This window comes from Falsochrobactrum ovis, from assembly GCF_003259955.1.
Taxonomy (GTDB): domain Bacteria; phylum Pseudomonadota; class Alphaproteobacteria; order Rhizobiales; family Rhizobiaceae; genus Brucella; species Brucella ovis_A.
The window spans coordinates 57,672-115,342 of the sequence record NZ_QLMK01000003.1 but is presented as its reverse complement, the minus strand read 5'-3'; the positions used below and the strand labels follow the sequence as shown (position 1 = coordinate 115,342).

Here is a 57,671-nt window from a genome sequence, read left to right as displayed (position 1 = left end):
GACGCTAGCAGCCGTTAAATATGCCAAGGAACTCTATGACACCTTCATTCCAGGCACTGAAAGCTGGCTGGATATCAACAATAACCGCGCCTATCTGGCCGGACAGGTGTCAATGACAGCAAATGGCGTTTCTATTTTCTATGCAGCCGAAAACGATCCGGCTCTCAAGGAAATAGCGGAAGATACGCAAAGCACCAACTTCCCAATCGGGCCGGTGGACAAGAGTGTCGAACTACACCAGACCAGTTCACTACTGGTGTTTAATCACACCAAATATCCAGAAGCTGCAAAGGCTTACATCAAATTCATGATGGAAGCTGACCAGATGAATGCATGGCTTGAAGGTTCCAGCGCTTATTGCTGCCAGCCATTGCGTGCATTCGCGGATAATCCGGTCTGGAAACAGCGCCCCGTTCACGGACCTTATCAGCGTGCGTCGGAAACATTGCGACCTAATGGTTATGCAGGTCCGCTTGGCTATGCATCAGCAGCGGTAATGGCAGATTACGTGCTCGTGGATATGTTCGCGGCTGCGGTAACCGGTTCGATGTCGCCGGAAGACGCCATCGCAGCAGCAGAAAAGCGAGCTGAACGCTATTATCGCGTTTAACCGCTTCGGCTTTGGGGCGAGAGTTGATGCTTTCGCCCCAGCTTAAGCCATTTGCCTGGAGAAGCTATCCATGACAATGACAAGTTCTACCGGTGCGGGCGCGCCGCAGCGTTCTTTGTTCTCTCGGATGGGGAACAATCACAATATGCTGGGATTTTTCTTTATGCTGCCTGCGGCAGTATTCTTGCTCTGTTTTCTTACTTATCCGCTTGGGCTGGGCGTCTGGCTGGGCTTTACCGATACGACAATCGGACGGGACGGGATTTTCGTCGGCCTCGAAAATTATGAATTTCTTTGGGACGATAGCGTCTTCTGGTTATCTGTGTTCAACACGATCCTTTATACAAGCGTTGCATCAGTGTTGAAATTCGTGCTCGGTTTATGGCTTGCACTGCTTCTCAATGAGAATCTGCCGATCAAATCTTTTTTCCGAGCGATTATTCTTCTGCCTTGGGTTGTGCCCACTGTGCTATCGGCGCTTGCATTTTGGTGGATATTTGATTCCCAATTCTCGATTATTTCCTGGGCATTGATGGAAATGGGATTGATCAATAGTCCGATCAACTTCTTAGGCGATCCGACAAATGCGCGTGCGTCAGTTATCGCTGCGAACGTTTGGCGCGGTATCCCATTCGTTGCCATTTCCTTATTGGCAGGATTGCAGACTATTCCAGTTTCACTTCAGGAAGCGGCATCTCTGGACGGTGCGTCGAGCTGGCAGCGTTTCCGCTATGTGACTTTACCGATGCTCACCCCGATCATTGCCGTGGTGATGACGTTCTCCGTATTGTTCACCTTTACCGATTTCCAGCTTATTTACGTGTTGACAAAGGGCGGTCCGGTAAATGCGACCCACCTTATGGCGACTTTGTCGTTCCAACGCGCTATTCCCGGTGGTCAATTGGGCGAGGGGGCGGCGATTGCGGTTGCGATGATTCCCTTTCTCCTCGCCGCCATCATGTTCTCTTTCTTCGGCTTGCAGCGTCGTAAATGGCAGCAGGGCGGGGGCGATTGATCACGGAGATGAGCATGAATACCAAGTTACAAACTCACGACAGTGTCGCTACATCGCCGTTGACCGATGATACGCAGGGCATGTCATATCTCAATCGGCTTCCACGGCGAGTGGTAACTATTTATCTGCCACTGGCGGTCTTTATTTTCGTGTTGCTGTTTCCGTTTTATTGGATGACTGTCACCGCTATAAAGCCCAACCACCAGTTGACTGATTACAGCAATTACAGCCCATTTTTGGTGGTGGGCGCCACGCTCGAACACATCAAATATCTGTTATTCGAGACCTCATATCCGGGTTGGCTATGGAACACGATGTTGGTGGCAACCGCTTCAACGATCCTTTCGCTTATTGCATCGGTCGCTGGAGCATATGCTATTGAACGCATCCGATTCACCGGCGCACGGTCAGTGGGACTGCTGATCTTTTTGGCCTATTTGGTGCCGCCATCGATTCTCTTCATTCCATTGGCGTTTCTGGTTTTCAAAATCGGAATTTACGATACGCGGATGGCGTTGATTTTCACCTATCCGACTTTCCTTATCCCGTTTTGCACCTGGTTGCTGATGGGGTATTTCCGCTCAATTCCGTTCGAGCTTGAAGAAAGTGCGTTGGTTGATGGGGCAAGTCGCTGGCAAATTTTGACAAAAATCGTTCTGCCATTGGCAGTTCCAGGGCTGATCTCTGCCGGAATCTTCGCTTTTACCCTATCGTGGAATGAATTCATCTACGCACTGACCTTTATTCAATCGTCGGAGAATAAGACAGTGCCGGTCGGGGTGCTGACGGAGTTGGTGCGCGGGGATATTTTCGAATGGGGCGCTTTGATGGCCGGAGCGCTGTTTGGCTCGCTACCGGTGGTAATCCTTTATTCTTTCTTTGTGGATTACTACGTCTCGTCGATGACAGGCGCAGTGAAAGAATAGGTTAAAAAAGCCGACCCATGTGGGGTCGGCTTCCAATTTTTCGGCCAGATATTAAGCTTGAACAGGACTTGTTCGAGAAGTTGCCCACGATGTGCTTTATTCTGGGTTCTGTTGTTGCGATGATGTGATTCTCGTCAAGCGAGGTCATTGCAAGAAACAGATGAAGAGGAAGGCTTTCGGATGCCGAAAAGGGTTTCTGCTCTCGCACCATTTCAGAACAAGACATTCCGCGGATTATGGTTGGCGACACTTGTATCCAATCTGGGCGGACTGGTGCAAATGGTCGGCGCGGGATGGCTGATGGCAACCATCGCGCAATCCGATGATATGGTGGCGTTGGTTCAGGCATCGACCACGCTGCCAGTTATGATTTTCTCAGTGGCGGCGGGCGCTTTGGCAGATAGTTTTGACCGTCGCCGTATTATGCTCACAGCGCAAATTATGCTGCTTCTTGTCTCATTTGCTCTGGCGATCTCAACTTATATGGGCGCTTTATCGCCATGGATGTTGCTGGGCTTTACCTTCCTTATTGGTTGCGGCGGGGCTTTGCATAATCCTTCGTGGCAAGCATCAATGGGCGATATTGTTTCGCGTAATGATTTGCCATCGGCGGTCGCGCTCAATAGTATGAGTTTTAATCTGATGCGCAGCATTGGGCCGGCAATTGGCGGCTTGATCGTTGCCGCGGCTGGCGCAGCCTTTGCTTTTCTTTTCAACGCGTTAAGCTATTTTACGCTTATCATTGCGCTTTGGCGATGGAAGCCGGTTGTAGCCAAATCAAGTTTACCACGCGAGACTTTTGGCTCTGCGATGATGGCCGGATTGCGCTACGCCTCTATGTCGCCCAACCTTCTTAAGGTCATGTTCCGGGCCTTTCTTTTCGGCTTGGCTGGTGTGGTGGTTTTGGCGCTCTTACCCCTCGTTGCGCGTGATATGGTGCAAGGGACCGCACTGACCTATGGCATTATGCTGGGCTTCTTTGGGTTGGGAGCTATTGGTGGTGCGCTCTCGAGCACCCGATTACGTGAAATGGTCAGCAATGAATGGATCGTGCGCGGTGCTTTCGTTACATTCGGTATTAGCTGCGCTTTGCTGTCGGTAACGACCAATGTTTGGCTAGGCTGTCTCTTTTTGATGCCTGTCGGCGTTGCCTGGGTGCTTGCGCTTTCACTTTTTAATGTCACTGTGCAGCTTTCTACACCGCGATGGGTGGTGGGCCGAGCATTGGCTCTTTATCAAACGGCGACCTTCGGGGGCATGGCTGTTGGAAGTTGGCTATGGGGTGTAGTGGCCCATGATTTTTCGGTTCCTACCGCACTGATAGCTGCCGGTGCCGTGCTTTTATTTGGCGCGTTGATTGGCGTTTTTTTGCCGCAACCGGAATTCGAGTCGCTTAATCTGGACCCGCTTAATCATTTTAACGAGCCTACTTTGCGACTTGATTTGCGCTCCCGCAGTGGTCCGATCATGATTATGGTTGATTACAAAATCGCGCAGGAAGACGTTGCAGAATTTCTCGCAGTGATGACGCTGCGGCGACGTATTCGAATTCGCGATGGTGCTCGCCAATGGGCGTTATTACGTGATTTGGAAAATCCCGAAAGCTGGACAGAAAGCTACCATGTGCCGACTTGGGTCGAATATGTCCGGCATAATCAACGCCGGACCCAGGCAGATGCAGAGGTTTCTCAACGCTTATTTGCCTTGCATAAAGGTGATAAACCGCCTCAGATACACCGAATGATTGAGCGTCAGACAGTACCGATTCATGACGATATGCCGCTTAAACCGCATTTGGATGTTCATTAAAGCCATCAAGGCTTCGATTCAGAATAGCGAACCTTGATCTATTTTAGGCGAGCGCTGTTTTGATGGGGTTTTGGGTGCGGAAGTAGGCCGAGTTCGTCCTTCGTCGTGGCCCGCGATAGCGTCTATGACACCATCTTGGAAGCGGATTGAAAGCTTGTCGCCTTGAGAAATGCTGCCAGCCTGTTTAACGGGCTTGCCTTCCGCATCACGCACGATTGCAAAACCGCGCTCTAATACGCTTTCGTAAGACAGTGTTCGCATTAACCTTTCAAGCTCAAGGCTGCGTCGTTTACGATGATCTAGCAAACGGATGATCGCATGATCGCGGCGGCGATCCCGCTGTTCAATTTCCGTTTTAGCCATTTGCAGACGACGTAGCAGAGGCTCATATGCGAGGCGCTCGGCACGATGGGAGAGCGATGTACGACGTTCGCGCAAAAATGCTTCCAACCCGCGCGGCAAACGCTGTTCAAATAAATTGATGCTACGCTTGTGCTCTTCAATTCGTCGCTGAAGCAGTCGCGATGAAAGTTGACGGGCGTGGCCTTCAAAATGAACCCGTTTTTTCTGAGTATTGACAAAAAGCGCCCTTGTAAGTCGCGATGCCGCTTCGTCAAAGCGACGGCGAGGCAGGGCAAGCAATTGGTCAGTGGAAGGCAGAGCGCGCGCACAAGCCCGATGCGCTTGCCTTTTCATATCAAGAAAACGCGATATTGCAGCGGAATGTCGTGCTGATAGCGTTGCGACGGTTGCCAGCAAGTCTGATTTCACCGGGACTGCCAATTCTGCGGCGCCCGTCGGGGTAGGTGCGCGCACATCAGCAGCAAGGTCGATTAATGTCCAGTCAGTCTCATGACCCACGGCAGAGATGATCGGAATATGGGACGCGGCCACTGAACGCACAACGATTTCATCGTTAAAGCCCCATAAATCCTCTAGGCTGCCGCCACCGCGCGCAACAATTATGAGGTCAGGTTGCGGAATATGACCAGTTCGTTCAAGTGAATTGAAGCCGTCAATAGCAGCTGCGACCTCCGCCCCAGATGTTTCGCCTTGAACGCGCACGGGCCAGACAATCACATGGAGAGGGTAACGGTCAGATATCCGGTGGATGATATCGCGGATGACCGCGCCCGTCGGTGAAGTGACGACACCGATCACCTTGGGCATGAATGGAAGGAGCTGTTTTGCGGCTGGATCAAAGAGGCCTTCGGCTGCAAGTCGGCGTTTTCGTTCTTCCAGAAGGGCCATTAGTGCGCCCGCGCCTGCGGGCTCCAACTGCTCAATGACGATCTGATATTTGGAAGAACCCGGATAGGTCGTGAGCTTGCCGGTGGCGATTACTTCCATTCCCTCTTCAGGACGGAAGCGCAATCGGTTCATCGAACCGCGCCAGATTACGGCCTCCAAGCGGGCACGATCATCTTTGAGCGCGAAGTAAGCGTGCCCAGAAGAGTGCGGACCACGATAGCCAGAAATTTCGCCGCGCACGCGAATATGTGAAAACGCATTCTCAACCGTGCGTTTAAGCGCGCCAGAGATTTCGGAAACGCTAAATTCAGCTACGTTTGACGCAGCGACGGTCGGTGTCGAATCGGAACCCATGCTCATCCTGCTATTGGCCAGCCCCCGTAGCGGCTGATCAACTGCTCACAATGCCGCTGCCACATTATGCACATCACGGGATGGGCAGCAATTCATTGTTGCGAACGCGCCGCAGCCTTTGGGAAAGAAATGCATGACTAGACGCCCCGAGCAGGATGAAAAGAGAACTACGCCGTTTGAGGGAGCGCGTCCTGATTTTTTCCAGCGTCGATGGGTGGACCGGGCAATTGTTCATGGACGGAGATCCCATAACGCAACTGGTCGATTTTTGTTGAGGGCTTTAAAGGATGCCCAGAAATTTCATATCGTTGACATAAGATTTGAATTTCTTACGATTATTTTCTTAAAAGGGCTTGCCTTCATATCCTAGAATCGCTAGATGAAAGCCGCTCGCTGCGGAAAACATGGCCGCGATGCTGGATGACTGATTGAGCGTCATCTTTGCTGGGGAATAGTTTAATGGTAGAACGACGGACTCTGACTCCGTTAGTCTTGGTTCGAATCCAAGTTCCCCAGCCAATTGATTTCATTATATGACTTTTTTGCTGTGTCTTGCTCTCATTGACGAGTGGGTTCATGGCTATTAGTGAGCTGAGTCCTTCAAACTTTTTCAGATTTTGGTAGAGTTCAATCCTGGTAGGAGATGAATAATGAAGCGCTAACGGTCTTCAGAAGAACAAATAGTCAGAATGATTAAAGAGCAGGAAGCGGGAACGCCGGCTGCCCAAATATGACGCTAATATGGGATTAGCAGCGCCAGCCTTTACAGATACAAAGCCCAGTTTGGTAGGTAATTCGGTTGCTTCCGATGCGCGTAAACTGAAGGCATTGGAAGAAGAAAAAAATTCCAAATTGAAGAAGCTCCTTGCTGAGACGATGCTCGTCAATGCCATTTTGAAGGTTGCTGTAAAAAATGGTAACACCCGGGGCGAGACGAGATGCAGTTGCTCATCTCCGCCAAGTATATGCTGTAAGCCAGCGTCGGCGTATGCCGTTTTATGCATTGATCGATCAAGTGTGCGTTATCGTCGTAAGCGGCCTAATGATGCGCTTATTCGTAAAGTAATGAGACAAGTGGCTTCCGAACAACGGTGCTTCGGTTAGCGCATCGCTGCAGTTCTCAAACATTCGGGCAAGTTCGACAGATAGGCTTGGTATTGACGTTCCTGTTGATTAGTCATAATCGCTAAATTAGTGATGTTGAGGCGAAGTGATGTTGCAGCGGCATACTAACCGTGACAGCTTTTTTAGGAATTATGATCGCATTGACTAGGCCAAGAACGTCAATGGCTTGTGGGCGGGGAATGTAACAAGCGATCGCACCTTTGAGCCTTAAACTTCACCGGTTAGGTCTAGGGTAACTCTCCTACAGGTCGCTACTTTTTCAATCTGACCACGTGAAACTTTCGGCGCGTGTGATGAGGGCGCCTTTGGTGTTAACGTTATAGGTGCTTAATTTTGAAAAAACATTGGCGATGCTGACATTCAGATCACAAACAGAGGCAGCGGTGACCGTATGGCTTTACATAGGATAAAAGGTCGTACGTTTAACCGTATAAGTTCAACTGAATACACAACTGGTACGATACGCTTGTTCGAAAGGCGAGCAGTGGCTTTCAGAAGGTAATAGCATCTGAGAATTCCTTCCCTGATCTATCGCTTTGTGACTTTGAGGGCGAATGTGGGCAGTTGGACGGAACGTTAGCCCACGCACTGGAAAGAATCTTCGGCCTTTCCTGCATAAAAAGCGGGCTAACGCTCATCGAGGCTCCTTAACTATGTTTCACACGTTATTAAACTGACGACACAAGCCGTCCACTGGGGCGGCTTTTTGCTCAGTTGTCATTATGGAGGGTTAAAAACGGAGGACTTACCAAAGTGGTGCTCTTGGTCGTCCCTTCGAAAAACCTTCGGATGCCGAACAGATCGCCGAATTTACGCTTTCACAACTAATCCTTACGGCTAATATTTATCATAACGAACCCATCTTTTTTGATGCCAACAAGGTTACGATGGCGGCTCAACCGTTGTAGGCTATGCTTGTTCTACCGTTTCAGAGGCGGCAGGTTGCAAGCGTTGGAGGCCTGGTCGTCTACCAGCTGATATCTGGTGCAAAGCGGGAGAGTGCCAAAACGTTGATGTGTTCGCGTATTTAGCGTGCTTTAGCCCGCAGACTTATGCGACTAGTATGCCACACATGCCATATCAACTGTAATTGACATATTTTTGATACGAAAACGCCCTAATTGGCCTAAATCGAATAGTATAGCCGGACCCAAAAGTGTTTTATATATTGCCGGGTACCATATGCGTTTGCGAAATAAAGTAGGAAAAATTAAGGAATTATGGAAGAACAAGGAGGTTGGGCTCCACATTGATCGGGAGTTTTATAAACGGATTAACACAGATGTGTGCGAGGCCGGGGTCGATCCATTTGTGCACTATATATTGCATGGTTATGCCGAGGGGCGTGATCCTGCTCCGTGGTTCTCCACCAAAGGATACATTAAACAAAATCCAGACGTGGCTAATTCCAAGCTCAATCCATTTTACCATTATTTAAAGTATGGTAGGCGTGAAGGCAGGAGAGTGTTGCCATCAAATGCGTTAGCGTCATCTAATAAAAGTAAGTATCGTGATTTTTTTCCATCAGCTGTTACTGATCACGTCGGAGCACTCAAGCAATATTTACTTTCTCAGCATATGTCAGGACGGGCAGATGTTAATGAGAATATATTTAACACTCTCGATGACCTAGTGGCCAAAGGTATTGAGGTCCTGCCGATCGGCGATATATCGCTCGAATTGCACATGGCTGCCATTTATCCCTATTTTGATAAAGATTTTTATCTGCGACATAATCCAGACGTTGCTGCAGCCGGTATAAACCCTCTAGTGCATTATTGTAAGCATGGATGGAGTGAACTTCGGCGTCCTAATCCGGAGTTCGACTCTTGGTGGTATTGCCTACAATATTTGAACGTAAAAGCGGACACAATAGATCCGCTTTTGCATTATGTTTTGGTTGGGAAAAGTCGCGATTATAAAACTCGAAGACCCGATCCCATTCAACTCCGTAAAGCCTCAGTACGGTATCAAGCCGGTCAAAGAATCAAACGAGTTTGTCTTTTTGCTGCATATGACCAGCACGGAATTGTTGATGACTATGTTATTGAGTACCTAAAAGATCTGTCCCAGTATGCGGACATTTACTACCTCGCCGATTGCGATATGCAACCGGGAGAACTGAGCAAATTGGACGGCTTGGTCAAAGGTGCTTGGAGTATCAGGCACGGTGAATATGACTTTGGATCGTATTCCCGTTTGGCTCGTGAACTTGTCGGTTGGGAAGTTCTGGATCAATACGATGAACTAATACTCGCGAACGACAGTTGTTATTTGCTCCGGCCCCTCAAGAGTGTTTTCCAGAAAATGGACAGCATTGAGACCGATTGGTGGGGAATGCAGGCCACCAAAGGTCTGTCAATAACGCGTGCGGAAGATCAAAAGAGGTTTCCTAATCCAATTGCACTTGAAGAAATTAAGTCCAAACATCTGAATTCCTTTGAAAGTGATTACATATATAACTTTCATATAGGTTCGTACTTTGTTGTCTACCGTAAATCTGTAATACAAGATAAATTGTTTCGAGCGATGCTTAATTCTGTTGTTAAGCAAAAGAGTAAATCGCTTATAATAAGAAAGTATGAAAATGGTTTCACCCGCCAGCTGATCCACCAAGGATACCAATTCCACACATATATAGATGAACTCTATCCATTTCACCCGATCTACACGGAATCGATTTTTGAACTTTTAGGAAAGGGGTTCCCTTTTCTTAAAAGATATCTTCTCGCTGAAAACCATTATTTCGTTCCTGACCTGTCGGATTGGAAGGAGAGGATTCGTTCGATTGTTCCTGAGGTTAAACTCGATAAAATTGAATCAAATCTTTACCGGGTTTCGAATAGTGAAAAATTATATAGGAATTTCAGGGTAAAGCGATCGAGCGAATACACACCTATATATCCGCATATTCGTTCGAACTCTGAAATAGCTTCTCTTGATCAGAAAATACCCAAGTTCGATAATTGGTGGGCTTTTCCCGTGTGTGCGTACGACCATACCTTTGCAGGTAATGACAGGGCGGTTTTTGAGGAGGTAAAATCCAACACAAATATTAAAAAAGTCATATTGACAAGAAGTAAGCATATCAACGTAAGTGGAGAGAACGTTGAGATTTGGCCTCTCAAAAGTATAGAGGGGCAGGATTTGCTGCTCCGCTCGAAGATTGTTTTCATAAAGCATACACCCGAGGCCAATATCGGATACCCTCTTTCAGGTGATCATCATCATTTTATCAATTTATGGCACGGTATCCCTCTGAAAAGGATTGGTTATGCGTCATTAGATCAGGCTGACAACTTAGAAAGACTCGCGAAGGAGCATAGTCGATCCAAAGCCGTCATCAGTTCTTCTAAGGTGGACACTTTGGCAATGGCGTCCGGATTTTATCCGCTGAGTTATCACGACATATGGATGACCGGATTACCTCGCCATGATTTCATTGTACGAGAGTTTGATAGGCTGCCTCAGGATCTGCAGGCTGAAGAATTGAGGCTACGTAAATCGGTTGGCGGACGTCGGCTGATTCTGTTCTGCCCCACTTTTCGTAACGGTCAAAATGGCGCAGGTTATAAGTTTTCGGAAGCAGAGCTTTCGGCTCTTGCAGATTGGCTGCAACAGAATAATGCAGTTCTTGGAGTCCGGGAGCATATGGCAGATAGGCATCAGACATATAAAAATCAGCTTGTCGGGGAGAATATCTTAGACGTTTCTTCGTTAACTTATCCAAATATTGAGATTTTGTTTCGGGTCTCGGATGCGCTGATCACCGACTATTCTAGTTGTTTCGTAGATTATATCTTAACTGGGAAGCATCTTATAAGTTTTGCTTACGACTTAGATCGCTATCAGAGTTTAGAACGAGGTATGTTCTACGATCTGGACTTCTGCTTTCCAGGAGATATCTGCAAAGAATTCTCTGCTGTCATTGCTTCGCTTAATAATGCGTCTTCACGTAACTTTCAGAACACTGACCCCTCATTTAGGTGGAAGAAAAAACTCTTTTTTGACTATGAGGGTGACAGAAATGCGGCGCGTGTCGTCAGCCGGGTTAAGGCCCTGATTGGAGGTTACTAAGTGAAAAGAATCGTAACCTACGGAACGTTTGATATCTTACATACGGGGCATATCAATTTATTAAAGCGCGCACGTGCGCTGGGGGATGAGCTTTATGTTGGGCTGTCTAGCGACTCTTTTAATATGATTAAGAATAAGAAATCTGTTCTTGATTATAGCAATAGAAAAGTTGTTTTGGAATCCCTTAAGTACGTTGACTACGTTTTTCCTGAGGAAAATTGGGATCAAAAAAGTGTAGATGTAAGAAAATATAAAATAGATTCTTTTGTTATAGGCGAAGATTGGAGAGGAAAGTTCGATTTTCTGAAAGAATATTGTAACGTTATTTACCTTCCGCGAACGCCAAGTATCTCGACAACTATGCTTAAGAAAAAAATACTCCACGTTGCGGCTTAACTGACCTGTTGCAAGTCGTATTGAACAATTGTGACGAAGCGCTCATATTCCGCGCACAGTGGGATATGTGCGCCGTCTATCTGTTGAAAGTATATATCTAATCATAGATTAAAAGCATGCGGCTGCGATGAAAAGAAACTCGTTTTTCGTTAGAATTTAGATTAATCAAATGACTAATTTTCGCGTCCGAGGATAACGAAAATGATTCTACAAAATTGCTACGAAAATATTATTTAAGTAAGCACCTAACCTTTCTGTTGATTAACGAATCTCTAGCAATAGCTGACCCCCGTCTATAAAACACTGTAAGCTCCCCTGCGTGAGGATTGAGGCTGACACTTCTTTGCTTTCGCATGATTAAGCGCTTGATCATTCTCCCATAACATCAGGGAAATACCATCAACGTGTCGGCATGGGATGTGCAGCTAGCCCTGGGAAGTAAACTATGAGAAAGTTTTCCGCGAACTATGCGATAAGGCGTTGTCACTTGTCTGCGTGGATTTTGTAGCAAATCCCAAGCTTTTGTTAGAGCCTGAATATGCTGCGCCCATTCTGATCGTCGGCATGAAAGAAGGCTGGTTTACTAGCAAAAAGCTTTCCGACTATATCCCGCTACAAAAGTCTGACTTTAAGATGCCCGGCGGATTGTAACGGCATAGATAAGGCTGACGTGATCGCCGACTGTGCCAGACAATATGGCCGCTTATGCCGCCTTCACCTTGCCATGGGCTAAGGCGGAGCTTGGGCGAAACCGTCTCTTCGTCAGTGAATTTTAAATGTGCAAAACATTTGACGAAAACGCTCCGTCTGCTCCAATCAAGTCTCATTATCCTGCGAGGAATCTTTGCTGTAAAGCTCACGCACTTTTTGATTTTGCGTTGCCTGTTCCGTTCTGCTTAATCGACGCTGGTGGAGTTCTGCGATGACGATTACCGCAGCTAAAATTAAGACGCCGCCAGTCATAGTAAACAGCCACATACCATTTTCAAACATACAAGCCTCCCATCGTTGCGTGCGAAACGTTAAGGTTTTTTCAATCTTTTGACCGATCGGGATAGTGCTCCGAAGGGACTTTTTTAGTCTCACTTCCGGGCGAATTGGATTGCTCGTGGGTGGGTTTTTCCTGCTGATCCTTCGGGTCGCCGGGCGTGGGATCAATTGTGTGATGTTCCCGGTGATGTTTGTTTTTAAAACCGGGCGGTTGCTCTTTGCTCATGACTTTCTCCTAAAATTATATTTTATGTAAGTGTTGTAAAAAGAACGCTTGTCAGTCAAAAAAGCTCCAGAAAAACTTTCGGACGCAGCTTTGCGCTAGCAAATTCCGAAATGGCTTATAAAGTGATGCCGCAAGGGGCGGTGAATGAACATTGCACCGAAATTGATTCAAGTGACATAAAAATGTGCCAGAGGGATTGACTTGGATTTAACCCGGCAGAAAATAAGATATGCAACAATCCGTGCTGGATTAGACGTGATTGCTTATTCGGGCATTGCCGACCTTATGGCTCAAAGCACTTTGGGGTCGGTTATATTCACCCTCCATCATGTGCGCCCGAATGAGGAAGCTAAATTTCAGCCAAACAAGATCTTATCCATTACCCCTGAGTTTCTTGCAGAGGCGTTAGAAACTGCCCTGCAGATCGGCTTGATCCCAGTTCATCTTCATGAAATTCCTTCATTGCTTGCCAATCAAGGTGAAAAACGCCGCTTCGTTGCGTTTACGCTCGATGACGGTTATCGCAATAATATGCAGCATGCTGCCCCAGTTTTTCGCCGATTTAACGTCCCTTACACTGTCTTTCCGACGATGGGCTTCATAGAGCGGCGCCGCACGATTTGGTGGGAGACCTGCGGATTATTGTTGGAAAAGCAGGATGTTTTAAATTTTGATTTCGGGCAGGGGGTCGAAAGGGTCGAGGCGAAATCACACGATGAAAAACTTCGTGCTTTTAACCGTTTTGCCGATTTTGTTAACCTAACTGACGAGGACGAGGCGGTTAACCGGATAGATCAATTGGCGCGGCACCACGATATTGATCCTCTGGCGATTGTCAGCGATCTCGTCTTGGATGAAGCCGAATTATCGCAGTTTGCGAAAGATCCACTCGTCAAAATTGGTGCTCACTCCGTAACCCATGTGAATTTGCGCCGGATCAGCGACGCACGCTTGAAGCAGGAAATTGATGATTCTATCAAAGGGATCGAGCACTATTGCGGCTATCGCCCTAAAAGCTTCGCTTATCCTTATGGTTGGCGCTCAGCCTATGGAAAGCGTGAAGAGCAAGCCATTTTGGAAGCTGGTTTTCAGGTAGGGGTGACAACGCGACCGCAAGTTTTACGGCGCTCCTCTGCGGATAATCCTGCCTCATTTGGACGTATTTCACTAAACGGCGACTTCCAAAAAAGACGTTATGTTAAATCTCTTATCGCCGGACTTTCTTTGAAGGCTATGAAATAGCGCAATTTTATGTTTGAGAGCGCCACGTATCGCGCTATTGAGCGTAAATTACGTCAACGCAGGTTGGTTTTCGGGTTGCTTCAAAGAATGAGATACTATGTCTGTTGAGCGCGCTAGCTTTTATATTTTATTGACCCTGGTAACGATAGCATTCGCATGGCTATTGCTTCCATATTATTCCGCCGTTCTCTGGGGAGTAATTCTTGCGGTAATCTTTCACCCTGTTCAACAAAAACTGATGTTGCTGTTTAACGGGCGGCGCAATATAGCGGCGTTGATCTCGGTTTTGATGTGCATCTGTCTGGTTATCATACCGGCTTTGTTGATATTCGTATCGTTGGTTCAGGAGGGAAATTCTCTTTATCATCGCCTGACCACACGCGAATTTGATCTCAATAATTATATTTCGCGCATTATGGGTGCGCTTCCAGAAAGCTTAGAAGAATGGCTGGTGCGGCTGGAGCTTGGTAGCTTTGCGGAATGGCGAACGCGTATCTCTTCGACAGCATTACAAGCAAGCCAGGTTTTTGCAGGACGCCTTGTCAGTTTCGGCCAGAATACGATGCAGTTTTTCATCGGCTTTGGCATCATGATCTATCTGCTCTTTTTCCTGTTTCGCGATGGCACGGAACTGGGTTCGCGAATTCGCAGAGCAATTCCACTAAGCGAGGACTATACGCAGCAGTTTCTCGAAAAGTTTACCGCAGTTATCCGTGCGACCGTGAAAGGAAATATCATCATCGCAATCGTTCAAGGAACGATCGGAGGAATTGCTTTCTGGCTTCTTGATATAGAAGCGGCCCTTCTTTGGGGCGTATTGATGGTATTTTTCTCGTTATTGCCCGCAGTCGGGGCAGCATTGGTCTGGGCGCCGGCGGCTCTTTGGTTTTTTATCAACGGCCAATGGGGAAAAGGTACCATCCTGATTTTAGTTGGCGCTCTCGTAATTGGTTTGATTGATAATTTACTGCGTCCACCGCTTGTGGGTAAAGGAACACGTATGCCTGACTACGTGGTGTTGATTTCAACGATTGGTGGGATATCGTTGATTGGCATCAATGGATTTGTGGTCGGGCCTATGATTGCAGCAATGTTCATTGCCGCATGGTCCTTGCTGGCTGAAGAACAAGAAGCACATTCGGCAAAGTCAAACCAGTTGTAAGTTAAAGGCCAGTTGTAAAATCGGGAACTGAAAAGAACAAAAAAGAACGCCCGCTGCACCGGAGGAGGATTGTGCAGCGGGCTGATCTGTAAAGCGTGATTGGGAGGAGGAGTATCACGCTTTGGATGTTCAGTTTTTTAGGAGGAGTAAAACTGAACAAGCCGTAAATAAGCCGAACCTTAGCAGCGTGCAAGCGATAGCGCTGCAAAGCAGCTATGCAATAATAAATAGCTCGTTTATTATAGCGAATTGAGCGGGGCCGATTGCTTTATGCAGCTCGTATTGAGCATCTCCATTCGTAGAGAGGCAGCCTTGACCAAGATTCAAATTAAAAGAATTTATGATGCCCCGTCTTCGGAAGACGGTTTTCGGGTGTTGGTTGATAGGGTCTGGCCAAGAGGAATGACGAAAGAAAAAGCCGCGCTTGATCTTTGGGCAAAAGATATTGCTCCTTCGACAGAGTTGCGCAAATATTTTGATCATGAGGCTTCGAAATGGCATGAGTTTGAGCAAGGTTATAGAGACGAGCTGCAAACTAAAGTTGAAATGCTACGCGAAATCAAACAAAAAGCGGCAGGAAAAACCATGACGCTGCTTTATGGCGCAAAGGACGAATGCCACAATCAGGCAGTAGTGCTGCGTGATGTTTTTCAATCTATACAATAATGCCTGTTTTAGTCGGAGTCTAAAAATCGTCGCCACGATGATAATGACGAAAATAGGCATAAGCGCTTCCTGCCAGAATTGGCAATAATACGAGCGCCATCCAGAATATAATGTTGCTCATTTTACCGGCCTCCCTTTGGCCAAATATAGCACAATATTGAATGAAAGCTAAGTCCACCCTGCCGGTGCAGGTTCAGCAGCGGAATTATCTAATCAAAAAAGAGGGGGGCGCTGCGCATAACCGGCGATGACGTAACCCATATGATCAAATTTCTATTGAAAATCGGGTTTGCCACCGAATTTTCGGGGAAACTTATCCTATTGTCAGCGCGTGTTTGTTTGGCTAGTAGTGTATCTACATTAAGAGTTGGGGCGACGCCCAACGCCAACCTGCCGCTCCGGGCAAGGTGGTACTTCTTCGGAAGGATGTGGCCAGCCGGCAAAGATACGGACCCAGCCACATGCGTCTGCTCTGACATATGGAAGGACTGACGCTACAATGCCTATTAAAATTCCTGACGACCTGCCAGCCACCAGCGTTCTCCAAGCGGAGGGCGTTATGGTGATGCGTGAAGCAGACGCAATACGTCAGGATATACGGCCGCTTAAGATTGGCCTTCTCAATCTGATGCCCAATAAGGTGACGACAGAAACCCAGATTGCTCGGCTGTTGGGTGCTACACCTTTGCAAGTTGAGCTGACTTTGGTGCGGATTACAAACCACGTTGCCCGCAATACCCCATCGGATCATATGCTTTCATTTTATCGTCCATGGGTGGAGGTGAGCGACGAAAAGTTTGACGGATTTGTTATCACCGGTGCACCGGTGGAACGGTTGCCATATGAAGAAGTAACCTATTGGGATGAGATGCAGCGGGTGTTTGAATGGACCCAAACCCACGTCCATCGCACGTTTAATATTTGCTGGGCAGCGCAGGCAGCGGTTTATCATTTTCACGGCATGCCGAAATATGACCTCGATCAAAAGGCATTCGGTATTTTCCGCCAGAGAAATTTGGAAGCATCGTCGCCCTATCTTCGCGGCTTTTCCGATGATTTTGCGCTTCCTGTCTCGCGCTGGACCGAAGTCCGCGCCGATGACATACCTTCTGGGCGCGGTTTGAAAGTGCTGGTGGACAGTGTCGAAAGTGGACTTTGCTTGCTGGAAGATCCAGAGCGCCGTTCACTCCATATGTTTAACCATGTGGAATATGACACAACATCCTTGGCTGATGAATATTTTCGCGACTTACAGCTTGCGCCCGATACGCCGCTTCCAGCGAATTATTTTCCAGATAATGATGTGACGCGCAAACCGGAAAATCGCTGGCGCGGGCATGCTCATCTGCTTTTTGGTAATTGGATCAATGAGATGTATCAGACAACGCCATATGATATGGAACGGATTGGAAAAGTTTAATTGCCATAATGGCGGGAATTTTCCCGCCATTAATTTAAAATGGTAGCGGCTGATTTTCTTTTACTTCTTTCATTACAAAGAAAGTCCTGATCTGCCTTACGCCGGGCAGAGATATTAATTGCCGTCCATGCAGGGAATTGAAATCCATCATGTCCCGAACGCGTATCTTGAGCAGATAATCAAAATCGCCTGCAACAAGGTTGCAATCGAGAACCTCTTTCATTTTCACTACAGCTTTTTCAAACTCGCTGAAACTTTCGGGTGTCGAGCGGTCCAGCACCACGCCAACCATGACCAGCGCTCCCAGCCCCACTGTCGCAGGGGCAACCAATGCTCGCACACCCGTTATATAGCCTTGTTCGAACAATCGTTGGATACGCCGATGACAGGTCGCCGGACTGATATGAACCTGATTTGCGATTTCAGCATTGGTAAGCCTGCCATCTGATTGAAGCAGGCGAAGAATTCTTATGTCGATTCTATCGAGTTCTGACATGAAAGTTTCTTTCATAAACATTCATAATAGTGAAATATTAGCTCTATTCATTGCAGTGTATAGAAGCTTAACGCAAAAGTACCCTTAAAATAGAGAGTACATTTCATGTGGCTTTTATTATGTTTCTGTCATCAATAATGGGAGACAGAACAATGCCGCAAACCAAATCACTTCTTGAAAAATTCGAACGCTATCCGCTTACTTTCGGGCCGACGCCAATAGAGCATTTGCCGCGTTTAAGCGCTGCGATTGGCGGTAAAATTGACGTCTATGCGAAACGGGACGATTGTAATTCTGGCCTTGCAATGGGCGGTAATAAGCTGCGCAAGCTTGAATATATTGTTCCTGATGCGATTGCGTCCGGGGCCGATACGCTCGTTTCCATCGGTGGGGTTCAATCCAATCATACGCGCATGGTAGCGGCGACTGCTGCCAAAATCGGTATGAAATGCGTGGTTATTCAGGAAAAATGGGTGCCGCATTACGATGCTGTCTATGATCGGGTCGGCAATATTTTGATGACACGGCTGATGGGGGCTGACAGTCGTCTGGTTGAAGACGGTTTTGATATTGGTATTCGCAAAAGCTGGGAAGATGCAATTCAATCGGTGAAAGATGCGGGGGGCAAGCCTTATCCTATTCCTGCCGGTGCGTCCGTTCATAAATATGGCGCGCTTGGATATATTGGGTTTGCGGAAGAGGTCACTCGGCAAGAAGCAGAGCTGGGTTTCAAATTCGATTATATCGTTGTCTGCGTTGTCACCGGTTCCACACAGGCTGGTATGATCGTGGGTTTTGCAGCGCAGGATCGTGCGGATCGGGTAATCGGAATTGATGCATCGGGTACGATAGAGCAAACGCGCGCACAGGTGCGTCAAATCGTAGACAATACCGCAGAGCTGGTCGGGCTTGGTCGAAAAATCCGCGACGATGAAATTCACATCAACCCCGATTATGCCTATCCGGCCTATGGGGTGCCATCGGAAGAAACCAATGAAGCAATTAGGCTTGCGGCGCGCACCGAAGCCATGATTACCGATCCGGTCTATGAAGGTAAGTCAATGCAGGGGCTGATTGATCTTGCGAAAAAGGGTTTTTTCCCAGAAGGTTCAAAAGTGCTCTATGCCCATCTTGGTGGTACGCCTGCACTAAACGGCTATAGCTATTATTATCGTGAAGGCTAGTCTAACTTACCATCATGTATTGGGGGGAATCGGTGGTGAGCGGGTCTCCCCTTGGGTGAACGGCAACGTTCGAAACGCCTGACCGAAAGTGTTCATCATGACCAATTCTCAACATTTGAAGACCATCGAACAGCGGCTGCTTTGGCTTTCGCATTGGATGATCCATCACGCCAATCATATTCGTCCAAAGGTGGATGGCATAAAGATTGGTGGGCATCAGGCCAGTTCCGCTTCAATTGTTTCGATCATGACGGCGCTATATTTTTCGGCGTTGCGTCCTGAGGATAGAGTGGCCGTTAAACCCCATGCTTCGCCGATTTTCCATGCGATGCAATATTTGATGGGCAACCAGACACGCGAGAAAATGGAGAATTTTCGTGGGTTTGGAGGTGTGCAAAGCTATCCGAGCCGCACCAAAGATATTGATGATGTAGATTTTTCTACCGGCTCGGTCGGGCTGGGAGTTGCGATTACCACCTTTGCGTCAATTGTTCAGGATTTTATCCAGAACAAGCAATGGGGGGACAGCATCAAGCCAGGTCGGATGGTGGCACTTGTGGGTGACGCGGAACTCGACGAAGGCAATGTCTACGAAGCTCTGCAGGAAGGCTGGAAAAACGAGCTGCGCAATTGCTGGTGGATTATCGACTATAACCGCCAATCGCTTGATGGCATTGTGCGCGAAGGGCTTTTTGCACGGGTGGAAAAAATCTTCGACGCGTTTGGTTGGGATGTCATCCGCGTAAAATATGGCGCATTGCAACGTGCAGCTTTTGAAGAGCCGGGCGGAGAGAAACTGCGGGAATGGATTGATCGTTGCCCTAATCAGGAATATTCCGCGCTCACCTTTATGGGCGGAGCTGTCTGGCGAAAGCGTTTGCTGGACGATCTGGGTGATCAGGGCGATGTCACCCGATTAATTGAAAAGCGCACGGATGCAGAACTTTCTGCACTGATGGAAAATTTGGGCGGAAATTGCGTAACCACGATGGCCGAAGTCTTCGCCTCGATCGACCATGATCGGCCGACCTGTTTTCTTGCCTATACGATTAAAGGGTGGGGGACGCCGATTGCCGGTCACAAGGACAATCACGGCGGATTGATGAATTCAACACAATTTGCCGCCTGGCAGGCTCATATGGGCATCGCCCAAGGTGAGGAGTGGGAACCTTTTGCCGGCGTTGAAGATGTGGAAGGGCTGAAAGAATTTCTTAAAAATGTGCCGTTCTTTTCGAAAGGAACGCGCCGCTATCATGATGCGGTCTTAACCGTTCCGGCAATAGAATTGGAACCGAGCCGGGAAATATCCACTCAATCTGCTTTTGGCAGAATTCTTGATGATCTTGCAAAGGGCGACAGTGAACTTGCAAGCCGCATCATGACTACATCGCCCGATGTGACCGGTACAACCAATCTAGGCCCATGGGTCAATCGGCGCAAATTATTTGCCCGCGAGGCAATGGCTGACGCTTTCATCGAGCACCGTATTCCTTCAACCGCGAAATGGGAATTCACGCCGCAAGGCCAGCATATTGAACTTGGCATTGCTGAGATGAACCTTTTTCTTTTGCTTGGTGCGGCGGGGTTGAGCCACTCCCTGTTCGGAAAGCGGCTATTGCCGATTGGTACTGTCTATGATCCGTTTGTAAGCCGTGGCCTCGATGCGCTCAATTATGCTTGCTATCAGGACGCGCGTTTTATGATTGTGGGAACACCATCGGGTGTCACTCTCGCGCCAGAAGGTGGCGCGCATCAGTCGATTGGGACGCCGCTTATCGGTATGAGTCAAGACGGTCTGGCGGCTTTTGAGCCAGCATTTGCGGATGAACTTGCGGTTATCATGCAATGGGCTTTTGATTACATGCAACGGGACGGAGAAGGCGATCCGGATGAACGCACCTGGCTTCGGGATGAAACGGGCGGGTCGGTATATCTTCGCCTGAGTACAAAACCGCTTGAACAGCCGGGCAAGCGCGCTGATGAGGATTTCAGGCAGGGCGCAATTGATGGCGCATATTGGCTGCGCAAGCCGGGGCCGAACTGCTCGGTGGTGATTGCCTATCAGGGTGCTGTGGCCGATGAGGCTATCGCTGCCGCTGGCATGATTGGAGAACTTCGTCGGGATATAGGGGTTCTTGCGGTAACCTCCGCCGACCGGCTTAATGCTGGCTGGACTGCGGCGCAGCGTGAGCGCGCCCGCGGCAATCATGCAGCGAAAAGTCATATCGAAAGCTTGCTTGATCCACTTCCTAACACATGCAGTATTGTCACCGTGATTGATGGTCACCCTGCGACTTTATCATGGCTTGGTGCAGTGGCTGGGCATAAAACGATACCACACGGGGTCGAGCATTTTGGCCAAACCGGCACTATCGGCGACCTCTATCGTCATTTCCGTATCGATCGGGATGCAATTGTGGATTCAGTGAGTGCGCTTACGCAAGGTCGGGGGCGGCTGCACATGGTCTCGTAATTGATGCGAATATTTCCGCTCATCGCGAGCTGTGATGCTTCATCAAGGTGTTCACAGTTCTGTCGAAGTTGCGCTATAGAGGCGAAGGATACGCGCTTTGAGCGCAACGTTGTTTATTGCGAGAGGGTTTGGTGCTCAGTGTTTCTTATTTAACAGCCGCTGGCGCGGGAGCGTTGTCATTCCTTTCGCCATGCGTTCTTCCCTTGGTCCCGCCATATCTTTGTTACATGGCGGGAGTGAGCGTTGAAGATTTTCGTGCGGATGGCCAAAAACAGCGTGCTGCGGCATCCAGTCAGCGACGATCTTTGGTTTTCTCGGCTGTTTGTTTTGTCCTCGGATTTACAACGGTTTTTGTCGCACTCGGAGCGGGGGCGTCCTCAATCGGTGCGTTTCTGCGCATGTGGCAGCAGGAAATTGCAATTATTGCAGGCATCATCATTATTTTGATGGGGTTAAATTTCCTGGGGGTATTGCGTTTTTCGCTTTTATCGCGTGAGGTTCGTTTTCAGGCCCGCAATGCTCCGGCCACGCCGCTCGGTGCCTATATTATGGGGCTTGCTTTTGCTTTTGGCTGGACGCCCTGTATCGGTCCTGTGCTTGGGCCAATTCTCACGCTAGCCGGTGCCAGCAGCACGGTCGGTGAGGGCGCGGCACTTCTTGCGGTCTATTCACTGGGACTTGGCATTCCGTTTCTTATTGCCGCTTTGTTCTCAGGCGCGTTTATGCGGTTTCTCTCGCGGTTTCGCGTTCATCTGGGCAAAGTCGAAAAAATTATGGGTGCCCTTCTTGTGATAGCTGGTTTGTTATTTTTAACCGGTGGAATGCAATCATTCTCGTTCTGGTTACTTGAAAACTTCCCAGCTTTGGGAAGACTCGGCTAAATCTTCCGCAAAAGCGTAAGCTTCCATATACGCTTTGATGCTATTTGCAGGATCAGAGAACAATTAATACGGACGAAAAAATGAGTGATCGTAGTTGCCTTTCCATTGTGCTTGCCGCGGGCGAAGGCACACGAATGAAATCGAACTTACCTAAAGTGCTTCATCAGATTGCAGGCCTTCCTTTGGTCTGCCATGTGGTCAAAGCAGTCCAAGAAACGGGTAAAGGCGACGTAGCGCTTGTTGTTGGCCGCGGTGCGGAAGATGTGCGCAAAGCGGTAGAGAAGGTTGCAGGTCCAGTTTCTTCTTTTGAACAAAAAGAACGACTTGGTACTGCTCACGCAGTTCTCGCCGCTCGCGAAGCCATTGAGCGTGGCTATGATGATTTGCTTATCCTGTTTGGCGATACGCCACTGGTGGAAGCTCACTCTTTGCAATCAGCGCGCGACCGGCTCGCGGCAGGTGCTGATGTGGTTGTTATCGGCTTCCGGCCAGATAACCCGCATGGTTATGGGCGTTTGATCGAACAAAACGGTAAGTTGGTTGCTATTATTGAAGAAAAAGAAGCGACCGACGAGCAGAAGCAAATATCGTTTTGCAATGGCGGTTTGATGGCTGTGCGTGGAGCCTGCGCGCTGGAATTGCTTGATGCTGTGGATAATAAAAACGCAAAAGGCGAATATTATCTGACCGATATTGTCTCATTGGCGCATGGCAAGGGACTGTCTGTCGAAGCGGTCGAAGTGCCAATCGATAATGTTATCGGCATTAATAATCGTGCAGAACTTGCCGAAGCCGAAGCCATTTGGCAGCGACGCAAACGTCAAGAAATGATGCTTGCTGGCGTTACGATGATTGCTCCCGAGACGGTGTTTTTCGCTCATGATACTCTGATCGAAGCGGACGTGTTGATCGAGCCTAATGTCTTTTTTGGCCCGGGCGTCCATGTGGCGAGTGGCGCTATCATTCATGCGTTTTCACATATTGAAGGTGCGCGCATTGGCTCACATGCTCAAATCGGACCTTTTGCAAGATTGCGTCCCGGTGCTGATCTTGAGGAAAAATCAAAGGTTGGAAATTTCTGCGAAGTCAAAAATGCTACAATCGGCGAGGGCGCGAAGGTTAATCATCTGACTTATATTGGTGATGCTTCCATTGGCGCTTCGAGCAATATTGGCGCTGGAACCATAACCTGTAATTATGACGGCTATAACAAGCATAAAACCATTATTGGTGAAAATGCATTCATTGGTTCCAACAGCTCTCTGGTAGCACCGGTTAAAATTGGCAGTAATGCCTATGTCGCGTCTGGCAGCGTGGTTACAACCGATGTGCCTGATGATGCTTTAGCATTGGGCCGCGCACGGCAAGAAAATAAGAATGGTCGCGCCGCGATCCTTCGTGAAAGATATGCGGCGATCAAAGCTGCGAAACTATCATCGAAATGATTGAAAAGTCCCGGCAATAGAAGTGATTGCCGTTCTTGTGCAGAGCCTGTAAACCACGGGCAATTAGTTAAGATGTATCGGAGCTTTCTATGTGTGGAATTATTGGCATCATCGGTAAAGATGACGTTGCACCGCTTCTGGTAGATGCCCTGAAAAGGCTGGAATATCGTGGCTATGATTCCGCAGGTATTGCCACTTTGCAAAATGGAAAGCTGGCGCGTCGGCGCGCTGAAGGCAAGTTGGTCAACCTTGAAAAACGCCTTGCTTCTGAGCCGCTTCCGGGCACAATTGGTATTGGACATACGCGCTGGGCCACACATGGAAAGCCTGTTGAACGTAACGCCCATCCCCACATCACACCACGACTTGCAGTCGTGCATAATGGCATCATCGAAAACTTTGCCGAATTGCGCTCCATGCTGGAAGCGGATGGTTACGTTTTTGAAACCGAAACGGATACTGAAGCAGTTGCTCATCTTGTCACGCGTGAGCTTGATAAGGGTAAATCGCCCGTCGAAGCCGTTCGCGACAGCCTTCCACTCTTACGGGGCGCTTTTGCGCTTGGCTTTTTGTTCGACGGCGATGAAGAGCTGCTGATCGGTGCAAGGCAGGGTCCTCCTCTTGCAGTTGGCTATGGCGAAGGCGAAATGTATCTTGGCTCTGACGCCATCGCACTCGCTCCCTTCACCGATACAATCGCCTATCTTGAAGATGGGGACTGGGCTGTTTTGACCCGCAAAGGTGTGACCATCTTTGACGAAAACAATGTGCAGGTTGAGCGCGAAATCCAGAAATCGCAGGCGGCCAATATGTTGGTGTCGAAAGGCAATCACCGCCATTTCATGCAAAAAGAAATGTTCGAGCAGCCGGAAGTTATTTCCCATACGCTGGCCAATTATCTCGACTTCACCACTGGAACCGTGCGCAAAGAAGCCATTCCCGTTGATTTTAGCGCGATTGATCGCATAACAATCGCATCCTGCGGAACGGCATATTATGCGGCCGTAGTGGCTAAATATTGGTTCGAACAGATTGCACGTCTGCCCGTAGACTGCGATGTTGCTTCGGAATTCCGCTATCGCGAAATGCCATTGTCAAAAGAAACCCTGGCAATGTTTGTTTCGCAGTCCGGTGAAACTGCCGATACGCTTGCCTCGCTGCGTTATTGCAAATCGCAAGGACTTAAAATTGCGTCGGTCGTCAATGTCACAGGCTCCACTATGGCGCGTGAATCCGATGCGGTATTTCCGACACTTGCGGGGCCTGAAATTGGTGTGGCGTCCAGTAAAGCATTTACCTGTCAGCTTTCAGCCTTAGCGTCGCTTGCAATTGCGGCGGCAAAAGCCCGCGGTGTGATCGATGATAAGCGCGAACAGGAATTGGTGCGTGAACTGTCGGAAGCACCCCGCTTTATTAATCAGGTCCTAAAGCTGGAAGAAGAAATCATCGCGATTTGTCAGGATCTGGCTAAGGTTGAGCATGTGCTTTATCTGGGGCGAGGCACCTCGTTCCCGCTTGCGATGGAAGGTGCGCTGAAGCTGAAAGAACTTTCCTATATTCATGCGGAAGGTTATGCGGCTGGGGAGCTAAAGCACGGTCCGATTGCATTGATCGATGAATCCATGCCGGTGATTGTCATTGCTCCATCTGACCGTCTTTATGAAAAGACCGTTTCCAACATGCAGGAAGTTGCAGCCCGCGGCGGTCGCGTCATTCTGATTACGGACAAAAACGGTGCTGAAAGCGCCAATATTGACACGATGGCGACAATCGTTCTTCCAGATGTCCCGGAGTTTATTACCCCGCTTGTTTATGCTTTACCGATCCAGATGCTGGCCTATCATACGGCAGTAATTATGGGCACAGATGTCGATCAGCCACGTAATTTGGCAAAATCTGTAACAGTAGAATGATATATGTTCTCTAGGCGTTGTAGCAAGAGTTTGATAAGTTAATCGAAATGGCGCCTATGGCGCCATTTTGGTTAGCCGGCACGTAAAAGTCTGATCGCCTCATCACGGCTAAAGAGATAAAGCAATATGCGTAGAGCTTTTCCTCGTTCTGATTGTAAGTCTGGATCATTGGCCAAAATATAGCGAGCATCATTACGGGCAATTTCCAACAGATCATGATGCGCTTCAATAGAAGCAAGGCGGAAGCCCGGTGTTCCGGATTGTCGCGTGCCGAGCAACTCGCCTTCGCCCCGCAACTTCAGATCTTCTTCAGCAATCCGGAAACCGTCTTGAGTTTCACGCATGACTTTCAAACGTGCCTGCGCAATTTCTCCCAGCGGTCCTTTATATAGTAGCAAGCAGGTAGATGGCTTATCACCACGCCCCACGCGCCCTCGCAATTGGTGCAGCTGCGACAGCCCAAATCGTTCTGCATGTTCAATCACGATGATCGTCGCATCGGGCACATCCACCCCCACTTCAATGACTGTGGTTGCCACAAGCAATCGCGTTTCACCGGTTTTAAACGCGCGCATTGCTTCATCTTTTTCGGCTGCATTCATGCGGCCATGAATAAGCCCGATCTCATTGCCAAAGGTTGATTGAAGGGTTTCAAACCGTTCTTCCGCAGACATTAATTCCACAGCTTCCGATTCTTCAACCAGCGGACAAATCCAATAGATTTTCTGCCCATCTTGAATTGCTTTTTTGATCCGCTCTATGAGCTCTCCCAACCGCTCCATTGGAAGAATTGCTGTGGTTATGGGCTGACGTCCAGCGGGTTTCTCAGTTAGTTTTGAAACATCCATATCGCCGAAGGCTGTTAATACCAGCGTTCGTGGAATTGGGGTTGCGGTCATGACCAACATGTCTGGAGCGGCTCCTTTTGCTGTTAGCAAAAGGCGCTGATGGACCCCAAAACGATGTTGCTCGTCGATAATAACCAGGACTAGATCATGATATTCGACCTTTTCCTGAAAGAGCGCGTGGGTACCTATGACAATATTGATCTCGCCGCTTTTCAAGCCTTCCAACACCGCATTGCGCTCGCGCCCCTTTTCCCGACCGGTTAGCAAGGCGGCTTTTAACCCGGCCTTTTCAGCCAAAGGTGCTATTGTCGAATAATGCTGCCGTGCGAGAACCTCGGTTGGGGCCATCAAAGCCGATTGCCCTTTAGATTCAGCGGCGTGAGCCATGGCCATCAATCCGACAACAGTCTTGCCAGAACCCACATCGCCTTGCAGCAACCGCAACATACGCTGCGGTTTTTTGAGATCAGCGATAATTTCTTTTACGGCTTGATCTTGTCCTGCGGTCAATTGATAGGGCAGGTGCTGCATGATCCGATGGACGAATTGTCCCGTCCCAAGCAGCGGACGACCAGACAGCCGCCTTGTTTTAGCTCTTACCAATGCCAGTGCCAGTTGCCCTGCTAAAAACTCGTCATAGGCAAGTCTGCGGCGTGTTGCGCTTTCTAGGCTGATATCATGTGGATCATCTGGCAGATGTAAGGTATGGAGCGCCTGCCGAAAACCAGGGAAACCTTCACGCGCAAGAAGTGGTGGGTCGATCCATTCTGGCAGTTCCGGAACGCGCGTTAGCGCTTCTTTGATCGCCCGAGAGAGTGTTTTGGAAGATAGCCCTGCGGTTAGTGGATAGACCGGTTCAATAAGCGGCAAGTCCGCAGCATCATCCACACTTACAATATAATCCGGATGCACCATGGAAGCGCGGCCATTAAACCAATCAACCTTGCCGGAAACGATAACTGTCTCGCCCTCAGGCAGCATTTTTTGCAGCCAAGGTAATTGTGCGCGAAAGAATGTGAGTGCGATTTCACCAGTTTCATCATGAGCAAAGACACGATGGGGAACATTATTGCGGCCAGGAGGTGCAGGCTGATGCTGATCAATTATAAGTTCCAGAGTAACAATCGCGCCTTCAGGGGCATTGACTATTCCGGGTCGGCTTCGTCGGTCGATAAGGTGAGTGGGTGGCAGAAACAGAAGCTGACCGACTTTTGGTTCAGCCCCCGGGGTTTCTGTTCCCAGCAACTTACCAAGCAGAGCCGCAACCTTTGGCCCGATGCCGGGCAGGGAGCGGACAGAAGCGAAAAAAGGGTCAAGCAAAGATGGACGCATGATCAGAGCATTAACCGCTTCGTCGGGATCTGCAAGCCCGACAAATAGTTTTGTACTGATTTTGTTCTTGCACTAAACGGGTTCCCACAAGCGGTTGAGATGCTATATACCGCAAGGATTAACTCTGGAGCGGTTTGGATGACTGGAAGTACACTTGCAACGGTAAATCTCGACGTGCGGCGTCGCAAGCTCCTATTTCGTGCTTGGCACCGTGGTATGCGTGAAATGGATTTGATTCTTGGGCAATATGCTGATCAGCATATTGTTGGTTTCAATGACGAACAATTGGATGAGTTTGAGAAAATTATCGAAGTCCTGGACCGCGATCTGTTTAAATGGGTAACGGGCGAAAGCCCTATTCCGGAAACATTTGATACGCCGCTTTTTCGTGACATTGTTGCCTTTCGCCACCGTTTGAAATTCTGAGATCCTTAAATGCCCGTTTTCGGTAAGTTTGGTTTAAAGCCTGGTGCTGGTCGCCATATCGTCATTGACGGTGTGGCGGATGGTTTCGAGGCTTTCTGTCTGGCTCGGCTCGTAGAAGAAGTCGGAGAAGGCGGGCCTGTAATGTATATTGTGCGCGATGGCCAGCGTATTGGTGATCTTGAGCAGGTTCTTAGCTTTGTTTCACCGGAATTGCCGGTCTTGCATCTGCCAGCATGGGACTGCTTGCCCTATGACCGGGTTTCTCCTGGTGCGGATGCAAGTGCACGGCGTTTAACAGCATTAAGCGCACTGGCAGAGCTGAAAAAATCGCCCCATCCGGCAATTATTCTGACTACCGCCAATGCTGTTTTGCAGAAGCTTCCGCCGCAAGCGGCAATTGCCGAACAGGCCATATCGGCACGGCCCGGCAACCAGCTGAACATGAATGATCTGGCATCGCGTTTAGAGCGCAACGGCTTTGAACGGGTTTCGACTGTCCGAGACGTTGGAGAATATGCCGTGCGCGGGGGCATTCTCGACCTCTTTGCTCCGGGCGCCGAAGAGCCGATACGACTGGATTTTTTCGGTGATACGCTGGAAACAATCCGTGCTTTTGACCCTGCATCTCAGCGCACGACCGGAACGCGCAAAGAATTTATTCTCCAGCCGATGAGCGAGATTACGCTTTCGGCGGATATGATCAGCCGTTTTCGCAAAAATTATGTTGCGATGTTCGGCGCACCCCAACGCGACGATGCGCTTTATCAGGCCATCAGCGAGGGGCGGCGCTTTGCGGGCATGGAACATTGGTTGCCGCTATTTTACGATGAGTTAGAGACGGTTTTCGATCATGCCGGCTCTATGCCGGTTGTCTTTGATCATCTGGTGCAGGAGGCGCTGACCGAGCGTCATGCAACGGTGGTGGATCATTTTGAATCGCGCTTGCGTCAGTCTGAAGGCAATGAGCCGGGCAGCGATTCTGTGCCCTATAAACCGGTAAAGCCTGAAGCTCTCTATTTAACCCCGAAAGAAGTCGAGGACAGCGCAGCCGCTTGCGGTTTGCGAATTGACCTTACGCCTTTTGGTGCGCCCGAGGTTAGCGGACGAACCATTATTCATGCAAATGTTCAAAAAGGTCGTAGTTTCTCTGAAGAGCGGGCCGCAACAGAAATAAACCTTTTTGAAGCTGTGGTGCAATATATTGCCGGTCTGCGTTCAGAGGGGAAAAAGGTTCTTATTGCCGCCTGGTCTGAAGGTTCTCTAGATCGATTGCTGCAAGTTCTTGATGAGCACGGTCTTCAAAAGATAGAGACTGTCGATCGCCTATCAACCGTTAAAGCTTTGTCGCGTGATAAGATCACCGCGACTGTACTGGCTGTGGAAAGCGGCTTTGATGCGGGCGATTTGGTGGTTGTAGCAGAGCAGGATATTCTGGGCGACCGCCTGATCAGACGGTCGAAACGGCGCAAAAAAGATGCCGACTTTATTTCTGAAGTCGCGTCGTTAACGGCGGGTGATATTGTGGTTCATGTGGACCACGGTATTGGTCGCTTTGTCGGGCTCAAGACGATTGCGGCTGCGGGTGCTCCGCATGATTGTCTTGAAATTCATTATGCTGGAGATGATCGGCTTTTTCTGCCGGTCGAAAATATTGAGCTTTTATCGCGTTACGGAACCGAAGGATCTGAAGCAACGCTTGATAAGCTTGGCGGCGGAGCATGGCAGGCACGCAAGGCAAAGCTTAAGAAACGACTGCTGGAAATTGCTGGCCACTTGATCCAGATTGCAGCGGAACGGCAAATGCGTGGCGCTCCCGCTATGACGGCGCCCGAAGGCGTTTATGCAGAATTTGCAGCCCGTTTTCCCTATGACGAAACGGAAGATCAACTGCGAGCAATCGATGCGATTGCGGATGATCTTGCCGACGGAAAGCCGATGGATCGGCTCATCTGTGGCGATGTCGGCTTTGGTAAAACCGAAGTTGCACTGCGAGCCGCATTCATTGCCGCGCTTAATGGCTATCAGGTTGCAGTGGTGGTTCCCACAACGCTATTGTCCCGTCAGCATTTTAAAACTTTTTCCGACCGTTTTCATGGGCTTCCTGTTCGTGTGGCCCACGCAAGTCGCCTTGTCAGCGCAAAAGAGCTAGCGGAAACCAAAAAAGGTTTGGCCGATGGCACCATTGATATTGTGGTTGGCACCCACGCACTGCTTGGAAGCACGATTAAATTCAACAATATTGGATTGTTGATCATTGATGAAGAACAGCACTTTGGAGTTAAGCATAAAGAGCGACTAAAAGAGCTTAAATCTGACATTCATGTGTTGACGCTTTCCGCCACTCCTATTCCCAGAACTTTGCAACTGGCACTGACGGGCGTACGCGAATTATCACTGATTACAACACCGCCAGTTGATCGCATGGCTGTACGCACTTTCGTGTCACCTTTTGACCCGCTCGTAATCCGCGAAACCTTGCTGAGAGAGCGCTATCGCGGCGGGCAGAGTTTTTATGTCTGTCCGCGGATCAAAGATTTGGCTGAAATTGAGGAGTTTTTGCAAACACATGTGCCGGAACTTAAAGTTGCGGTTGCACATGGGCAGATGGCTCCAGGAGTGCTTGATGACATCATGAATGCTTTTTATGATGGTCAATATGATGTGCTTTTGTCGACCACCATCGTGGAATCGGGCCTCGATATTCCCACAGCCAATACGATGATTGTTCATCGTGCGGATATGTTTGGTCTATCTCAGCTTTACCAATTGCGCGGGCGCGTCGGGCGGTCGAAGCAACGTGCTTTCGCGCTATTTACATTGCCTGCCGGGCGTACTCTCACGCAGACGGCAGAGCGTCGGTTGAAGGTGCTGCAATCGCTTGACACACTGGGTGCAGGCTTCCAACTTGCCAGTCATGATATGGATATCCGAGGCGCCGGCAACCTTTTAGGTGAGGAACAATCGGGGCATATTAAGGAAGTTGGCTTCGAGCTTTACCAGCAAATGTTGGAAGAGGCAGTCGCGACACTTAAGGGTTCAGGCGAGGTCGAAGATAGCCAGTGGTCACCGCAAATTTCCATAGGAACGGCTGTGATGATCCCGGAAACCTATGTGCCGGATCTACAATTAAGGCTTGGGCTTTACAGGCGTTTGGCTGATCTTGAAGACCCGCAGGATATTGACGGTTTTGGCGCTGAGCTGATTGACCGTTTTGGTCCAATGCCGGAGGAAGTGCAGCATCTTCTGAAGATCGTTTATATTAAGGCTCTTTGCCGTCGTGCCAATGTTGAAAAACTCGATGCCGGTCCGAAGGGGGTTGTGATCCAATTCCGTGGTGGAACTTTTGCTAATCCGATTGGCCTCGTTAAATTGATTGGTGAGCAAGGTTCGATGGCCAAAATTAGGCCGGATCAAAGCATTGTGTTTATTCGTGATTGGGCGACAGCCGAAAAACGGCTCAACGGTTCGGCTGTGGTGATGACACAATTGGCAAAGATTGCCGCAGAATGACCTGGGATTTGGATGTAACTGCTTTCGTTCAAGCAGATAAACGCAATTTGATTTCGGCGTTTAGAAGGATGCGCGAATCTTCCGGCAGATCTTTGGCCTCGTGCGGCTCTCCGAGCGTGCGAAACAGTAAATCCATGGCTAAACGACTAATTTCGTTATAATCCTGCGCGACCGTCGTGAGCGATGGACAGCTAAATTCGGAAAGTGGATTGTTGTCATGCCCGGCGATGCGAATATCGCAATCTTTAAGCCTTCCAATTTTCAATCCCGCTTGCCAAGCTGCGGCCATAACGCCAAAAGCTATGCGATCATTAGCGCATAAAACGGTGCTGGTGGGAAAATGGCCCTTTTCACGCAAGATACGCGCTGCTTGTTCGAAACCATATTGCTCGAAATCCCAGTTTCGCGCCGGTTCAACTTCAACGATTTTTGGCTCAAATCCTAGCTTCTCCATCGCAATGCGATAAGCCTCTTGGCGTTTGATTGCATTATTATTGACGCTTGGCATCGGAAAATAGCAAGGCTCGCTTCCAGAGCGGCATAGGTAATCGACGATAAGATGGAAGGATTTAAGATTGTCCGTTCCAACGAAGGGTGAAGTGGTATCAAGCGGAGAGTCAATATAGATAATTGGTACATCAGCGGCCAGCCGAGTGAGCGCCGAGTGTTGCGACTTCTCGCCAGTGGGAGCAATTATGGCGCCTGCTACATTTAATGAGCGCAACATCTCTATCGCTCGCATTTCCAATTCGGGTTTGCCATCAGATGATAGAACAACCGCAAAATAACCGCGCTCTTCGGCAAGCGACTGCAATTTGCGGGTTATGGCCATGTAAAAATGATCGAGTTGATTGGGGATTATTATTCCCAAAATTGTCGTGCGTCGCCGATTAAGGTTCACCGCGAAAAGATTAGGTCTAAAACCAGATTGTTTTATAGCAGCTTCAATTTTAGCCCGCGTTTTAGGCCTGACCGAGGTGGGATCATTGAAATATTTTGATACCGTTGGCCGGGATAAACCCACAAACTCCGAAAAATCTTCCATTGTGCGGATAATTTTGCGCACGTCACCGATCCTGTCCAACGATCCGCTACTCTTTGTAAAGGTAGCTCACAAAACTTTATTTCCACCACACGAAAATTCTATCATGATCATCATTTGATGATCGGCCCATGCTGACAGTAATAGCAAGAATTTCAAGTCTTACTGACTGGTTTTATTATGCTTTTACTCCAGCTAGTCAAGATGAGAGTGCTGCCTGCGGAACATTGGAAGGGCAAACCGCCAAAATATCTCTTATAGTTTGGTGCAGGCCCTTCCAAGATGTGGTAAACTTAATCATTTGTATGAGAACGCAATCGGGACGAAATTAAGCGTTGCATGAAGTTCGATATTGATCGCAAACTGTTGGAAAGGTTTTTCTCGCCATGAGGCAACCAAAAACCCAACTTGACAAGCGGCTGTCATGCACGCGATAAAGTTTACATATGTAAGGTAATTTCTGTGCATTCGTAAAGGAGGAGACGATATGCGGATCAAGTCTTACGGAATGGGGCTAATATGCTCTGTCGCGGCGATTGCGTTATCGGCAGGTACCGCGTCTGCTGAAGAGCTGACTATTGCGACAGTTAATAATGGCGACATGATCATTATGCAGAAACTGTCGTCCGAATGGGAAAACGAAACAGGTCACAAGCTTAACTGGGTGGTGCTGGAAGAAAATGTGTTACGCCAGCGCGTGACCACCGACATCGCCACCAAGAGCGGTCAGTTCGATATTATGACTATCGGAGGCTATGAAGCGCCGATTTGGGGCAAGGCCGGGTGGTTGGTTGCGCTTGACGATCTCGGCGAAGATTATGATTACGATGATCTTATCGACCCGGTTCGTGCAGGCGTGACGGTTGATGGCAAGCTTTATGCTGTGCCTTTTTATGCCGAAAGCTCATTTACGCTTTATCGGAAAGATCTTTTTGATGAAGCTGGTCTGACTATGCCAGACGCACCCACCTATGATGAGATCAAGGAATTCGCGATCAAGCTTACCGACAAGTCGAAAGAGCAATATGGCCTTTGCCTGCGCGGCAAACCCGGTTGGGGTGAAAATATGGCCTATGTCGGCACGCTTATTAACACCTTTGGTGGGCGTTGGTTTGACGAAGAATGGAAGCCGCAAATCAATTCTGACGAATGGAAACAGGCAATCAATTTCTACGTTGATCTGATGAAAGAGGTTGGGCCTCCCGGAATAACCTCAAACGGCTTTAACGAAAATCAGGCGCTTTTCTCTACCGGGCACTGCGCTATGTGGATAGATGCTACATCGGCTGCGGGTCGAATTTACGATCCAAGCCAAAGTCAGGTTGCAGACAAAGTTGCCTTCACTAAAGCTCCGGTCGAAGTTACGCCAAACGGGTCAGCTTGGGCATGGTCGTGGAATCTTGCCATTCCCGCTTCGAGCCAGAAGGAAGAGGCTGCGAAATCCTTCCTGAAATGGGCAACCTCAAAACAATATATTGATCTGGTTGGCGAAAAAGAAAGCTGGGTAGCGGTGCCGCCTGGAACGCGTAAATCGACTTATGCGAACGAAAAGTACAAAGACGCAGCTCCTTTCGCAGAGACAGTTCTTCAGGCAATCGAATCCGCTGATCCAACTCAACCGACCAAGGATCCGGTCCCCTATACCGGTATCCAATTTGTAGCGATACCGGAATTCCAGGCAATCGGTACGATCGTTGGTCAGGCTGTTTCGTCGGCGGTTGCTGGTCAACAAAGTGTCGATGCAGCACTTGATAATGCTCAGCGCCAGACTGAACAGATCATGACACAGGCAGGTTACATCAAATAGGTTTGAACATACCTGCTGCCCTCTGATGAAAGGGCAGCAGGATCTATTTTTGATGTTCCCGCATTGGCTGGTCTGACGCGGGACGGGAGGAGCTAACAAGATGCCAACAAACCAGGCGTTAGCCGCGGGCACGAAACGGTTTGCAAAGAAGAGTCGTCGTAGCGTCCGCACGGGCCCCTTGCTGGCACCTTCAGTTATTCTGCTTTTTTTATGGATGATCGTGCCGCTTGGCATGACGCTTTGGTTCTCGTTCCAATATTATAATCTCCTCAATCCGTTCGTTAGCGGTTTTGCCGGTGTTTCGAACTATAAATTTCTGCTGTCAGATCCAGGTTTATGGTCGGCAATTGCCAAGACTTTGATCCTTGTCATATCGGTGCTGATCATATCGATCGTCTTTGGTGTGCTCTTTGCGGTAATTTTCGATCAGGATTTTTGGGGAAAGAATATAGCGCGGCTGTTGGTCATTGCTCCGTTCTTTGTCATGCCGACAGTTTCGGCGTTGATTTGGAAGAACCTGCTAATGCATCCGGTCAATGGCTTTTTTGCCTTTGTTTCTCGCAGTTTTGGCCTGCCAGTCATAGATTGGTTTACGCAATTTCCAATGGGGTCGCTCATTTTGATCGTGTCGTGGCAATGGGTTCCCTTTGCGACATTGATCCTCATGACTGCCATGCAATCGCTCGATCGCGAACAAATGGAAGCCGCCCGGCTGGATGGTGCCAAAGGGCCGGTGATGTTTTTCTACATCATCCTGCCGCATCTTTTGCGCCCAATTTCGGTTGTGATCATGATTGAGACGATCTTCCTATTGGCGATCTTTGCAGAGATTCTGGTAACCACGTCCGGCGGGCCGGGCATTGCGACCACGACTTTGACTTACTTCATCTATCTCAAAGCTCTGCTGCAATGGGATATAGGCGGGGCATCTGCCGCCGGTGTAATCGCAATTATTCTCGCAAATATCGTCGCGATTTTCCTTATTCGTACGGTGGCGCGAAATCTGGATAATTGAGGGAGGCTGATCAATGGCGACCAAACGCAAAGTAAATAAAGCCGCAGTCTCCGCTGGCATAATCGGCTGGGCGGTTGCGCTCCTCATGTTTTTTCCAATTTTCTGGATGTTGCTTGCGGGTTTTAAAAGTGAAATTGATGCGGTGGCACCGCCGAAACTCTTTTTTGAGCCGACGCTTGAGAATTTTTCTGCGGTAAATCAGCGAGCGGATTATTTTCGCTATGCGATGAACAGTGTCGTGGAAAGCCTTGGAGCGACTATTCTTTCTTTGATTATTGCGGTTCCTGCTGCTTATGCAGCGGCGTTTTTTCCGGGCAAGCGGACGAAGGATTTGTTGCTATGGATGCTCTCGACAAAGATGCTGCCGGCGGTTGGGGTTTTGGTGCCAATCTATCTGCTTTCGCGTGATATCGGCCTGCTGGATACGCGCACGGGCCTGATCATCATTTTCATGCTTTCCAATTTGCCCATTGTCATTTGGATGCTCTATTCCTTTTTTAAGGAAGTGCCGAATGAGATTTTGGAAGCGGGCCGTATGGATGGCGCGGGAGTAGGGCACCAAGTGCGATATTTGTTGTTACCATTGAGCCTGCCGGGGATAGCTTCGACTGCGCTTCTTTCCATTATTCTGTGCTGGAATGAGGCATTTTGGAGCCTCAACCTGACCGCCTCACAAGCGGCACCTCTTACCGCATTCATCGCGTCTTTTTCGTCACCAGAGGGCTTGTTTTGGGCCAAGCTATCAGCCGCCTCCACCCTTGCGATTGCGCCTATTCTCATTTTTGGCTGGATGACCCAGCGTCAACTTGTGCGCGGTCTCACATTCGGCGCAGTGAAATAAAGGAAACCTCATGGCTACACTTTCATTGCATAACGCCACCAAATCTTTTGGCACTATCGACGTCATCAAAGGTGTAAGCCTGGATATTGCTGATCGCGAGTTTGTCGTTTTTGTGGGACCGTCTGGATCTGGTAAATCGACGCTTTTGCGAATGATTGCTGGTCTTGAGGAAATCACAAGCGGCGAATTATTGATCGATGGCCAGAGAGCAAATGACGTCCCACCCGATGAGCGTGGGCTTGCGATGGTGTTTCAGACCTACGCACTCTATCCGCATATGAATGTGCGCGATAATATGGGTTTTGCACTCAAGCTCGCCAAAGTCCCCCATGCAGAACGCGACCGGAAGGTCAAAGAGGTGGCGAAAATTTTGCAGCTCGATCAACTGCTTGATCGTAAACCGCGGCAGCTCTCTGGCGGCCAGCGTCAAAGAGTTGCGATTGGCCGTGCTATGGTGCGCGAACCCAAAATTTTCCTGTTTGATGAGCCGCTTTCTAACCTTGATGCGGCCTTGCGTGTGCAAATGCGCATTGAGCTTGCACGCCTGCATGAGCGGCTTAATGCAACCATGATTTATGTCACCCATGATCAGGTCGAAGCCATGACGCTTGCGCATAAAATTGTGGTGCTGCGAGATGGTAGGGTGGAGCAGGTGGGCTCGCCGCTGGAGCTCTATCACCATCCGGTAAATCGATTTGTGGCAGGTTTTATCGGCTCGCCAACAATGAACTTCTTTGAAGTGAAAACAGTGGCGGCTGACGGCGATGGTGTCTCTGTTCAATTGGACAATGGCGCTGTGGTGAAAGTGCCCGTGATTGATGAAAATCTGGATGAGGGTAGCCAGCTCATTCTCGGCATTCGGCCTGAGCATTTGCACCCAGATGCACAAGGTTTGATTGACGGTGAAATTATGGTGGTCGAGCGACTTGGCGGCGAGACATATCTTTACGTAGAATTTGGCAAGGCAGGCGAGTTCCTTGTTTCGCAAGCTGGGGGAGCTAGTGCCGTCCGCACCCATGACAATGTGAAGCTCGGGTTCAATCCGGCGGATGCCCATTTATTTACCGCCGACGGCCTTGCGCTCAAGCGTCGTGAACGCCATCCGCTTCTGATTGAGACCTAATGCGCGCGCCCATAAAAATTTCGTAGGGCCGGTGCTTAAAAATTAAAATTTTCCTCGGAGAAATATCTATGAGACTGAAAGATAAGGTTGCTCTGATTACTGGCGCAGCGCGTGGTATCGGGCTGGGTTTTGCGCAAGCTTATGCGGCCCAGGGCGCGAAGGTGATTATCGCTGACATAAACATTGAGCGCGCTGAAAAAGCAGCAGATGATATCGGCAGCCTGGCCAGGGCCGTCAGGCTTGATGTTACGGATTTAAAACAAATCGATACAGTGGTGGCTGATATCGATACGGAATATGACGGTATTGATATTCTCGTTAATAATGCTGCCATATTCGATATGGCGCCGATAAATGAGATTACTGAAGAGAGCTATGAGCAGGTTTTCAATATCAATCTGCGCGGCCCGCTTTTCATGATGAAAGCAGTTTCTAATGTGATGATTAAACGCGGTCGCGGGGGTAAAATCATCAATATGGCCAGCCAAGCGGGCCGACGCGGAGAAGCTCTCGTTACGCTTTATTGCGCTTCTAAGGCCGCAATCATTTCAGCAACCCAATCAGCGGCCCTTGCCCTTGTTAAGCATGGGATCCAAGTCAATGCGATAGCGCCTGGGGTGGTTGACGGGGAACATTGGGATGTGGTCGATGCAAATTTTGCCAAATGGGAGGGGCTAAAACCCGGTGAGAAAAAAGCCGCGGTCTCAAAATCGGTGCCAATTGGCCGTTTCGCCACCCCGCAAGATATTACCGGAATGGCGATCTTCCTTGCTTCTTCGGATAGCGATTATATTCTAGCTCAAACTTTTGGTGTCGATGGCGGAAACTGGATGGCCTGAGATCAGATTGTGATGCCGACATGAAAGCGATTTATTTTCACCGCCACGGTGTTGCAAGGTCTTGAGCAGCGACGATGAAACGTCTTTGTCGAGATGCGGGAAACAAAGGGAGATTGAATGACTAAGCTGTCGCTAGCCACGCTCAAGGGCTTAACGAAAATACGTAGACCGAACTATAATCCGGCAAATCTGAAACCCGGCATTGTGCATTTTGGTGTCGGTAATTTTCACCGTGCACATCAAGCAGTTTATCTTGATGATTTATTCGGTCTTGGCCTTGATCATGATTGGGCCATAGTGGGAGCGGGCGTGCGACCCAGTGACGACGCAATGCGTGAGGTCCTGAAAGCTCAGGACTGGCTGTCAACTGTGGTTGATCAGGAGGCCGATCATTCTGAAGCCCGCATCACCGCTTGCATGATTGATTACGTTACGATTTCTACCGATGAGGGTCGCAACGCGCTGATGAATTATCTGGTCTCGCCGGATATTCGTATTGTCTCCATGACGATCACGGAAGGTGGATATTATATTGATCCTTCCAGCCAGCATTTTGATTCAGCGCATCCAGAAATCGTGGCCGATAGCGTCAATCCCGACCGACCGAACACTGTATTTGGGCTTATTGTTCAGGCATTGAAACTGCGCAAGGAGGCCGGTGTAGAGCCTTTTACCGTTATGTCTTGTGATAATATCCCCGGCAATGGGCATGTGACAGAAGATGCAGTGGTGGGGCTGGCAAAGATTAATGATCCCGAATTGGCAGACTGGATTTCTGCCAATGTTGCGTTTCCTAACTCCATGGTGGATCGCATTACGCCAGCCACCGGTGAGCGTGAGCGCGAAATTGCAGCGCGTGATTTTGGGGTTGAAGATGGTTGGCCGGTGTTTTGTGAAAGTTTCAAACAATGGGTGATGGAAGATAATTTTCCCAATGGTCGGCCTGCTTTACATAAAGTTGGTGTCACATTCACCGATCAGGTCGATGCCTATGAGATGATGAAGATCCGCATTTTAAATGGCGGCCACGCAGCCATTGCCTATCCGGCCGGGCTGCTGGACATTCATTTCGTGCATGAGGCAATGGAGCATCCGCTGATCAGGCGTTATCTTGAAAAACTCACCAAGGAAGAAATCATACCGGAAGTTCCGCCCGTTCCTAACACGGTGTTAGATGATTATCGCGTTTTGATTGCTGAGCGCTTCGCTAATCCCAGTATTGGGGATACAATCCGCAGATTATGTCTTGATGGTTCGAACCGTCAGCCAAAATTCATTCTTCCAACCGCAGCAGACCGTGTAGCCAAAGAAATATCGGTTACGGGATTAGCTCTCGTTTCGGCCTTTTGGTGTCGCTATTGCTACGGAACAACCGAGAGAGGCAGCACTATCGAGCCCAATGATCCGTCTTGGGATCGAATGACCAAACAGGCCGAACTGGCGAAAGATGACCCGACAAAATGGTTGGAAATGAAGGATATTTTCGGACATCTTGCCGATAATCCAATATATGTGAACGCTTTTTCATCTGCCCTCAATCATATTTGGCAGCATGGAACTACCAAAACGCTTGAAGCCTATTTGGCTGATGAAAAGCTTTAAACAATATCATAATGCGCCCGGATAGATCCTAACCGGGCGGTTATCCTTGACCGACTCCATAACCACGAAGGTCGATGTGCTTGCCACATTGGGCAGGCTAGAAATTTTTTCGCCCAAAACTTCGCGATAGCGACGAATATCGGGTGTTCTTACCTTCAACAGATAGTCGAATGAACTCGCAATCATATGGCATTCTTCGACTTCGCTTATTTTGCGCACGGCCACGTTAAACGCGTTAAGCGCTTCCTCGCGCGTATCGGATAATTTCACGGTCGTGAAGGCAATGTGATCAAGGCCGAGTTTTTCCGGATCGATAGCGGCGCGAAAGCCAATAATATAACCCTCATCCACCAGTCGTTTAAGCCGTGCCTGGCACGGTGTTTTGGATAATCCTATTTTTCTGGATAATTCCGTAACGGGAATACGGCCGTCCTCGCTCAATATTTCGATAATGCGACGATCAAATCGATCCAGATCGTCTATAGAGCTAAGTTTTTTCACTCTTTATTCCTTAAAATCCATCAATAATAAGATCATTTTGCCTATATTTTAGCGTAATGAAGGCAGAAGGAATTATACAGTAATGCTAACGTGCACTCAAATAGAATAAGAGTATCCTTATTCGGGAACCTTTGTGAGCAGTGCAATCATGACAGATAAGATTACCGTTCCTTCCGCCGCTGTTTTCGAAAATTTCGCACCACCCATTCGCGAACAAGATGCGATGAGAAAGGCGATTACAGCCGCTTATCGCATGCCAGAAGCCGAATGTGTGCGCGCCCTTCTTGAAGAGGCGACACTGCCGGATAACACCCGGAAAGAAATCCGCTCTACGGCGACGAAACTAATTTCGGCGCTGCGCGCAAAGCATAAGGGCACCGGCGTTGAGGGGCTGGTGCATGAATATTCGCTTTCCAGCCAGGAAGGCGTGGCGTTGATGTGTCTTGCTGAGGCGCTGCTCCGCATTCCGGATACAGCCACCCGCGACGCACTTATTCGTGACAAAATTGCCAATGGTGATTGGAAATCGCATGTCGGTAGCGGACGATCACTTTTCGTCAATGCCGCAACTTGGGGTCTCGTTGTCACTGGCAAGTTGACCAGTACGGTGAATGATAGCGGCCTTTCAGCAGCGCTTACGCGCATGATTGCGCGTTGCGGCGAGCCGGTCATCCGTCGCGGGGTTGACATGGCGATGCGCATGATGGGCGAACAATTCGTCACGGGCGAAAATATTGGAGAAGCACTCAAACGCGCCCAGCCATTGGAAGAACGCGGCTTTCGGTATTCTTATGATATGCTCGGAGAGGCAGCGACAACCGCAGCCGATGCCGAACGCTATTACCGGGATTATGAAGCGGCTATCCACGCCATAGGTCGTGCTTCAGCGGGGCGCGGCATCTATGACGGTCCTGGCATTTCGATCAAGCTTTCGGCACTTCATCCGCGCTATGTCCGTGCGCAGAGTGAGCGCGTGATGGCCGAGCTTATGCCCAAGGTAAAAGCTCTCGCGGTATTATCCAAGCAATATAATATTGGCTTGAATATTGACGCTGAGGAGGCTGACCGGCTCGAGCTTTCGCTTGATCTGCTGCAAAGTCTTTGTGAAGACCCCGATCTGGAAGGCTGGGACGGCATTGGTTTTGTTGTCCAAGCCTATGGCAAACGCTGCCCATATGTCCTTGATTTCATTATTGATCTTGCTCGCAGAACAAACCATCGGATCATGGTGCGTTTGGTTAAAGGCGCCTATTGGGATGCTGAAATCAAACGCGCACAGGTAGACGGATTGGAAGATTTTCCGGTCTTTACGCGTAAGGTCCACACTGACGTTTCCTATATCGCATGTGCACGCAAGCTTCTGGCTGCAAGTGACGTGATTTTCCCGCAATTTGCCACGCATAATGCGCAAACTCTTGCCACGATCTATCATCTCGCTGGCCCGGATTTCAAAACAGGAAAATACGAGTTCCAATGCCTGCATGGAATGGGTGAGCCACTTTATGATGAAGTGGTAGGACCGCAGAAACTTGGCCGTCCGGCACGCATTTACGCTCCTGTGGGAACACACGAAACCTTATTGGCCTATCTGGTTCGCCGTTTGCTCGAAAACGGTGCCAATTCATCTTTCGTCAATCGGATTGGCGATAAATCCGTATCCATAGATGAACTGGTGGTGGACCCGGTTGACGTTGTTCGCTCGATGGCGGTTATTGGCGCACAGCATGACCAGATCGCCTTACCAAAAAATCTCTATGGAGCGCGTGAAAACTCGGCAGGGCTAGACTTATCAAATGAAAATACACTCGCCGAAATAAGCAGCTTGCTCAAAGAGAATGCCCACCATAAATGGCATGCGGAGCCGCAAATTGAAGGGCTGAAAATCGAAGGCGAGCGCCAGCCAGTTCTCAACCCGGCAGATCACAATGACATTGTTGGCGAGGTGATCGAAACTTCGGATGCTGATGTAACGAAAGCTGTTCGCAATGCGCAGATAGCTGCCGCAAATTGGTCGGCAGTCGCGCCCGCTGAACGAGCTGCATGTTTGGAAAAAGCCGCTGATATTATGCAGCGGGATATGCCGCAGCTTCTCGGCCTTATCATGCGTGAAGCGGGCAAATCCATGCCTAATGCCATTGCCGAAGTTCGCGAAGCGATTGATTTTCTGCGCTATTATGCCGAACAAGCGCGGCGTACATTTGGAGCTTCGCACAAACCGCTTGGTCCGGTCGTCTGCATCAGCCCCTGGAATTTCCCCCTGGCGATTTTTACCGGCCAGATTGCCGCAGCGCTCGTCGCTGGCAATCCAGTACTTGCAAAGCCTGCGGAAGAAACACCGCTTATTGCAGCGCAAGGTGTGCGCATTCTTCTTGAGGCCGGGGTGCCGTCCCAAGTATTGCAGCTTATTCCTGGCGATGGGCGTGTTGGGGCAGCATTGGTGGCCGCCGAAGAAATCTGTGGCGTGATGTTTACAGGCTCGACCGAGGTTGCCCGTCTTATTCAGGCGCAGCTTGCCGGCCGCCTTTTGCCGAATGGCAAGCCCATTCCGCTGATCGCCGAAACGGGCGGGCAAAATGCGATGATTGTTGACTCATCTGCTCTAGCTGAGCAGGTCGTTTTTGACGTCATCGCATCGGCTTTTGATAGCGCAGGTCAGCGCTGCTCAGCGCTGCGGGTACTGTGCTTGCAAGACGATGTGGCAGATCGCATTCTGGAAATGCTTAAAGGTGCATTGCGCGAACTTTCGATTGGCCGCACCGACCGCATTAGCGTCGATATCGGACCTGTGATAACGCAAGAAGCTAAGGAAAATATCGAAAGCCATATAGCGTCGATGCGCAAACTTGGCCGTCAAGTGGAACAGCTCCCGCTGGGCCCGGAAACGCAGAACGGCACTTTTGTTGCACCGACAATCATCGAAATTAATTCGCTCCGCGATCTTCAGCGTGAGGTTTTCGGCCCCGTGCTGCATGTCGTGCGTTATAAACGCGATGATATGGATCGTTTGATCGACGATATTAATGCAACCGGTTATGGTCTGACTTTTGGTCTGCATACCCGGCTTGATGAGACGATCGCCCATGTGACCGATCTTATCCGGGTTGGTAATATTTATATCAACCGCAACGTGATTGGCGCTGTCGTCGGAGTCCAGCCTTTCGGTGGGCGTGGGCTGTCAGGCACTGGGCCCAAGGCAGGTGGACCACTTTATTTAGGACGCCTGGTTCAGACGCCACCGATTCCGCCCCGGCTCAACTCTGTGCATACAGATCCGGCGCTGAATGATTTTGCAAAGTGGCTCGGCCAGCGCGGCATGAATGAATTGGCGCAAGCAGCAAGGGATACGGGCAGTGTTTCGGCCCTTGGGCTCAATATTGAATTACCCGGCCCAGTGGGCGAGCGCAACCTTTATGCCTTACATCCGCGTGGTCGAATTCTGCTAGTCCCGCAAACAGAAATTGGCCTTTATCGTCAGCTTACCGCGACATTGGCGACCGGTAATATGGCGGTGATTGATGAATCCACCGGTTTGCGTGATGTCTTGAAGGATCTGCCGGCAAGCGTTTCCGCCCGTATTCGCTGGAGCAAGGATTGGCGAGCTGATACACCGTTTGCCGGAGCACTTTTAGAAGGCGAAAATGAGCGCTTGATCGAATTGAACAAGAAAATTGCAGAGCTGCCAGGGCCATTGGTTCTCACGCAAGCAGCTTCTACGCATGAGCTTGCTTCCAAGGTGGATGCTTATTGCCTCAATTGGTTGCTGGAAGAAGTTTCGACTTCGATCAATACGACCGCAGCGGGTGGTAATGCCAGCCTGATGGCGATTGGCTAGTAACTCGACACTAAACAATAAAGGCGGCCTTTGCGGGCCGCTTTTTTATTGTGCTGAAGCTTTTGTGAGATTGAAAAGGATTAAAAGCTGCGGACGGACCAGCCCGCAGGGGCATTAATGTTTGCCTTTTTCCGGAATCGTCTGCGTTATGCTTTTATGACTTATGATCTCGATACGCTGCCAATCGAACATTTATTCCTGCCGGTTGCCAGTGCGACTGCGGCTTTAGCCAGATTGGATGAACGGTTAGCGTGCTCGCCGATCCGAGAGGGGTTCTTGGAGCGCATGCACATGCATGATGCAACCGCATCCGTGTGGCTTGAAGGCGATTTGGTCCATCTGGAAGATCTGGTGTTGCATGACGCCTTGATGGACAATCGCACGCCTAGTCATGCGATCACGATTGCGCACGCAGTTGTGCGGATGCGACGTCAAATAACCAGTCGTAAGTCCGACTGGGCGCTAAGTCAAAGCGGGATGCAACAGCTTCTTGGGCGCAATTTTGAGTTAAGCAATCAGGAGTTCCGCACCGATTCTGATAGGCTGGAGGATGAAGTTGATCCGCTGCTTGACGATATAGATGCGTTACTGGCCCGCACCGATTTACTTCTAAGCGGCGGAGCGGCCGAAAAGCGCAAGCGGGTGAATACTGACACGCAAGCCCTCTTAATGGACGAAGATTGGGACGAGGAAGCACGGCTGCAAGAATGGCGAGATTGCTTTTCAAAAACTGCGTCTTTACCGCCAATTCTGCGCGCTGCAATCATGCATGATGCATGGTATTCGCTTGAAGTGGTGCAACGGTCGGCATGGATTGGACGGTTGTTTACAGCGGCATATTTGCGACAAGCCGGAATAGCCGCCCATCACCTGCCGGTAATTAGTGTGGGATTAAGATCCAAACGACCCGATGAAAGACGATCGCAAAATAGGCTATTGCGCCTTGAGACCTTTCTTTCTGCAATAGAAGAAAATGCACAATTGGCGATGAAGGAGCATGATAGATTAATGCTCGCCCGTGAGCAGATGCAGCGCAAGCTAAAGGGACGTCGGTCTAACTCAAGATTACCGCAACTCGTCGAAATGCTGATGCGTCATCCTCTGGTTTCAAGCCAGATGGTGGAGAAAGAATTGGGCGTCACCCAGCAGGGCGCATTGAAATTGATCGCCGATCTTAATGTCAGAGAAATCACCGGACGGGGCCGATTTCGTGCATGGGGGATATTTTAGCCAATAAGTGCAAAAGCCCACGCCGCTTGGCGACGCGGGTTTCTGTTTGGTTAGTCTTTGTATCTGAAAGAGACAAATGAGAAGCCAATCAGCGATATTAATGCTGCAAAAAGCATATAATAACCTACATAGTTGAAGCCATAATGCGTGGCCAGCCAGGTCGCGATATAAGGTGCGAGCGAAGCTCCCAAAATTCCTGCCAGATTGAAGGCCAGTGACGCACCGGTATAACGCACCGATGTAGGAAATGGTGCCGCCAGAACCGCGCCAATCGGCCCATAAGTCATGCCCATCAGGGCAAAACCAATGATCAGAAATGCCAACACACCTGGAGTTCCCGCAGCCACCAGCGGCGCCATAATGAGACCATAAGCACCGATAGCCAGCGTTACGAGCACCATTACTGGCCGCATTCCGAAACGGTCAGTTATAAGACCAGCAAAAGGAATGGTGAGCGCAAAGAATAAAACGCCGATCATCTGAAGTATAAGAAACTCTTCGCGGCTATAGCCAAGCGCACCGGTGCCCCAGCCCAAAGAAAAAACTGTCATAATGTAGAAAAGCACGAATGTGGCCATGCCACCAATGGTGCCGCAGAACAGATTAAGCTTATGGTCGCGAAACAGGGTTGCAGCGGGAACTGTGACCCGCTCTGCCTTGTCGATGGCTTTCTGGAACTCAGGTGTCTCAGATATTCTAAGACGGATAAAAAGACCAACGCCCACAAGAACAGCGCTTGCCAAGAATGGTATGCGCCAGCCGAATGAGAAAAATTGTTCGTCGGTTAAGACCTCTGCTAAGAACAGAAATATGCCGGTCGCAAGAATAAAGCCGATGGGCGCGCCAAGCTGCGGAAACATTCCATACCAGCTTTTCTTACCCTCTGGAGCGTTCTCCGTTGCTAAGAGCACGGCACCTCCCCATTCTCCTCCCAGTCCAAGACCTTGTCCAAGACGGCAAAGAGCCAACAAAAGGGGCGCTGCCACACCTATTGAGGCGTAAGTGGGAAGAAAACCGATCGCGACTGTGGAAATACCCATGGTCATAAGGGCGGCAACCAGCGTCGCCTTGCGTCCGATTTTATCGCCGTAATGGCCGAATAGGGCGGCACCTATGGGGCGAGCAAAAAAGGCAATCGCAAATGTCGCAAACGATTGCAGAAGCGCTGAGTTACCATCGCTTGCCGGAAAAAAAGATGCGGGAATACGATTACTGCCGCTGTGGCGTAAATGTAAAAATCAAAAAATTCAATGGTCGTGCCGATCATGCTTGCGGTCAGGACACGACGCACGGAATTCACCTTTTGAATTTCCGCTGGCGCTTTGGTCATGAGTTTATCCATCTTCATAGTCCCCCGGGCGGGGGAAAGGGGAGAGAAAGCGCGCTTCTTAACGCCTCGGAAAACAAATAGGCAAGAGGGAATGACTAATAAGACAGATTATGTCGCATAGTTGACAGGCTGCGCAATAATTGTTCGCGGCTTTAGCCCCAGTTCTCTATCCTCAGTTTTGATCCGTCGGAAAAACGTGAGATATGGAAGGGTGAAGGATCAACGAGCGGAGACTCATTCATCACCATATCTGCAACTAATCGCCCAGCGCCGGGGCCAATACCGAAACCATGACCAGAAAAACCCGTTGCGACAATTAAACCTTCCACGCCTGGCAATGGTGAAATCACCGGAATCACATCAGGCATCGTATCAATCATACCGGCCCAATGTTGCGCGACGGTGGCCTTTTCAAAGACGGGTATTGCCTTTTTCAACGCTTCAAAGACCTTCTCATTGGTGGGTAGGTGCGGTTTTGGATCAAGGATCCGGATTTTCTCAAAGATCGAAATCTCGTCCGCAAGGCGTAACTTCCATTTGAACGCTTCTTCAAAAAAGCGTTTGCCAAAGCGAAATTGCAACGAGCGCCATTCGGTGGAAAGCGATGGAATGAAATCGCGCAAGAAGCGGAAACTGTCAGGTACTATATCGGCAATTGAATCGCCCAGACTCGCGATCGTGTAGCCGCCATCCAAACGTTTCCGAAGAGCAAATCCCGGAAAAGCCATAGCTGGTTCCACTCCGCCATCGAAAGCGGCGGTGCGAAACACCGAGGATCGGACCTTGAGCTGGGGCAAGCGGACGGCAAAGTCCGACACGATTAATCGCGACCATGCGCCACCTGCGACCACAATTGCTTCACAATTAACCCGGCCTTTTTCTGTTAAGACAGCGCTGACACGTCCGTTTTTAGTCTCTATGCCGCGCACCGCGCATTGTTGCAAAATCTTTGCTCCGAGCTCCTGTGCTTTCGCGGCCATGGCTGGAACGGCTTTTTGAGGTTCGGCGCGCCCGTCCATAGGTGTTATCATGCCGCCTGCGGATGGAATCGTTAGGCCGGGTACAAGCTTTGTAATCTGCCGGGAACTGAGCAATTCGGTTTTAATATCATGCTGGGCTGCTATTTTGATCCACTCAGCATAGCGTTCAACTTCTTGCTCTTTTGCGGCTGCGTAAACGATGCCGCAGATACGAAAACCAGTCTCTCGACCAGTTCGCTCATTCATGCCTTCCCATAAACGCATGCTTTCCACGATCAGCGGCATTTCGCGAGTATCGCGCCCGGTTCGGCGGCACCAGCCCCAATTGCGGCTTGACTGTTCGCCAGCAATTTCGCCCTTCTCAAAAAGTGCCACTGGAATTCCGCGTTCAGCCAAAAACAGAGCTGTAGAAACCCCAATAATTCCACCACCAATAATCGCTACTTTAGTTTCCTGAGGTAGTCTGTCACTATTTGCTACCTTATCGGTGGTTGGTCCCATTATGGGTCTCCTGCGTGCGGAATGAGGGTTTCTAAGGTTTAATAATTGAAGCGATATAGCTTAACGATCAATAGGATAAAGGACTAAAGATCGCAGTTTGAGCTTTAGTCAGATATTCTTGATGCAATTGGTCTGGTTTTTGTTATATTCTGTCATAGAAATAATTTTGTTCGATCGAGAAGTGTAATCTTGGTTTTCTTATGGACGCAGGCAATCTGAAAAATTCCAATCTGCTAACTGAGACTCAGCCAGCACTGAGTCTTACAGGGATTAGCCGCCAATTTGGTAATGTTCGAGCTCTCGACAACATCTCGCTTGATGTCATGCCGGGAGAGATCATTTGTTTGGTGGGCCATTCGGGCTGTGGAAAAACCTCATTATTACGCATTATTGCTGGCATTGATTCGCCCGATGAAGGCACATTGACCATGGATAATCGGACGCTTGTGGGGCCGTCCAAATTTGTTGAGCCTGAGAAACGTAATATTGGCGTGGTATTTCAGGATTATGCCTTATTCCCACATTTGACCGTTCGCGAAAACGTGCTTTTTGGATTGCGCAAGATTGGCAAGGATGAAGCGCGTGCCAGAGTGGATGAGCTTTTGGACCTAGTTGGTATGGCTCACATGGCAGAGCGATATCCGCATATGTTGTCTGGCGGAGAGCAGCAACGCATCGCCCTGATCAGGGCGTTAGCGCCAAAACCTGATTTGCTGCTGATGGATGAGCCTTTTTCCAATCTCGACCGCGGCTTGCGCGCCAGAGTACGAAACGAAACCGTCGCACTTTTGCGCGCATTAGGTACGCCGGTCATTATTGTTACTCATGAAGCAGAAGAAGCTTTGTCGATTGGTGACCGCGTTGTGTTAATGCGTGCGGGAAAAATTATCCAACAGGGCACTCCGCGCGAATTGCATGACCGTCCAAGATGTCGATATGCGGCGGATTTCTTTTGTGATTTCAATATTATATCGGGTGAAGTGGATGGTTCGACCCTGCGTACGCCTCTGGGCTCACTGCAAGCACCCGGCAATTTGAACTCAAATGGCGATGTATTCGTTTATGTCCGGCCTCGAGATATTGCGATCAGCTGCCAAGAAAACCGCATACCGGCCTGTCTTTGCGGGCGGATAGAACAGCGCATATTTTTGGGAGAGACCGAAGAGCTGGCGCTGCGTCTTGAAGGCATCCCAACCAGCCTTCGCGTGCGAACCGAACAATATGTGCCAAATGAAGCCGATAAGCTCGCGGTTGAGATCGATTGGAGCAAAGCGCTCATTTTTTCTGAATAATGACTATTTTACTCATGTTTATAATTGACCGTGTAATTGCAGTTTTCTATAGTCCGATTGAGGCGAGAAACTGAAACTTTGCGGAGCACCACTTCATGTTTGCGCGTATTGCATTGGCCGTCACGGCTGCGACTTTAATTTCAGGCGCTGCGAGCGCAAATGAGGTCAATATTTACACCACAAGAGAGCCGGGTTTGATCCAGCCTCTGTTGGATGTTTATAAGGAAAAGACAGGGACTACCGTCAACACGGTTTTTCTCAAAGACGGTTTGGTAGAGCGCGTTAGTTCTGAAGGCGATAAATCGCCTGCTGACATTTTAATGACGGTTGATGCCGGAAATCTCGTGGATCTGGTGGAAAAAGGTCTAACTCAGCCGCTGGAATCCCAGGCGCTGAATGAAGCCGTGCCTGAACAATTGCGCGATGCGAATGGCCATTGGTACGCGCTTTCAATGCGCGCGCGGGTGATCTACGCAGACAAAGATCTCGACGTCGAAGAGATCAATTATGAAGATCTGTCGGATCCAAAATGGAAGGGTAAGCTTTGTATTCGTTCAGGCCAGCACCCTTATAATACAGCCTTGTTTGCTGATTATATTGCCCATTATGGCGTTGAAAAAGCCGAAGAATGGCTGACCGGGATGAAGAATAATCTCGCTCGCAAGGCGGCTGGTGGTGACCGTGATGGCGCCAAGGATATTGTTGGTGGAATCTGCGATATTGCAGTTGCCAATTCTTACTATGTCGGGCTGATGCGCTCAGGCAGAGGCGGTGATGAGCAGAAAGCATGGGGCGAGGGGATCAAGGTGTTCCTGCCCACTTTCAAAGACGGCGGCACGCAAGTTAATATCAGTGGCGCGGCGCTTGCCAAGCACGCTCCAAATAAGGATGAAGCAATCAAACTGCTTGAATATCTGGTTTCTGACGAAGCGCAGCAGCTCTATGCAAAAGCCAATTTCGAATATCCGGTCAAGCCCGGGGTGACACTTGATCCGATCATCGAATCTTTTGGTGAGCTGAAGATTGATACTATTCCGCTTTCGGAAATCGTTACCTATCGCAAGCAGGCTAGCGAACTTGTGGATAAGGTTGGTTTCGACAATTAAGTCCCGAAACATTAAAAAGCAGCATTGGGAAGATGTTTATATTTTTTAAATAATGGCGGCAATCATTGCTTCCTATTTCAATGCAGCACTAATTGACTTAGAACGCCGGTGCGAAGATTTGCATCGGCGTTATTTTGGGGTCAGATATGCCCGTTACACATTCAGCCTTGGGTAAACCTCGCCGTCCACGTGCACTTTCAGGTCGCGGGTGGTTGTTGCTGTCTGGCTGCGTGGCGCTGCTGGCGCTGCTCCCTGTTCTGGCGCTTTGCGTTGAAGCATTGCAGGGATCTTCCGGGCTTTGGGGGCATTGGTTTGCCACTATCTTTCCCACTGCCTTGTTCGACACGCTCATTTTACTGATTGGCGTGGGGCTGATCACCGGCATTATCGGCACAAGCACAGCTTGGCTGGTGACTGCTTACGAGTTTCGGGGGCGTGCAGTGCTAGAATGGGCGCTGCTTTTACCTTTAGCGGTCCCAACCTATATTGTTGCATACGCCTATCTTGATATTCTTCATCCCATTGGTCCAGTGCAAGGAGCCATTCGCTTTTTGCTAGGGTTTGATAGCCCTAGAGAGTTTCGACTTCCCGATATTAGATCAATGGCGGGTTGTATCATACTGTTGGGCTTTGTTCTTTTTCCTTATGTTTATATCCCAACGCGCGCGATGTTTCTTACGCAGTCAGCGAGCTTGATCGACGCGGCGAGAACGCTTGGCGTCAGCCGCGGCGCGATATTTTGGCGGGTTGCGCTGCCGCTTGCGCGTCCCGCTGTTGCGGTGGGCATCAGTCTTGCGCTCATGGAAACCCTTAATGATATTGGAGCGGCAGAATTTCTCGGCGTGAGGACACTTACAGTCTCAATCTATACGACGTGGATTACCCGCTCGGATCTGCCAGGGGCAGCTCAATTGGCGCTTGTTCTGTTATTAATCGTGGTCGTTCTCGTATCGATTGAGCGTTGGGCGCGGCGCAAACAACGTTTTTCGACCAATATCAGGCATTCCCGCGGGTTTGATCCGCTTAAAGTGCGTGGCTTCAAAGCGTTTGGACTATTTCTTCTATGTGCAATGCCGATCATTATCGGTTTTGCAATGCCCGCATCTTATCTTGTGATTGAGGCTTATAAGCGCGTTCGTTTTGCCGGAATTTCACCTCGCCTCGCGTCAGAGGCGGTGAATACGGTTATGTTTGCCGCAATCGCAACGGTTTTGGTGCTGATTTGCGGTATCTTAGTTGCCTATGCATTGAGATTATTTCCTAAAGGATTAGCACGATGGTTTTATCGTCTATCCATCATGGGCTATGCAGCGCCGGGAACGGTGATTGCAATTGGCGTCTTAGTCGTTGCAGGAGCCTTTGACCAAATTGTCGGCCAGATAGCGTCCCAACTGTTTGGGTGGACTACCGGATTGCTGCTGATCGGATCTGGCGCAGCACTCATCTATGCCTATTTAGTGCGCTTTTTGGCGATTTCGGCGGGGGGGATTGATGCAGGTCTTGAGCGTATACCGCAATCTTTGGACCATGCTTCGCGAATGTTGGGGCGGAGCGTGACCGAAACTTTCCGAACCTTGCATTTGCCGCTGTCTAAAACCGCAATCGTTGCAGCCGGCCTTCTCGTTTTCGTCGATTGCGTGAAAGAACTACCAGCAACATTACTGTTGCGACCACTGAATTTTGAAACTTTTTCCACTCATCTTTATGGTGAAGCGGCGAGGGGCACCTATGAAGAGGCGTCAATCGCGGCTTTGGCGATTGTGATAGTCGGAATATTACCGATTATTTTCCTTGCCCGTGTGGGCCGGAGGTTGGGAGTTTCTCACGGTAAATAAGACGTAGCCCGCTTAAATTAGAAAATAGATAATGCGCTAAATTGGTTTTGAAATTTGCGTGCAAGCCCCTGATTTGGATGATGCACGAAAGAAGCCGCTTGATAGCCAATGATTTCAACACGTTATGTACCGTGAGCGCAATAATATGTGACTGTATTTTCGTCTCGCTTCCGTGCTTCTAACACGTTGCCGCCATAAAGCTTAAGCCCAATGGCTGCAATGAAACATGCTGCCCTCATCGGTGGGTGGTGCACGACGAACTGGATGGAAATAATGCTGGATACGCAACCATGGCTACCTGTCGAGTTGCTTAACATTGGCCTGGCAGCAGCAGTTTTTTTTGCTTGCTTGGTTATGTCTTTGTGGAAAGCAGTTTTCGATGAAAACAACCCCGTATATTGGCGCCGCACGGCAATTATCCTATGGGCGGGTGTTCTGATCATCGCGCTAAGCAGTGGTGTGGAGTTTATCTGGCCGCATGTCATTGGCTGGCTCATGGTAGGTGGTGGCGTTATGGCTACCATTCTGCGCACCGGATTGGGCTATTATAGACAATACTCCACCCACCAATTGCATAGTCGTCCTGTCTCGGGGCGTCGCACAAGATATTCAGGACGGTAAGCGAATGTTCGCAAAGACAATGATCATGCCATCACGGATCTGTCGTCCTCGCAGCTTACGCTCGTTTTTCATTCGGACTTTTGCTGTTGTACAATTCCATAAATATTTGTAGAGCGCGTGCCCGACCGACAATAGGCTAGAACTTTGCCTTCTGCCTCATCCAAAGCCGAAGCCATGGCATCAACATCTTGTTGCGTCAGTTGTCCGCCAACGACCGGAACGTAAAAAGCCTTTATACCGGCCTTTTCGGCCACTTTGGCTATATCTGCAAAGATAGGTTGCTCTGGTCCGCCTTCGCCGTCGGGGCGATTGCAAATGATTGCGGTAAAGCCTTCAGCCGCGATATCGCGAATGTCATCGGGGTCGAGTTGGCCAGTCACTGCGAAAGTTTCATTGATCTGTCGGATTTCCATCACTTCCTCTTTTAGTTAGATCGTGCATCTCAACTTATGGCACCTTACATATTTGCATATTTCATGCCACATGAAATTAGTCCAATAGCAGAGGAGGAATTGATGGGTGAGGGAGGGCGAACAAACGCCGTTCAGTCAGTTAAGCACTTCGCCTTTCGTAAGGGAGCGTGTGAAAACGATTACCGGGATGTGCCGGAAGAAACACCGATAGCGATCAGCTATAATGGCTCAAGCCATGCCGTCATGATGTCCACGCCAACAGATTTGGAAGATCTGGGCGTTGGTTTTAGCTTAACTGAGGGTATTATCTCTCAACTATCGGATATTCATTCAATCAATATTGAAACCTATGACAACGGTATCGACGTTCAGCTTTGGATTTCAGATGAACATCATAAACACTTGTCTGATCGACGGAGATTTATGGCGGGACCCGTTGGATGCGGATTGTGCGGGATAGAATCTCTCCAGCAGGTATCACGTGCGCTGCCTAAATTATCCGTGGATACTGGCTCCATCAATGCCGATACGATCAGCAGCGCCATGAGAGAACTGGCGAAACAACAGCAAATTAATGCATTGACCCGAGCCGTTCATGCGGCAGGTTTTTATGTGCCCGGCGAGGGATTGGTGGCAGCCCGTGAAGATGTCGGTCGACATAATGCACTGGATAAGCTGATTGGAGCGTTGGCTCGAGCCAACCAAGCAGCGGACAGCGGATTGGTCGCAATCACCAGTAGGGTCTCAGTGGAATTGGTGCAAAAATCTGCGATGTTGGGGATACCAGTTCTCGCAGCAATTTCTGCTCCCACGGCGTTGGCAATCCGAACTGCGGAGCAGGCAAATCTTACGCTTGTTGCCCTTGTGCGGGGGGACGAGTTTGACGTTTACACCCATCCCCACCGTATAAATTTCGGCTAAAGCACTAGCTTTTCTGATAGTTAGGCCATAGTCGTGATACGGCTGCGCTCACTTAAGATCTGCATCGCTGCATGGGCTGCCTCGACACCTTTCACTTTGAAATGGGCGAAAAAGAAATCGCGGTGCTCTTTAGAATCGTGAAAATGATGTGGCGTGAGTGAAACACTCAAAACAGGCACTTCTGTTTCAAGCTGAACTTGCATCATGCCATTTATAACAGCCGAAGCGACAAAATCATGTCGGTAAATTCCGCCATCAACGACAAAGGCAGCGCCCACTATGGCCGCATACTTGCCTGTTTTAGCTAAGGTTTTGGCGTGTAGGGGAATTTCATAGGCGCCGGGAACGTCGAAAACGTCAACTTCTACGTTGTTTGCCGCTTGCGCCTTGATTTCATCGATAAAGCTTTTGCGAGCCTCGTCTACGATATCGGCGTGCCAACGCGCTTGAATGAATGCGATTTTAAAGCTTGTATTCTTGTTCGGATAGCTCTGGTTCATAGGTTCCTCAAAGAAACTAGAATCAGGGCGCACAAAGAAACGAACGAAGCCTCCGAAAAGGCATCATACGTCTATTTGCTCTCTTCCATCCGGACTATAACCGTCGGCTCCGGCATTTCACCGGATCTGCTGACCCTGAAGACAAGAGCGAATGGCTCTATTCAGGCGCTCGCGGGCTCAAAGTTAAATCTTCATACCGCCGGTGGGGAATTTCGCCCCGCCCCGAGAACATGCTTCCACAGGATTGTGAAAACAGTAGCAAGTTATGGATTCTTTTTTATTTTGTCTAGGCGAAAGTTGGACTTGTCCCTAATCGTGAACCCTTTTAGTCAGAGACAACAAACCTCATGATTTTAGCTCAAACCACTGTTTATTTATTGTCATTTTTGCCTGCTCGGTAATTTCTCCTGAACGCAACTTAAAATTTTCTTTGTTTTTTGCCTCTGACCATATTGACTCTGAACTCTGTTCAGGGCCTCCTATAGGCCAACTTGTCTAATTTCAGTTTACAAAGAGAAAAGACAACGTTGTCAACGGGCGGTTAGGGCTAAAAAGGAGATTAGCGCTGACATTGCCTTCGGGGAGGATATCGAAAGAGTAATGAAGGATTGCAGGGGGAATTTCTCCCATAAGCTGCAGAGACTGGAATGTTTTGCGTAAGATATACGCAAAATATCCGTCCTAATGCTGCGCTGTTTTCGATAGGAATATTGGCAGCAATGCCGAGAAGTCCGGGTTATTTTGTTCTACGGGAGGTAGATATGCGTAAGTTTTTGAAACGGGCTGCGACGGGTACGGCCGCTTGTGCAATGCTGGCCATGATGGCACCGGCTGCCCATGCGCAAGAACAGCAAAATGTTGAAGTTTTGCATTGGTGGACGGCCGGTGGTGAAGCCGCTGCACTTGACGTTCTGAAAAAAGACCTTGAATCCAAGGGTATCACCTGGACGGATATGCCAGTTGCTGGCGGAGGCGGCACCGAGGCAATGACCGTTCTGCGTGCCCGCGTCACTGCAGGCAATGCGCCAACAGCTGTTCAAATGTTGGGTTTTGATATTCTTGATTGGGCCGAACAGGGTGTTCTCGGCAATCTGGATGAGGTCGCAAATAAGGAAGGTTGGGACAAAGTAATTCCAACTCCATTGCAAGAATTTGCAAAATATGACGGTCATTGGGTCGCTGCGCCTGTGAATATCCACACGACGAACTGGATGTGGATTAACAAAGAAGCGCTCGACAAAGCTGGTGGTAAGGTTCCAACCAATTGGGACGAACTGATTGCAATGCTCGATAATTTCAGAGAGCAGGGCATCACTCCGATCGCTCATGGTGGTCAGCCATGGCAGGATGCGACAGTATTTGATGCAGTCGTGCTCTCTTTTGGGACTGATTTCTACAAAAAGGCTTTTATCGATCTCGATCCGGAAGCACTTGGAAGCGATACGATGAAACAAGCATTTGATCGTATGGCAAAGCTTCGCACCTATGTTGATGATAACTTTTCTGGGCGCGACTGGAATCTGGCTTCCGCGATGGTGATCGAAGGTCAGGCGGGCGTGCAATTTATGGGCGACTGGGCAAAGGGTGAGTTCATTAAGGCTGAAAAGAAGCCGGGAACCGACTTTGTATGCGCTCGCTATCCCGAGACCCAGGGTGCAGTGACCTATAATGCTGACGTCTTTGCGATGTTTAAGGTCTCTGAAGAAAATGTGCCCGCACAGCTTGAGATGGCCTCGGCAATCGAAAGCCCTGCGTTCCAGTCGGCCTTTAACGTGGTCAAGGGTTCCGCCCCGGCTCGTACCGATGTTCCTGACACGGATTTTGATGATTGCGGCAAGAAAGCAATTGCTGACGTCAAAGAAGCCAATGAGAAGGGTACTATGCTTGGCTCCATGGGCCACGGATATGCAAACCCAGCATCGGTTAAGAACGCGATCTACGATGTTGTGACGAGGCAGTTTAATGGCCAACTGACTTCGGAAGAAGCAGTGGAAGAGCTGGTCGCGGCAGTAGCTGCAGCCCAATAATACTAAAGGCGCTTAGGTTTATAGCCTAAGCGCCTCAATGATTAAATTGTTCGTTTTTCTGCTCTTAAGTATGATGCCCTCGCATCTTTCGAATGAAGTGAACGCGACTGACAGCGTTGTCAAAGCTTTCTGAGCCTCAATGCGATGGTTGTCCTAAGAGCGAAGGCCAATTGTTGCCAGAACGAACATCGGACAAGCCTGCACTGGCAGTATAGACAGGATGGCGCAAATGCAGCGTAATAGTCGACTACAGGAACTGATCCCGAAGCTGGTTCTCGCACCAAGTTTTCTTATCGTACTCATATTTGTTTATGGATTTATCGTTTATACTGGTGTTCTTTCACTGACCAACAGCCGCATGTTGCCATCCTACGGATATGTGGGGCTGGCCAATTATGAGAAACTCTGGGCACTGCCTCACTGGTGGCGTGCGATTACCAATCTCGCCATTTTTGCGTCACTTTATATAATAATCTGTTCAGTGATTGGGTTATTTCTGGCCATATTGTTAGATCAAAAAATCCGAGGCGAAGGTT

General features: G+C 49.3%; 44 protein-coding genes, 1 tRNA gene, 1 pseudogene and 2 riboswitches (2 of these 48 cut by a window edge). Of the genes and pseudogenes, 34 read left to right on the top strand and 12 right to left on the bottom strand.

Annotated elements, in window-relative coordinates:
• The 4 genes from C7374_RS06160 to C7374_RS06145 form a co-directional block, all read left to right on the top strand.
• On the top strand, nt 1-610 hold the end of the coding sequence (locus C7374_RS06160; protein WP_111574737.1) for an ABC transporter substrate-binding protein. 701 nt of this gene lie to the left of the window's left edge; only the last 610 of its 1,311 coding nucleotides appear in the window; its start codon lies off the left edge, out of view; the stop codon is at nt 608-610.
• A 70-nt stretch (nt 611-680) separates the two neighbouring features.
• Complete coding sequence (locus C7374_RS06155; RefSeq protein WP_374850002.1) at nt 681-1,625, top strand: carbohydrate ABC transporter permease; 945 nt, start codon at nt 681-683, stop codon at nt 1,623-1,625.
• A gap of 8 nt (nt 1,626-1,633) precedes the next feature.
• Nucleotides 1,634-2,551, top strand: a complete 918-nt coding sequence (locus C7374_RS06150; protein WP_374850000.1) for a carbohydrate ABC transporter permease — start codon at nt 1,634-1,636, stop codon at nt 2,549-2,551.
• A 180-nt stretch (nt 2,552-2,731) separates the two neighbouring features.
• A complete protein-coding gene (locus C7374_RS06145) occupies nt 2,732-4,360 on the top strand; it encodes an MFS transporter (protein WP_111574735.1) in 1,629 nt (542 codons plus the stop codon).
• Between the two features lie 18 nt (nt 4,361-4,378).
• Here the strand turns inward: C7374_RS06145 and xseA are convergent, their stop codons facing one another.
• Complete coding sequence (gene xseA / locus C7374_RS06140; protein ID WP_111574734.1) at nt 4,379-5,965, bottom strand: exodeoxyribonuclease VII large subunit; 1,587 nt, start codon at nt 5,963-5,965, stop codon at nt 4,379-4,381.
• A gap of 445 nt (nt 5,966-6,410) precedes the next feature.
• Here xseA and C7374_RS06130 point away from each other — a divergent pair.
• Nucleotides 6,411-6,484, top strand: a tRNA-Gln gene (locus C7374_RS06130).
• Nucleotides 6,485-6,633: 149 nt separating this feature from the next.
• Here the strand turns inward: C7374_RS06130 and C7374_RS06125 are convergent.
• Nucleotides 6,634-6,969: a hypothetical protein gene (locus tag C7374_RS06125; RefSeq protein ID WP_111574732.1), complete on the bottom strand. Its 336-nt coding sequence runs from the start codon at nt 6,967-6,969 to the stop codon at nt 6,634-6,636.
• A gap of 1,303 nt (nt 6,970-8,272) precedes the next feature.
• Between C7374_RS06125 and C7374_RS06120 the strand changes: the two genes are divergently transcribed.
• From C7374_RS06120 to C7374_RS15890, 3 genes are all read left to right on the top strand, one after another.
• Nucleotides 8,273-11,167 carry a CDP-glycerol glycerophosphotransferase family protein gene (locus tag C7374_RS06120; RefSeq protein ID WP_111574731.1) on the top strand — a complete coding sequence of 965 codons (2,895 nt, stop codon included), beginning with the start codon at nt 8,273-8,275 and terminating at the stop codon, nt 11,165-11,167.
• Nucleotides 11,168-11,563 carry a glycerol-3-phosphate cytidylyltransferase gene (tagD, locus tag C7374_RS06115; protein ID WP_111574730.1) on the top strand — a complete coding sequence of 132 codons (396 nt, stop codon included), beginning with the start codon at nt 11,168-11,170 and terminating at the stop codon, nt 11,561-11,563.
• Between the two features lie 480 nt (nt 11,564-12,043).
• Nucleotides 12,044-12,214 (top strand): hypothetical protein, encoded by a 171-nt coding sequence (locus C7374_RS15890; RefSeq protein WP_210205082.1) that lies wholly within the window; start codon nt 12,044-12,046, stop codon nt 12,212-12,214.
• A gap of 165 nt (nt 12,215-12,379) precedes the next feature.
• Here C7374_RS15890 and C7374_RS15885 read toward each other — a convergent pair whose 3' ends face one another.
• Both C7374_RS15885 and C7374_RS06110 read right to left on the bottom strand, forming a co-directional pair.
• Complete coding sequence (locus tag C7374_RS15885; RefSeq protein ID WP_158527804.1) at nt 12,380-12,556, bottom strand: hypothetical protein; 177 nt, start codon at nt 12,554-12,556, stop codon at nt 12,380-12,382.
• 40 nt (nt 12,557-12,596) lie between these two features.
• Entirely contained in the window at nt 12,597-12,779 is a 183-nt protein-coding gene (locus C7374_RS06110; protein ID WP_111574729.1) for a hypothetical protein, read from the bottom strand.
• A 255-nt stretch (nt 12,780-13,034) separates the two neighbouring features.
• Between C7374_RS06110 and C7374_RS06105 the strand changes: the two genes are divergently transcribed.
• The 4 genes from C7374_RS06105 (at nt 13,035) to C7374_RS06090 (ending at nt 17,269) form a co-directional block, all read left to right on the top strand.
• On the top strand, nt 13,035-14,021 hold the full coding sequence (locus tag C7374_RS06105; RefSeq protein WP_245412592.1) for a polysaccharide deacetylase family protein: 987 nt from the start codon (nt 13,035-13,037) through the stop codon (nt 14,019-14,021).
• A 97-nt stretch (nt 14,022-14,118) separates the two neighbouring features.
• Nucleotides 14,119-15,183, top strand: coding sequence for an AI-2E family transporter (locus tag C7374_RS06100; protein ID WP_111574728.1), 1,065 nt, complete (start codon nt 14,119-14,121; stop codon nt 15,181-15,183).
• Nucleotides 15,184-15,495: 312 nt separating this feature from the next.
• Nucleotides 15,496-15,849, top strand: coding sequence for a DUF488 domain-containing protein (locus C7374_RS06095; protein ID WP_111574949.1), 354 nt, complete (start codon nt 15,496-15,498; stop codon nt 15,847-15,849).
• A 352-nt stretch (nt 15,850-16,201) separates the two neighbouring features.
• Nucleotides 16,202-16,306: riboswitch (SAM-I-IV-variant riboswitch) on the top strand.
• A gap of 42 nt (nt 16,307-16,348) precedes the next feature.
• A complete protein-coding gene (locus C7374_RS06090; RefSeq protein ID WP_111574727.1) occupies nt 16,349-17,269 on the top strand; it encodes a homoserine O-succinyltransferase in 921 nt (306 codons plus the stop codon).
• Nucleotides 17,270-17,303: 34 nt separating this feature from the next.
• Here the strand turns inward: C7374_RS06090 and C7374_RS06085 are convergent, their stop codons facing one another.
• Nucleotides 17,304-17,765: an Lrp/AsnC family transcriptional regulator gene (locus C7374_RS06085; RefSeq protein ID WP_374849995.1), complete on the bottom strand. Its 462-nt coding sequence runs from the start codon at nt 17,763-17,765 to the stop codon at nt 17,304-17,306.
• A 152-nt stretch (nt 17,766-17,917) separates the two neighbouring features.
• Between C7374_RS06085 and C7374_RS06080 the strand changes: the two genes are divergently transcribed.
• The 5 genes from C7374_RS06080 (at nt 17,918) to glmS (ending at nt 25,661) form a co-directional block, all read left to right on the top strand.
• The gene (locus tag C7374_RS06080; protein ID WP_111574725.1) at nt 17,918-18,949 is read left to right on the top strand and encodes a 1-aminocyclopropane-1-carboxylate deaminase; all 1,032 of its coding nucleotides are present in this window, start codon (nt 17,918-17,920) and stop codon (nt 18,947-18,949) included.
• A gap of 97 nt (nt 18,950-19,046) precedes the next feature.
• A complete protein-coding gene (locus C7374_RS06075; protein ID WP_111574724.1) occupies nt 19,047-21,422 on the top strand; it encodes a 1-deoxy-D-xylulose-5-phosphate synthase N-terminal domain-containing protein in 2,376 nt (791 codons plus the stop codon).
• 131 nt (nt 21,423-21,553) lie between these two features.
• Nucleotides 21,554-22,303, top strand: coding sequence for a cytochrome c biogenesis CcdA family protein (locus C7374_RS06070; RefSeq protein WP_111574948.1), 750 nt, complete (start codon nt 21,554-21,556; stop codon nt 22,301-22,303).
• A gap of 80 nt (nt 22,304-22,383) precedes the next feature.
• The gene (glmU, locus tag C7374_RS06065) at nt 22,384-23,748 is read left to right on the top strand and encodes a bifunctional UDP-N-acetylglucosamine diphosphorylase/glucosamine-1-phosphate N-acetyltransferase GlmU (RefSeq protein WP_111574723.1); all 1,365 of its coding nucleotides are present in this window, start codon (nt 22,384-22,386) and stop codon (nt 23,746-23,748) included.
• A gap of 89 nt (nt 23,749-23,837) precedes the next feature.
• A complete protein-coding gene (glmS, locus tag C7374_RS06060; protein ID WP_111574722.1) occupies nt 23,838-25,661 on the top strand; it encodes a glutamine--fructose-6-phosphate transaminase (isomerizing) in 1,824 nt (607 codons plus the stop codon).
• Nucleotides 25,662-25,732: 71 nt separating this feature from the next.
• Here glmS and recG read toward each other — a convergent pair whose 3' ends face one another.
• Entirely contained in the window at nt 25,733-27,841 is a 2,109-nt protein-coding gene (gene recG, locus C7374_RS06055; protein WP_111574721.1) for an ATP-dependent DNA helicase RecG, read from the bottom strand.
• A gap of 138 nt (nt 27,842-27,979) precedes the next feature.
• Here recG and C7374_RS06050 point away from each other — a divergent pair, with 138 nt between their 5' ends.
• Both C7374_RS06050 and mfd read left to right on the top strand, forming a co-directional pair.
• On the top strand, nt 27,980-28,267 hold the full coding sequence (locus C7374_RS06050; RefSeq protein ID WP_111574720.1) for an FAD assembly factor SdhE: 288 nt from the start codon (nt 27,980-27,982) through the stop codon (nt 28,265-28,267).
• A 9-nt stretch (nt 28,268-28,276) separates the two neighbouring features.
• On the top strand, nt 28,277-31,777 hold the full coding sequence (gene mfd / locus C7374_RS06045; RefSeq protein WP_111574719.1) for a transcription-repair coupling factor: 3,501 nt from the start codon (nt 28,277-28,279) through the stop codon (nt 31,775-31,777).
• Between the two features lie 28 nt (nt 31,778-31,805).
• On the opposite strand, the gene C7374_RS06040 is transcribed toward mfd, so the two are convergent.
• The gene (locus tag C7374_RS06040) at nt 31,806-32,822 is read right to left on the bottom strand and encodes a LacI family DNA-binding transcriptional regulator (protein ID WP_111574947.1); all 1,017 of its coding nucleotides are present in this window, start codon (nt 32,820-32,822) and stop codon (nt 31,806-31,808) included.
• Nucleotides 32,823-33,306: 484 nt separating this feature from the next.
• Between C7374_RS06040 and C7374_RS06035 the strand changes: the two genes are divergently transcribed.
• The 6 genes from C7374_RS06035 (at nt 33,307) to C7374_RS06010 (ending at nt 40,046) form a co-directional block, all read left to right on the top strand.
• Nucleotides 33,307-34,626, top strand: coding sequence for an ABC transporter substrate-binding protein (locus C7374_RS06035; protein ID WP_111574718.1), 1,320 nt, complete (start codon nt 33,307-33,309; stop codon nt 34,624-34,626).
• Between the two features lie 100 nt (nt 34,627-34,726).
• Nucleotides 34,727-35,641, top strand: coding sequence for a carbohydrate ABC transporter permease (locus C7374_RS06030; protein ID WP_111574717.1), 915 nt, complete (start codon nt 34,727-34,729; stop codon nt 35,639-35,641).
• Nucleotides 35,642-35,654: 13 nt separating this feature from the next.
• Nucleotides 35,655-36,482, top strand: a complete 828-nt coding sequence (locus tag C7374_RS06025) for a carbohydrate ABC transporter permease (protein WP_111574716.1) — start codon at nt 35,655-35,657, stop codon at nt 36,480-36,482.
• Between the two features lie 10 nt (nt 36,483-36,492).
• The gene (locus tag C7374_RS06020) at nt 36,493-37,605 is read left to right on the top strand and encodes an ABC transporter ATP-binding protein (protein ID WP_111574715.1); all 1,113 of its coding nucleotides are present in this window, start codon (nt 36,493-36,495) and stop codon (nt 37,603-37,605) included.
• 68 nt (nt 37,606-37,673) lie between these two features.
• Nucleotides 37,674-38,444: an L-iditol 2-dehydrogenase gene (locus tag C7374_RS06015; RefSeq protein ID WP_111574714.1), complete on the top strand. Its 771-nt coding sequence runs from the start codon at nt 37,674-37,676 to the stop codon at nt 38,442-38,444.
• Between the two features lie 117 nt (nt 38,445-38,561).
• Nucleotides 38,562-40,046, top strand: coding sequence for a mannitol dehydrogenase family protein (locus C7374_RS06010; protein ID WP_111574713.1), 1,485 nt, complete (start codon nt 38,562-38,564; stop codon nt 40,044-40,046).
• A gap of 6 nt (nt 40,047-40,052) precedes the next feature.
• Here C7374_RS06010 and C7374_RS06005 read toward each other — a convergent pair whose 3' ends face one another.
• Nucleotides 40,053-40,547: an Lrp/AsnC family transcriptional regulator gene (locus tag C7374_RS06005; RefSeq protein WP_111574712.1), complete on the bottom strand. Its 495-nt coding sequence runs from the start codon at nt 40,545-40,547 to the stop codon at nt 40,053-40,055.
• Nucleotides 40,548-40,695: 148 nt separating this feature from the next.
• Between C7374_RS06005 and putA the strand changes: the two genes are divergently transcribed.
• The gene (gene putA / locus C7374_RS06000) at nt 40,696-44,379 is read left to right on the top strand and encodes a trifunctional transcriptional regulator/proline dehydrogenase/L-glutamate gamma-semialdehyde dehydrogenase (protein ID WP_111574711.1); all 3,684 of its coding nucleotides are present in this window, start codon (nt 40,696-40,698) and stop codon (nt 44,377-44,379) included.
• Between the two features lie 156 nt (nt 44,380-44,535).
• The gene (locus tag C7374_RS05995; protein ID WP_111574946.1) at nt 44,536-45,609 is read left to right on the top strand and encodes an RHE_PE00001 family protein; all 1,074 of its coding nucleotides are present in this window, start codon (nt 44,536-44,538) and stop codon (nt 45,607-45,609) included.
• A gap of 50 nt (nt 45,610-45,659) precedes the next feature.
• On the opposite strand, the pseudogene C7374_RS05990 reads toward C7374_RS05995, so the two are convergent.
• A pseudogene (locus C7374_RS05990) lies at nt 45,660-46,957 on the bottom strand (MFS transporter).
• 134 nt (nt 46,958-47,091) lie between these two features.
• A complete protein-coding gene (locus tag C7374_RS05985; protein ID WP_111574710.1) occupies nt 47,092-48,420 on the bottom strand; it encodes an NAD(P)/FAD-dependent oxidoreductase in 1,329 nt (442 codons plus the stop codon).
• A gap of 200 nt (nt 48,421-48,620) precedes the next feature.
• On the opposite strand from C7374_RS05985, the gene C7374_RS05980 reads away from it, so the two are divergent.
• The 4 genes from C7374_RS05980 to C7374_RS05965 all read left to right on the top strand — a co-directional run bounded on the left by C7374_RS05980 (nt 48,621) and on the right by C7374_RS05965 (nt 53,274).
• A complete protein-coding gene (locus C7374_RS05980; RefSeq protein WP_111574709.1) occupies nt 48,621-49,712 on the top strand; it encodes an ABC transporter ATP-binding protein in 1,092 nt (363 codons plus the stop codon).
• A 95-nt stretch (nt 49,713-49,807) separates the two neighbouring features.
• Nucleotides 49,808-50,818, top strand: coding sequence for a Fe(3+) ABC transporter substrate-binding protein (locus C7374_RS05975; protein ID WP_111574708.1), 1,011 nt, complete (start codon nt 49,808-49,810; stop codon nt 50,816-50,818).
• 146 nt (nt 50,819-50,964) lie between these two features.
• Entirely contained in the window at nt 50,965-52,653 is a 1,689-nt protein-coding gene (locus tag C7374_RS05970) for an ABC transporter permease (protein WP_111574707.1), read from the top strand.
• Between the two features lie 219 nt (nt 52,654-52,872).
• Nucleotides 52,873-53,274, top strand: a complete 402-nt coding sequence (locus C7374_RS05965; protein ID WP_210205090.1) for a hypothetical protein — start codon at nt 52,873-52,875, stop codon at nt 53,272-53,274.
• A 68-nt stretch (nt 53,275-53,342) separates the two neighbouring features.
• Here C7374_RS05965 and C7374_RS05960 read toward each other — a convergent pair whose 3' ends face one another.
• Nucleotides 53,343-53,687 carry a protein tyrosine phosphatase family protein gene (locus C7374_RS05960; protein ID WP_111574705.1) on the bottom strand — a complete coding sequence of 115 codons (345 nt, stop codon included), beginning with the start codon at nt 53,685-53,687 and terminating at the stop codon, nt 53,343-53,345.
• A gap of 102 nt (nt 53,688-53,789) precedes the next feature.
• On the opposite strand from C7374_RS05960, the gene fdhD reads away from it, so the two are divergent.
• Entirely contained in the window at nt 53,790-54,608 is an 819-nt protein-coding gene (gene fdhD / locus C7374_RS05955; RefSeq protein WP_111574704.1) for a formate dehydrogenase accessory sulfurtransferase FdhD, read from the top strand.
• Nucleotides 54,609-54,628: 20 nt separating this feature from the next.
• On the opposite strand, the gene C7374_RS05950 is transcribed toward fdhD, so the two are convergent.
• A complete protein-coding gene (locus C7374_RS05950) occupies nt 54,629-55,108 on the bottom strand; it encodes a 6,7-dimethyl-8-ribityllumazine synthase (RefSeq protein WP_111574703.1) in 480 nt (159 codons plus the stop codon).
• A gap of 73 nt (nt 55,109-55,181) precedes the next feature.
• Nucleotides 55,182-55,342, bottom strand: a riboswitch (FMN riboswitch).
• A 527-nt stretch (nt 55,343-55,869) separates the two neighbouring features.
• Between C7374_RS05950 and C7374_RS05945 the strand changes: the two genes are divergently transcribed.
• Both C7374_RS05945 and C7374_RS05940 read left to right on the top strand, forming a co-directional pair.
• Nucleotides 55,870-57,135: an ABC transporter substrate-binding protein gene (locus C7374_RS05945; RefSeq protein WP_111574702.1), complete on the top strand. Its 1,266-nt coding sequence runs from the start codon at nt 55,870-55,872 to the stop codon at nt 57,133-57,135.
• A 229-nt stretch (nt 57,136-57,364) separates the two neighbouring features.
• On the top strand, nt 57,365-57,671 hold the 5' portion of the coding sequence (locus C7374_RS05940; protein WP_111574945.1) for a carbohydrate ABC transporter permease. It continues 575 nt past the right edge of the window; 307 of the gene's 882 nt are visible here — the first part of the coding sequence; the start codon lies at nt 57,365-57,367; the stop codon falls past the right edge of the window.

Coding starts and splice junctions, on each gene's coding strand:
- C7374_RS06155 (WP_374850002.1), top strand. CDS start 681: ATGACAATGACAAGTTCTACCGGTGCGGGCGCGCCGCAGCGTTCTTTG.
- C7374_RS06150 (WP_374850000.1), top strand. CDS start 1,634: ATGAGCATGAATACCAAGTTACAAACTCACGACAGTGTCGCTACATCG.
- C7374_RS06145 (WP_111574735.1), top strand. CDS start 2,732: ATGCCGAAAAGGGTTTCTGCTCTCGCACCATTTCAGAACAAGACATTC.
- xseA (WP_111574734.1), bottom strand. CDS start 5,965: ATGGGTTCCGATTCGACACCGACCGTCGCTGCGTCAAACGTAGCTGAA.
- C7374_RS06125 (WP_111574732.1), bottom strand. CDS start 6,969: ATGCATAAAACGGCATACGCCGACGCTGGCTTACAGCATATACTTGGC.
- C7374_RS06120 (WP_111574731.1), top strand. CDS start 8,273: ATGCGTTTGCGAAATAAAGTAGGAAAAATTAAGGAATTATGGAAGAAC.
- C7374_RS15885 (WP_158527804.1), bottom strand. CDS start 12,556: ATGTTTGAAAATGGTATGTGGCTGTTTACTATGACTGGCGGCGTCTTA.
- C7374_RS06110 (WP_111574729.1), bottom strand. CDS start 12,779: ATGAGCAAAGAGCAACCGCCCGGTTTTAAAAACAAACATCACCGGGAA.
- C7374_RS06100 (WP_111574728.1), top strand. CDS start 14,119: ATGTCTGTTGAGCGCGCTAGCTTTTATATTTTATTGACCCTGGTAACG.
- C7374_RS06090 (WP_111574727.1), top strand. CDS start 16,349: ATGCCTATTAAAATTCCTGACGACCTGCCAGCCACCAGCGTTCTCCAA.
- C7374_RS06085 (WP_374849995.1), bottom strand. CDS start 17,765: ATGTCAGAACTCGATAGAATCGACATAAGAATTCTTCGCCTGCTTCAA.
- C7374_RS06080 (WP_111574725.1), top strand. CDS start 17,918: ATGCCGCAAACCAAATCACTTCTTGAAAAATTCGAACGCTATCCGCTT.
- C7374_RS06075 (WP_111574724.1), top strand. CDS start 19,047: ATGACCAATTCTCAACATTTGAAGACCATCGAACAGCGGCTGCTTTGG.
- glmU (WP_111574723.1), top strand. CDS start 22,384: ATGAGTGATCGTAGTTGCCTTTCCATTGTGCTTGCCGCGGGCGAAGGC.
- glmS (WP_111574722.1), top strand. CDS start 23,838: ATGTGTGGAATTATTGGCATCATCGGTAAAGATGACGTTGCACCGCTT.
- recG (WP_111574721.1), bottom strand. CDS start 27,841: ATGCGTCCATCTTTGCTTGACCCTTTTTTCGCTTCTGTCCGCTCCCTG.
- C7374_RS06050 (WP_111574720.1), top strand. CDS start 27,980: ATGACTGGAAGTACACTTGCAACGGTAAATCTCGACGTGCGGCGTCGC.
- mfd (WP_111574719.1), top strand. CDS start 28,277: ATGCCCGTTTTCGGTAAGTTTGGTTTAAAGCCTGGTGCTGGTCGCCAT.
- C7374_RS06040 (WP_111574947.1), bottom strand. CDS start 32,822: ATGGAAGATTTTTCGGAGTTTGTGGGTTTATCCCGGCCAACGGTATCA.
- C7374_RS06035 (WP_111574718.1), top strand. CDS start 33,307: ATGCGGATCAAGTCTTACGGAATGGGGCTAATATGCTCTGTCGCGGCG.
- C7374_RS06030 (WP_111574717.1), top strand. CDS start 34,727: ATGCCAACAAACCAGGCGTTAGCCGCGGGCACGAAACGGTTTGCAAAG.
- C7374_RS06025 (WP_111574716.1), top strand. CDS start 35,655: ATGGCGACCAAACGCAAAGTAAATAAAGCCGCAGTCTCCGCTGGCATA.
- C7374_RS06020 (WP_111574715.1), top strand. CDS start 36,493: ATGGCTACACTTTCATTGCATAACGCCACCAAATCTTTTGGCACTATC.
- C7374_RS06015 (WP_111574714.1), top strand. CDS start 37,674: ATGAGACTGAAAGATAAGGTTGCTCTGATTACTGGCGCAGCGCGTGGT.
- C7374_RS06010 (WP_111574713.1), top strand. CDS start 38,562: ATGACTAAGCTGTCGCTAGCCACGCTCAAGGGCTTAACGAAAATACGT.
- putA (WP_111574711.1), top strand. CDS start 40,696: ATGACAGATAAGATTACCGTTCCTTCCGCCGCTGTTTTCGAAAATTTC.
- C7374_RS05995 (WP_111574946.1), top strand. CDS start 44,536: ATGACTTATGATCTCGATACGCTGCCAATCGAACATTTATTCCTGCCG.
- C7374_RS05985 (WP_111574710.1), bottom strand. CDS start 48,420: ATGGGACCAACCACCGATAAGGTAGCAAATAGTGACAGACTACCTCAG.
- C7374_RS05980 (WP_111574709.1), top strand. CDS start 48,621: ATGGACGCAGGCAATCTGAAAAATTCCAATCTGCTAACTGAGACTCAG.
- C7374_RS05975 (WP_111574708.1), top strand. CDS start 49,808: ATGTTTGCGCGTATTGCATTGGCCGTCACGGCTGCGACTTTAATTTCA.
- C7374_RS05970 (WP_111574707.1), top strand. CDS start 50,965: ATGCCCGTTACACATTCAGCCTTGGGTAAACCTCGCCGTCCACGTGCA.
- C7374_RS05965 (WP_210205090.1), top strand. CDS start 52,873: ATGAAACATGCTGCCCTCATCGGTGGGTGGTGCACGACGAACTGGATG.
- C7374_RS05960 (WP_111574705.1), bottom strand. CDS start 53,687: ATGGAAATCCGACAGATCAATGAAACTTTCGCAGTGACTGGCCAACTC.
- fdhD (WP_111574704.1), top strand. CDS start 53,790: ATGGGTGAGGGAGGGCGAACAAACGCCGTTCAGTCAGTTAAGCACTTC.
- C7374_RS05950 (WP_111574703.1), bottom strand. CDS start 55,108: ATGAACCAGAGCTATCCGAACAAGAATACAAGCTTTAAAATCGCATTC.
- C7374_RS05945 (WP_111574702.1), top strand. CDS start 55,870: ATGCGTAAGTTTTTGAAACGGGCTGCGACGGGTACGGCCGCTTGTGCA.